Raw genomic sequence first — 54,276 nt, forward strand, 5'->3', positions numbered from 1 at the left:
ACTGACCGTTGCGGGATCGACGCGGCCGCGGCTCGGGTACCCGAGCCGCGGCCACCTTTCTGCCCAGACGACCGAGTGAGACATATGCCTTGCCAGACATATGCCCGAAGAGGTATGTTTTCCCGGTGGCGAGTGATCCGTTCTCGGTGGTGGCCGAACCCCAGCGCCGCCGAATCCTGGAGCGGTTGCGGGCGGGCGAGGCGACCGTCGGCGAGCTCGTCGAACACCTGGAGCTCCCGCAGCCCGCGGTCTCGAAACACCTGCGCGTGCTGCGCGAGGCAGGCTTCGTCACCTGCGAGGTGGCCGGGCAGCAGCGGATCTACCGGCTCGACGCGGCCCCCTTCCGGCAGCTGGAGGGGTGGCTGACGCCGTATCTGCGGCTCTGGGACCACCACCTCGATGCCCTCGCCCGGCACCTCGACCGAAAGGACCCGTCCCCGTGAATGCCTATGAGCCAGGCCCGATCCGGCCCGCCGAGGTCACCCGCAGCGGCGACCGCTGGGCGCTGATCTTCACCCGCGACTTCCCGCAGCCGCCCGCCGCGGTGTGGGCGGCGCTGACCGAGCCGGACGAGCTCAGGCAGTGGGCCCCCTACACCGCCGACCGCCCGCTCACCGCCACCGGCCCGGTCACGCTGATCGCGATCGACGACGCGGAGGAGCGCGAGCTGCCCGGCGAGATCACCGCCGCCGAACCCCCCGTCCTGCTCGAATTCACCTGGGAGACCGACGTCCTGCGCTGGGAGCTCAGCGCCGAGGCCGGCGGTACCAGGCTGCGCCTCACCCACCGGATGGACGACCGCGCGAGCTCGGGAATGGTGGCCGCGGGCTGGCACGTCTGCCTGGATGTGGTCGAGCTGCTGCTCTCCGGCACCCCGGTCGGCCCGATCACCGGGCAGCAGGCGCTCGACCACGGCTGGACCGAGCTGCAGGCGCGCTACGCCGAGCAGCTCGGGCTGGAGCCGCCTCAGTAGGCGTCGAGCTGCGGCGGCATGAGCGGGCTGATCCGGCGGGAGGCGATCCGCCAGCCGTCGGCGGTGCGCCGGTAGGTGTCCTCGTTCATGCAGTAGCAGCGCACGGTCGCGCCGTCGTTGTTGTGCCCGTCCTGCAGCAGGTAGTTGGTGCCGCGGGCCAGGTCGTCGCTGTCGAACTCGACGATGAAGTTGCCGAACAGGTGCATCTGGTCGGCCATGACGTCCTGGTTGTGCTGGAAGAACTCGCGGATCGCCCGCGCGCCCGCGTAGCTCTCCAGCCCCATCGGCCCCGCGTCGAAGACGGCGTCGTCGGCGTAGGGCTCCATCAGGGCGTCCATGTCGAAGCGGTCGAGCCCGCGGGCGTAGCGGGCGGAGAGCATGCGGATCTCCTCGATATCGGCGATCCGGTCGGTGCTCACGGTCGGAATGGTCACGGTCGGCTCCTCGGAGAATCGGTGTCAGTGGTGGGCGGGCGCGGCCTGGCGCTCCAGGAAGCCGTCGCCCAGCATGCGCTGCGGCCAGATGAAGTTGAGGTTCTGGCGCAGGATCTTCCAGCCGGTGGCGTCGCGCCGGTAGGTCTCCTCGTAGACGCCGAGCCAGTACAGCGGGTTGCCGCCCGCGCGGATCTGGTCGCCGGTGACGAAGTCGAGCAGGTAGACCATGCCGGTGGCGTCGCCCGGACCGGTCAGCTCGACGACGTGGTTGGCGACCACGTGCAGGTTGGAGAAGTAGCCGCTGGCATAGAAGGGCTCCTCGGCGGCGGCGAAGTTCGCGGCGAACTCGGCGCGGTCGGTCCAGCTGCCGTACGGGCCGAAGTCGCAGACCGCATCGGGGTGGTACAGCTCGACCAGCTCGTCCAGCCTGCCCGCGTCGAGGTAGAGCGAGCCGAGGGTGCGGATCCGCTTGATGGATTCGATGGCGAGCAGGTCGTCCATGGTCAGATCGGTGCTCATGGGGGTGTCCTCCGTGGTCTCGGGGGCGGGGTTCACGGCCAGCCGGGGACCGCGGGGCCCCGGCCGCCGACCGCCGTCAGGTACTCGGTGTTCGCGGGGCGCTTCTCGCCCCAGACGATCTCGAAGACGAGCCGGGAGATCTTCCACGCGCCCTCGTGCCGCTCGAGTTCGTTGTGGTAGCGCGCCACCAGGAAGCAGACGTCGTCGTCGCCTGCGAACTTCTCGTAGGAGTTGTGGTAGACCAGCGCCGTGGCGCGGTCGCCGTCCACCGTGATGCGGTAGATGTTCAGCAGGTGGTGCTGCCACTCGCAGTTCTTCGTGAAGTCGCTCATCCAGGCGATCACCGTCTCCGCGCCGCGCACCGGCTCGCCGTTGCCGTACTGCGCCCACAGGTCGGGGTGCAGGATGTCGCGCAGCTCGTGCATCTGCGCCGAGTCGACGCTCGAGGCGTACCGGTACAGCACCTCCTCGATCGCGATCCGATCGTCGATGGCGGTGGCCGTCGATTGCTCAGGCATGTGTCCTCGTCTCCGAACCCGTCGAACTAAATTGACTTCAATTTAGGAACCGGGAAACGATGTGTCAACAGTCACACTCGATGCTTGACCACCCCCGGGGTCGGCGCTAGATTCGAACTGACATCAGTTCATGTCTCGTGCAAGGAGCTCCATGTCCTCCCTCGATTACGACGCGTTCTTCATCGGCGGCAAGTGGCGGCCCGCCTCGTCGGCGGACCGGATCGCGGTCGTCTCGCCCAGTACCGAGGAGCAGGTGGGCTCGGTCCCGGCGGCGACCGCGGAGGACGTGGACGCGGCGGTGGCCGCGGCGCGCGCGGCGGCGCCCGGCTGGCGGGCGCTGACCCCGGCCGAGCGGGCGGGCCACATCGAGCGGCTGGCGGCGGCGATGCTGGCCCGCTCGGACGAGCTCGCGCAGCTCATCACCACCGAGCAGGGCGGCACGCACCTGCTCTCGCAGGTGTACCAGTCCATCTCGGGGGCGATGAGCTTCAACTACAACGCCGAGGTGGCGCGGGAGTTCGCGTTCGAGGAAGTCCGGGTCAGCGACCTCTCCCGGTACGCGGGCAGCGACGGCGGCAGCATCATCCCGATGGCGGGCAAGAGCCTGGTGGTGCGGGAGCCGGTCGGCGTGGTCGCGCTGCTGCCCGCCTTCAACTTCGCGGTGCCCGCCATCGGGCAGAAGGCCGGGCCCGCGCTGGCCGCGGGGTGCACCGTCGTGCTCAAGGTGCCCGAGCAGAACCCGCTCGCCTCCTTCGCCGTCGGCCGGATCATGGCGGAGATCGACTTCCCGGCGGGCGTGCTGAACATCATCGCCGCCCGGGCCGACGGGTCGGAGTACCTGGTCACCCACCCGGACGTCGACATGGTCAGCTTCACCGGCTCGACCGCGGTCGGCCGCGCCATCGCCCGCAACTGCGCCGAGCTGGTCCGGCCGGTCGTGCTGGAGCTGGGCGGCAAGTCCGCGGCTATCGTGCTCGACGACGCCGACCCGGCGGTGGTGGTGCCGACGCTCACCGCGGTGAGCGTCGGCACGAACTCCGGGCAGAGCTGCGTGTGCCCCTCCCGCTTCCTGGTTCCCGAGGCCCGCTACGAGGAGTACGCCGAGGCCTTCGCGGCGGCGTTCGCGGCGCTGCCGGTCGGCGATCCGTGGGACGCGAACACCGCGGTCGGGCCGCTGATCACCGAGGCGCACCGCGCCAAGGTCGAGCGCGACATCGCCCGCGCTCGGGAGCAGGGCGCGACGGTCCGCACCGGCGGCGGCAGGCCCGCGGGGCTCGACCGCGGCTGGTACCTGGAGCCGACGCTGCTCACCGGGGTCAGCAATGACATGGAGATCGCACAGGAGGAGGTCTTCGGCCCGGTCGTCGCGCTCATCCCCTACACCGACGAGGACGACGCGGTCGCCATCGCCAACGACAGCAAGTACGGCCTGTCCGGATCGGTGTACACCGGCGACGTGCTCCGCGGCTTCGCGGTCGCGCGGCGGATCGAGACGGGCGCCTTCTCGATCAACACCCTCGCCGCCGACCTCGGCTCCCCCTTCGGCGGCTACAAGCAGTCCGGGATCGGCCGCGAGCACGGCCCCACCGCCATCGAGGAGTTCCTGCGCACCAAGACCATCTCCATCGACCCCACCGGCGAGCTGCCCGAGCAGATCGTCGCGGGCCGGGCGCGCGGCACCGGTCCCGGCACCGCCTGATCCGCGCTGCTCGCCGAGCGGATTCGCTGCGCCCCGGTCAGGGCGTGGCGGCGGCCGGGTCGAAGCCGCCGGGAATCTCGTAGATCGAGCCGGTGAAGGTCGCGGCGAAGAGCCTGCCCGCGGCGAACCCGCTCGGGCCGCGGCCGTAGCTGACCACGCTGGTGAAGGGGTTGCCGCTGCTCAGGACGCAGTACCGCTGGGGTGCGTCGATGCGGACGACCTGGCCCGCGCTGTTGAACGGGACGACCGGGCGCTGCGCGGAGTCGAGGGTCAGGCCGTCCGGTGCGGCGAGCGCGTCGGGGCCGCCGAGGTCGAGCAGGGATTGCGGGGCGCCCGGGTTCGCGATCGGGATGCGGCTCACGCCGGGGTTGCTGAAGGTGCGGCCCACGTAGAGGTACTCGCCCGCGCGGTCGAGCGCGGCGCCGTTGGCGCTGGGGAAGCGGGCCCAGTCCGGCTGCACGGCGCCGCCGGGGGCGATCCGGCCGACGAGGCTGCCGAAATCGTTGGTGGCGTAGATGGTTCCGTCGCCCGCGACCGCCATGCCGTTGGCGGCGCTGAGCCCGGTGGCGACCGGGACGGTGGCGCCGGTGTCGGGGTCCATGCGGACGATGCCCGCGGCGCGCAGGACGTCGCCCGCGAGCACCCTGGCGTCGGCGCCGTAGCCGACGAGCAGGCCGCCGTCCGGGGTCCAGGCCAGTGCGCCGCCGCCCCCGCTCGGCACGGTGCCGATCGGGATCGGGGTTGCGCCGGGCGCGTCGATCCGGAAGACCCGGCCGGTCGCGATATCGGTGGTGAAGGCGCGGCCGCCGGCGTCGACGGTGAGCCCCTCGAGCGCGCCCGCGATCGTGGCGGCGGGCAGCGTCGGCTGCCCCGCGCCCGCGCAGACCGGGGCGGCCTGCGCGGTGGGCGCGGCCACCGCCGATACCGCCGCGAGTACGCACGCCCCGAGGACAACCGCCGCTCTGCTCATATCCCCATTGCACACCCTCACCGCCCGCTCCGGGCGCGGAACCGCCATCGACATCACGTGCTTCCCAGGAGTCGGCTGATTCGGTGCAGCGGCCGGGAAGCGCTGCCGGGATTCCGGTGCTGCCGGGGCGGTAGCGCGCAGGCGGGGTCAGGTGCGCAGGTGGGAGGCGCCGTTGAGGTCGAGGATGGCGCCGGATGCCCACTGCGCCTCCGGTGAGGTCAGGTAGACGACGGCGGCGGCGACCTCCTCGGCGGTGCCGACCCGGCCGAACGGGCTCTGCGCGCGCAGTTCGTCGCCGGTGTCGCCTGCCAGCTTCGGCTGCTGCCGCTCGGTGCCGACGAAACCCGGCGCCACGGTGGCGACCGCGATGCCGTGCGGGGCGAGCGCGACCGCCATGGACTGGCCGAAGGCGTGCAGCCCCGCCTTGGCGGCGCCGTACGCCGGGTGGTCGGGCTCGCCGCGGAAGGCGCCGCGGGAGCCGATATTGACGATCACGCCGGGCGCGTTCGCGGCGATCAGGGCGCGGGCGACGAGGTAGGTCATGGTGGCGGGGGCGGTCAGGTCGACGTCGACCATGCGGTTCCACACCCGCTGCCAGGTCTCGAAGTCGGTGTTTTCCACCCGGTGGTAGGTCTCGGGACTCGGTGCTACGGCGGCGTTGTTGACGAGGATGTCGATCCGACCGAGTTCCCGCTGGACCTCGGCGACCACGCGCTGGGCGGTCACGGGGTCGGCGAGGTCGCCGCCGACCACCAGGTGGCCGGCGCCGGACAGTAGTGCGCGGGTCTGCTCCGCGGCTGCGCGATCGCTGCCGTAGTGCACGGCGACCCGGTCGCCGCGGCGGCTCAGCGCGAGCGCGGTGGCGCGGCCGATGCCGCGGGACGCCCCGGTCACCAGCGCGGTGCGCGCCGGCGGTGCACCGGTCGTCACGGGAGTCCGGCGGGTCCGGGGCGACGGGTGCCGTCGCTGGGCCGCGCCTCGGCCCGGCCGTGTTTCCGCATGCCCGAAGCCTAACGCCCGGTCCGGCGGAAGCGGTGTCGCGCGGCGCCCGTGGCCTGGGCCCGCTCCGCTAGGGTCGACCCCGACCCTGCCGACCTCGACCCCTGGGCGGTGCCCGTGTCGCTCGAACCCGTGCTCGCGCTGATCGCCGTCCTCGAGGCGGCCTGCCTCGTCGTACTCGGCGTCGCGCTGGCCCGCACCCGCCGGGAGCTCGCGGCGGCGCGGCGGCGGGCCGACGCCAGGCAGGCGTGGGTGAGCGGCGGGCGCGAGGCCGTGAAGACGGTCTGGGGCGCGGCGAGCCTGCTGCGTCGCAAGGGTTTCCGCGGCGCGCTGCTCACCTCGATCGAGGACCTGGCGGGCTGGGCCCAGGTCGAGCGGCCGGACCTGGCCACGCTCGCCCCCGACGGCCACGTCGCCATCGCCTTCTCCGACATCGAGGGCTCCACCGCGCTCAACGAACGGCTCGGCGACCGCGCCTGGGTGCGGCTGCTCGCCCGGCACGAGCGGCTCGTCGGCAAGCAGGTCGCCGCGCACGGCGGGCACGTGATCAAGAGCCAGGGCGACGGGTTCATGATCGCCTTCGCCGAGGCCGCGCAGGCGGTGCGCTGCGGGCTCGACATCCAGGCCGCGCTCGCCCGCGGCGCCGAATCCGAGGAGCGGGTCCGGGTGCGGATCGGCATCCACGTCGGCCCCTCGGTGCGCCGCGGGGACGACCTCTTCGGCCGGAACGTGGCCATGGCGGCGCGGGTCGCCGGGGCGGCGCGCGGGGCGGAGGTACTGGTCAGTGCGGAGGTGCGGGGCGCGGTGGAGGCGTTGCCCGGGATCGCGGTGACCGGGACGCGGGAGGTCGAGCTGAAGGGGTTCGACGGGGTCCACCCGCTGTCGACGGTGGATCGGGCGTCCTGATTCGGAGCCCGCGCGCCTGGGCAACCGCGGAACGGCCTCCGCGGCGGAGCACCTGCACTACCCTCGACCGACCCGATCGAGGAGGTCCGATGCACCCATTCCGCGCGGCGGTCGAAGCCCGCGACTCCGCCGCCATCGAGGAGCTGCTCGCCGACGACGTGGTGTTCACCAGTCCGGTGGCGTTCGCCCCGTACCGGGGCAGGCCGGTGACCGCGGCGATCCTGCGCGCGGCGATGCGGGTGTTCGAGAACTTCCGCTACGTGCGCGAGATCGCCGACGGGAACGGGCGTGACCACGCGCTCGTGTTCGAGGCGACCGTGGACGGCAAGCAGGTCACCGGCTGTGACTTCGTGCGCACGAACGCGGCGGGGAAGATCGACGACTTCATGGTGATGGTCCGCCCGCTCTCGGCGGCGCAGGCGCTGTCGGTGCGGATGGGCGCGGAGTTCCCGCGGATCGCCGCGGAGGCCGCGGGCGGGCCGTCCGCCACCTGACGCACGTCGCGCGCGAGCGCCGCCCGAGACAAGCCGCGCTGCTGGACCCGCCCACGGGCGACGCACCACGTCCGGACAGCCGTACGAACTTCATCGCGGCCCGGGCGCGTTCGTGCAGTACCCCCGGATCAGTGTCTCAACCGGACCCGCCGCCCGACGGCGCGGGCGGTGCGCGCGGCGAGCACCCCGCCCGCGATCCACGGCCCGGCGACCAGGATCGGATCCAGCCACTGGTGGTTGCGGTAGATGCGGGCGGTGCCGGTGCGCGAGCGCACGCCGCCGTGCGTGAACTCGGCGCGGATGCCGGTCTCGGTGATCGGGTTGTCCGGCCGCGCGGTGGCGAACGAGCGCAAGTGGTTCTCCCAGGCGTCCACTCGGTCGCCGAGGACGAGCAGTAGCCAGTGCGCGGTCCTGCCCTCGCTGTAGCGCCGGTAGGCGTGCCACCGGATCCTCCCGGAGAGGCCGCGCAGCGGTGCCGAGGTGCCGAAGACCGGGGTGAGTATGGCGTGTTCGATGGAGCGTTCGCGGGGGGCGGTCTCGGGCTGACGCTCCGGGAAGTCCCAGTGCGCGCCGGTCTCCTCGCGGCGCAGCTTGGGAACCGAGGGGCGGTCCTTCGGATCGAGGTCGGCGCCCCAGCCGGGGATGCGGGCGCGCAGTTCGTCGGCGCTCGGTACGGGCGGGTGCTCGCTGGTGTAGGTCACGAGCGGTTGCTCGCTGGTGTGGGTCACGGAAGGCTCCTTCAGGCGGCGTCGGGCACGATGACCGGCTTGAGGCAGTTGTCGAGTTTGGCGGAGAAGATGTGGTACCCCTCCGCGATGTGCTCCAGCGGAATGCGGTGCGTGATGATCTCGCTCGGCTTCAGGTAGCCGTCCCTGATGTGCGAGAACAACCGCGGCCACTGTCGCTTGACCGGGCACTGGTTGGTGTTGATGGTGAGCCCCTTGTTCATGGCGTCACCGAACTTGACCGCGCTCTGGATCGGGCCGTAGGCGCCGACCACCGAGATCGTGCCGCCCTTCCGCACCGAGTCGATGGCCCAGTTCAGGGCTACCGGGGAGCCGCCCTGCAGCTTCAGCTTGGCGGCGGTGACGTGCATGAGCAGGTTGCCGTCGGCCTCGGCGCCGACCGCGTCGATGGCGACATCGGCGCCGAGATGGCCGGTGGTGCGCTTCATCTCGACCACCACGTCCGCGCAATCGGCGATATTGATCGTCTCCGCGTGCGCCATCTGCGCCGCCTTCTCCAGCCGGTACTCGAGGTGGTCGATGACGATCACCCGGCCCGCGCCCATCAGCCAGGCCGACTGCGCCGCGAACAGTCCGACCGGGCCCGCGCCGAAGACCGCGACCACGTCGCCCTCGCGGATATCGCCGAGCTGGGCGCCGAAGTAGCCGGTGGCGAGGGCGTCGGTGCAGAGCAGCGCGTCCTCGTCGTCGAGCCAGTCCGGGATCTTGGCCGGGCCGACGTCCGCGAACGGCACCCGCACGAACTCGGCCTGCCCGCCGTCGTAGCCGCCGCAGGTGTGCGAGTAGCCGTAGATGCCGCCGACCGCGGTGGCATTGGGGTTGACGTTGTGACAGTTGGAGTACAGCCCGTTGGCGCAGAACCAGCACGAGCCGCAGTAGATGTTGAACGGCACCATCACCCGGTCGCCCGGCGCCAGCGAGCGCACCGAGCCGCCGACCTGCTCGACCACGCCGATGAACTCGTGGCCGAAGGTCATGCCGACCCGGGTGTCGGGCATCATGCCGTGATACAGATGCAGGTCAGAGCCGCAGATGGCGGCGCGCTGCACCCGGACGATCGCATCGTTGGGGTGTTCGATCGCCGGAATGTCCTTGTCTTCCACGCGGATCTTGTACGGACCGCGGTACACCATTGCTCGCACGATTTCTCCTCCTCTGGCTCGGGTCGGGCCCGCGCTACCCGTGCCAGGTTGGGCGAAACACCCCTCACTCGGCCGGTCGCAGGCAGCGGGTGACCTCGTCGGCGCGGTCCGCGGGGACGCGGACGTCGTAGCTGTGCGCGACCAGGGTGTGCACGCCGGTGAGGTCGCGCCGGTTCCTGGTGACGCGGTGCCCGACGGCGCCCGCGACCGCGCCCCACAGCGCGCCCGCCGGGATCGCGACGACCACCGACGACCACGCCGCGTCGGCGAGGACGACCGCCAGCAGCGCGAGCAGCGACCCGAACCAGGCGCCCGCGGCGGCCCCGGCGGCGGTAGCGCGCCCCGCGGTCGTCCGGCCGGTGACCTGTTCGACGGTGCGCAGCCCCTTCCCGACGATCTGCGCCTCCTCGGCCGGGAAGCCGCTCTCGGCGAGCCGCTCCACCAGCTCCTGCGCCGGTGGGTAGTCGTTGAAGGAGGCGATGACCTGCTGCGGTGCGGTGGTACCCATCATGTGCTCGACCTCGTTTGCCTGCTGTTCGCTCCGGTGACGCTCCGCGCACTACCCCCGACCCGCCCCACCATGTCGTGACGGGAATCGAGGTTTGAGCCCGCGGCCGCTGGGCAAGGTCCGGGCATCACCGCGAAGGAGCACCGGTCCTGGATTCCTCCCGCTGCGCCCGGATCGCGTACGACGCCGACCACGTGCTCGGCACCGCGATCCGCTGGCTCGCCGAAGCGCCGTGCGGGCGTCGGCACATCCTGCTGACGCCGGTGCGGCCGTGGGGCGACCCGCTGCTGCGGCGCTACGCCGCCGACGGCAGCGTCGGCATCGGCAGCGGCCTCGGGATCGCCCCGGGGCCGGTGCTCTGCGTCGGCCCGTCGCTCGGGCTGCTCGCCGAGGCGCGGCGGCTCGCGGACGGCACCCGCCTCGCCGTCGTCGACTGGACGGTGCCGCCGGTGCACGGCTGGGCCGCCGCCACCGGCGCGCTCGACCTGGCCACCGGCATCGCCGCCCCGCCGCCGCCCGCGGCCGCCTACGCCGCGCTGGAGGAGCTGCTGCTGATCGGCTTCACCGGCGCCGAGCCCGCGCTCCGGCGCCGCCGGACCCGTGCCACCGACCTGCTCGCCCGCGCCGGGTTCGACCTGCACTACGTGCAGACGTACCTGGTCGCGCGCGGCCTGGACGCCACCGCGACCTACGGCGCCGCCCGCTTCTTCCGGCCGCCGGTGTGGAGCCCGCGCTGGTGACGGCTCAGACCGGGCGCGGGGCGGGGGCGTGCGGGGCGCCGATCCAGTGCAGCAGCCGGTGGATGGTCTCGTCGGTGAGCCGATAGCGCATGACCCGCCCGGCCCTGGTGGCGGTGACCCAGCCCTGGTGGCGCAGGATGCGCAGCGCGTGCGAGGCGGCGGTGGCGCTCATCCCGACGGCCGCGGCGAGCTCGGTGACGTTCTGCTCGGGGGTGTGGTGCAGGCACACCAGCAGCCGCAGCCGGTTGGCGTCGGCGAGCAGTTCGAAGCGCTGCGCCCAGCCTGCGATCCCGGTGCCGTCGAGGCCGGGGCCCGCGGGCTCGGAGCCGAGCGAGGTGGGGGTGGGCACGGCTCCACTCTGCCGGTCCGCGCGCCGGGAAGCCAGCCGCCGCCGATATCGGTCTGCATGTTCAGATATTCCGAGTATCGTTCCGGCGGGTGACCGTCTCCACCTCCGCGATGCACATGAGCGACGGCATCGTCGACGCCCCCACCTCGCTGCTCTTCGCCGTGCTTGCCGCGGCCGGGCTGGGTTTCGCCGCCTGGCGGGCCAGGGCCGAGCTGGACGAGCGCGCCGCGCCGATGGCGGGGCTGGTGGCCGCGTTCATCTTCGCGGTGCAGATGGTGAACTTCCCGATCCTGCCCGGGGTGAGCGGGCACCTGCTCGGCGGCGCGCTGGCCGCGATCCTGGTCGGCCCGTACGTGGGCGCGCTGTGCGTGGCGATCGTGCTGGTGGTGCAGGCGCTGCTCTTCGCCGACGGCGGGCTCAGCGCGCTGGGTACGAACATCACCAATATGGCGCTGATCGGGGTGGCGGCCGGGTACCTGGTCGCGCGCGGGCTGCTGCCGGTGTTCGCGAGGCGCGGCGGCATCGGGGCGGTCGCGTTCGTCGCCGCGCTGGTCGGGACGATCTGCGCCGCGCTGGGATTCGTGCTGGAGTACGCGATCGGCGGGGCCGCCGGGTCGACGCTCGGCGCGGTCACCGGGTACATGCTGGTCACGCACGCGCTGATCGGGATCGGGGAGGGGCTGATCACCGCGGTCACCGTGGTCGCGGTGGCCAAGGCCCGCCCGGACCTGGTGTACGTGCTGCGCGACGCGGGCGCCCCGAAGGTGTCGCTCACCGCCTTCCTGTTCGGCTTCGCCGGGGCGGCGGTGCTGGTGGCCGGGGTGCTGTCGTACCTGGCCAGTGCGCAGCCGGACGGGCTGGACGCCACCACCCAGCGTGGCTGCACGGTGGTCGCCGACGAACTCGAGGGCGAGTGCATCGCGCAGAGCGCCGAGGAGCACGAACTCGCGGACTCCCCGCTGGCGGACTACACGGTCGACGGGAACGACACCATGACCGGCATCGCGGGGGTCCTCGGGGTGGCGGCCACCTTCGCGGTGCTGTTCGCCCTGGTCCGGCTGCTGCTCGCGGCGCGGCCGAGCCGGAGCCGCGCGGGGTGAGGACCGACCGGCTGCACCTGCCCGGCGAGTCCGCGCTGCACCGGGCGCCCGCCGAGGTGAAGATCGCGGGCGCGGTGCTGCTCGTCCTCGCCGTGGTGGCAACCCCGCGTGACACGCTCTGGCCGTACGGCGTGTTCGCGGTGGGGTTGCTGGGGCTGTGGGCGGTGGCCCGCATCCCCCCGCGCTGGATCGGGCCGCGGCTGCTCATCGAGCTGCCGTTCCTGGTGTTGGCGCTGCTGCTGCCCTTCGCGGCCGGGGAGCCGCGCACGGCGCTGCTCGGGCTCTCGCTCTCCACGGCCGGGCTCTGGGCGGCCTGGGGCATCGTGGCGAAGGGGACGCTCGGCGTCGGCATCTCGCTGACGCTGGCGGCCACGACCGCGGTGCGCGAGCTGCCCGGCGGGCTGACCAGGCTGCGGGCGCCGGGGCTGGTCGTCACCATCGTGGTGCTCATGCTGCGCTACGTCGACGTGATCGCCGACGAGGCCGCCCGCATGCGGCTGGCCCGGCTCGCGCGCGGCGACGACCCGCGCTCGCTCGCCCAGGTCGCGGCGACCGCGCGCGGGGTCGGGGCGCTGTTCCTGCGCTCCTACGAGCGCGGGGAGCGGGTGCACCTGGCCATGCTGTCCCGCGGGTTCACCGGCGCCGTCCCGGATTTCGGCACCGCGCCCGCCGCGACCCGCGACTGGCTGGTCATGGGCGCCGCGGTGCTGGCCGCCGCCGGGGTCTGCGCCTGCGCCTGGATCGCGCGGTGAACGCCGAGCCCGCGGTGCGGCTGACCGACCTGACCTTCGCCTACCCGGACGGCACCCGGGCGCTGGACGGGCTCTCGCTCACCGTGGCGCCGGGTGAGCGGGTCGCGGTGCTCGGCCCGAACGGCGCGGGCAAGTCGACGCTGATGCTGCACCTCAACGGGGTGCTGACGGCGAGTTCCGGCGCGGTCGTGATCGGCGGAACGCGGGTGGAGCGCGGGACCCTGCGGGAGATCCGCAGCCGGGTCGGGGTGGTGTTCCAGGACCCGGACGACCAGCTCTTCATGCCCACCGTCGCCCAGGACGTCGCCTTCGGGCCGCACAATTTCGGTGTCCGCGGGGCCGAACTGGACGCGGCCGTCGACTTCGCGCTGGCCGCCGTCGGCATGGGCGACCGCGCGGACCGCTCCCCCACCCGGCTCTCGCTGGGTGAGCGCCGCCGCGCCGCGCTGGCCACCGTGCTCGCCTGCCGCCCCGAGCTGCTGGTCCTCGACGAGCCCGCCGCCAACCTCGACCCGGTGGCGCGCCGCGAGCTCGCCGAGATCCTGGCGACGCTCTCCGCCACGCTGCTGCTGGTCACCCACGACCTGCCCTACGCCGAACGGGTCTGCTCGCGGGCGGTGATCCTGGACGGCGGGCGGATCGTCGCCGACGGGCCGATCGGCGACATCCTCGGCGACCACGGACTGCTGGCCAGGCACCGGTTGCGCTGAAACCCGAACCGGCGCTGCGGCACGCCGACCGCGTCCGCCGCGAAGGACGCGGGCTCGAGGCCCGCGTCAGCCCGCGGCCGGGCCGTTCACCGCGAGCACCGCCGGGCGCACGAGCGCGGCGGCGTGCTCGGCGAACTGCTCGTAGCAGCGGACGACCACGGTCAGCTCGGGCGGAGCCGCCGCGCTCGACAGCTCGAGGGCGAGTGTGCGGACCGCTTCGTACCCGCCGGGCAGCGCGGCGCCCGCGCCGGGATCGCCGGTGGCGAGCACGTCGGCGTCGGCGCCCGCCATCGCGACCCCGAGCTCGCCGAGCCGGACGAGCGTGGGCCGCGCCCCGTCCGGCGCCAGGTGGGCCGGGGCGTGGCGCCGCGCCGCGTCGGCGATCTCGGCGGCCAGCGCGGCCATCCGCCACAGGTGGATACCGGCGCGCAGCGCGGCGACGGCCGCGCGGAGTTCGCCGGGGTGCCTGCCGACCAGCGCACGCACCGCCTCCCGCTCGGCGCCCGCGCGCAGCACGGCCACCTCGCCGAAGAGGTCGATGGCGAGCTCGGCCTGCCGCCGGTCCGCGGTCACCAGGGCGATGGTGGCGGTGGCCAGGACCGAGCGGGTGCGCAGGCACATGGTGTGCAGCAGCGCGGGCGGCTCCGCGTGCGATCGCCGCACCACCGCGGCGATATCGGTCTCGCTGGGCAGCTGCCCGGTCAGCCGGGTGATGGCGACCGCGGCCTCGGCCCGGTCCACCGGCCCGCCGCGGGCGGCGAGCTCGGCGGCCACCCGCGCGACCTCGTCCGCGCCGAGCCGGGGGCCGAGCAGGGCCAGGAGCGGAACCCGATGCGACGGCGGGTCGTTCGGAGCCTCGGCGCGGAGCCAGGCGACGACCTGCGCCGGGATCCGCGGCCATTCGACGTACACGCCCCCACCGTGCCCAGCGTCGCCGGCTTCAAACCTCACGGGGCCGTTTCCGCCGCGACCGGGGTCACCGCTTACCGCGCCCGCTCGCGGGGTACTCGGCAACGACGAGTGGCGGGCGGGTGTTCCCGTCCGGGAAGGTGGTGGCGATGTCGTGGCGCGATCGGGCGGCTGCGTTGGTGTTCGGGGTCGCGGTGGGTGGCGGGCTGGTGATCGCGCCGGGCGCGGCGGCCGACCCGCTGGTCCTGCCGACCTACAGCTGCAGGCTGCTCGACCAGAACATCACCGGGGTCACCACCGGCCGGGAGAACTGCACCGCCTCCGAGGGCGCGCCGTCGGGTTCGGTGCGGCAGCCGCTGCGGCTCGAGTTCCCGGCGGCGCGCACGGTGTTCACCTGCAAGGAGGGGGTGGTGCGGCTCCCCGACGACGTGCAGGGGCTGCGCTGCGTGCAGACCGAGGGGCCGTGGTGAGGCCGCCCCGGGCTCGACCCGACGCCGGATAGTTGCCAGCATCTCGGATGCAAGTGCATTTGCACAGTTCAGACCGACCAGTCGGCGCGAGAAAAGGATTTGCTGCGAAGCCTGCGAAGCGCGTCCCGACGCGCCGCGAAATGTGTTGTGCTGAACCCGATGAGCACAGCACTGGAGATTCCGATGATTCTGGTGGGCCGCGTCGACCCCTGCGGTGAGTACGCCGCGGGCGACCCCGAACCCACTGCCGCGCAGCCGGATCCGGAGCCCGCGGCGGGCCACCGGCTGCGCTGGGCGCGGGCCCGTACCGCCGCGGCGCCGTAGTCAGGCCGAGCGCGGCAGCCGCCGGATGCCGGGGCGTCGCCTGCGCGGCTCCTCCGGGGCGGGGACGTCGGCGACCAGGCTCCGGTCCGGGGCCTCGGCGTAGAGCGATTCCAGCAACTCGGCGTAGCGCTTGGCCACCACGTCGCGGCGGACGGTGAGCTTCGGGGTCAGCTCGGGGCTGCCCGGCTCCCAGACGTGGTCGAGCAGCACGAAGCGCTTGATCTGCTCCGGCCGCGACACCCTGGCATTGCCCTCGCGCACCGCCTCGACGATCCGGTTCCGGATGGCGGGGCGCCCGGCCAGGATAGCGATGTCGGCGGCCACCACCCCGTTGCTCGCGGCGTCCGCGGCGATGGCGGTGGCGTCCAGGGTGATCAGCGCCGTCAGGTAGGGGTGCTGCTCGCCGAAGACCACCACGTTGCCCACCAGGAACGAGGCCGCGCGCACCGCGTTCTCGATCCGGGACGGCGCGATGTTCTTGCCCGAGTCGTTGATGATCATGTCGCTGCGCCTGCCGATGATCCGGTAGTTCCCCGCCTCGTCGCGCTCGCCGAGGTCGCCGGTGCGCAGCCAGTCGCCGCGGTAGAAGGCGCGGCGGGTGCGCTCCGGGTCGCGGTAGTAGCCGCGCATAACCATGGGGCCGCGCACCAGCAGCTCGCCGTCGGCGGCGAGCCGCACCTCGGCCCCGCGCAGCGGCTCGCCGACGGTGCCGAGCCCGGGGTTGTCGACGGTGGTCGTGGTGGTGACCCCGGCGGCCTCGGAGAGCCCCCACACCTCGGTGAGCCGGATGCCGAGGCCGTGGAAGTACTCCAGCACCTCCGCCGGGATGGGGGCCGCGCCGGAGGCGGCGAAGCGGATGTGGTCCAGCCCGATTCCGGCGCGGATCTTCGACAGCACCAGCCGGTCCGCGACCCGGTGCCGCAGCCGCAGCACCGGGCCGGTCCGCCTGCCTGCGAGCTCGGCCCTGGCCCGCGCGCTGCCGGTGCGCACCGCCCACGCGGCCACCGCGCGCTTCGCCCGGCGCGGCTCGGCCTCGATGGCGGACTCGATCCCGGCCCGCGCCTTCTGCCACACCCGCGGCACGCCGAAGAGCACGGTCGGCCTGACCTCGGTCAGCACCTCGCCCATCCGGGCGGGGTCGGCCAGTGAGGTCACCTGGATGCCGCGGGCCATGGCGGCGTAGTGCGCGGTGATCCGGTCCGCGATGTGCGCCGCGGGCAGGTAGGAGACGATGCGGTCGTCGAAGTCGGCGGGCAGGTGCTCGCCGAGCGCCACCAGCTGGGCCAGGATGTTGGAGTGCGTCAGCTCGACGCCCTTGGGCGCGCCGGTGGTGCCCGCGGTGTAGGTGAGGGTGGCCAGGTCGTCCGGGCGGACCTGCTGCCAGCGGCCGTCGAAGTCGAAGTCCGGGTCGGCGTTCTCGATCAGCTGCGCCAGTGACACGGCGCCGGGCCCCGGCTCGTCGACGCAGACCACGGCGTCGAAGTGCAGCCCGGTGCGAACCAGCCGGGGCAGCAGCGCGCGCTCGGTGATCACGACGCGGTTGCCCGCATTGCCGCAGACCTCGGCGATCTGCTCCGGCGCCGCGGTGTTGTAGAGCGAGAACGGCACCGCGCCCAGGTGCAGCACCGCGGTGTCGACCAGGTGGAACTCGGGGCGGTTCGCGAGCAGCAGCGCGATCGTCTCGCCGCGCGCCACCCGCAGCGCGGCCAACCCGGCCGCGATGTCGCGCACCGCGGCGCGGTACTGCGCCCAGGTGTAGCTGCGGGCGGGGTCGAGCCCGCGCAGCGCCACCGCGTCCGGACGGACCGCGGCGGTGGCCTGGAAGGCCTGCGGCAGCGTCGACACCTGCCTCCCAGAGCAGTGCGGAAAGCTGACGAACGGGAAGCGGCTCGGGTACATCAGTTCTCCACTCTCGACGTCGAGGCAGAATCAACGGTAACTTATTACCCCTGGTTTCGACCTGTTCTTCGTGATCGGAGCATGTTCCCATGTCAGTCTCCCCCGAATCTCCCAGCAACATCACCGTGCCGATCTTCGACCGGATCGGCGGTTACGAGGCCCTGGAGGCGGTCGTCGCCGACTTCTACACCCGGGTGCTCGCCGACGAACGGCTGGCAGGCTTCTTCACCGGCGTGAACCTGAATCGGTTGCGCGGCAGGCAGGTCGAGTTCTTCGCCGCCGCGCTCGGCGGGCCCGATCCGTACACCGGCGCGCCGATGAAGCAGGTGCACCAGGGGCGCGGCATCACCCTGGCGCACTTCGGGTTGGTCGCCGGCTACCTCGCCGATTCGCTCACCGACGCGGGGGTGCCGCGCGAACTGACCGAGGAGATCATCGCGGCGGTCGCGCCGCTGGCCGGCGACATCACCTCGGGGTGAGCGCGGCTCAGCCGTCGAACTCCAGCCCCGGGGGGAGCGGCGCGGCGGCCGGGTCGGGGCGCAGGTCGGCGCTGTTGGCCACCAGCGCAAGGCACAGGTAGGAGCCCGCCACGAAGAGCAGCTCCAGCAACTCGGCGGCGTCGTGCTGCGCGGCGAGCTCGCGCCAGGTGTCGTCGCCGACCCGGTGCCCGGCCAGCAGCTCGTCGGCGGCGCGCAGCAGCAGGGCGTCCGGCCGCGGCCAGATCGCCGCGTCCGGGCCGTGCCTGATCGCGGCGATCTCCGCCGGGGAGAGGCCGTGCCGCAGCGCTATCCGCACGTGCTGCTCCCACTCGTAGCGACAGCCGGTGCGCCAGGCCACGCGCAGGATCAGCAGCTCGCGGGCGCGCGGGTCGAGGGTGCCGCGCTCGAGCAGCAACCCGTTGTAGCCGAGCCAGGCGGCGGCGAGCTCGGGGTGGTGGCCGAGCACGCCGAGGATGTTCGGCAACGGCGGGGCATCCGGGGCGCCGGAGAGGTAGCGGTCGGCCATGCCGACGCGGCCGCGCAGCAGTTCACGGGCAGTGTCGTCCCACTGCTCGGGGGGCAGTAGAGGTAGCCGTGGCTCGCTGTGCACCCGCTCAGCGTAGCGGAGCGGGCGGCATCCGCTCCCCCTCCACGGTGCGCAGGAAATCCTCGATCACCGCAACGGTCTCGGCGTGCCCGGTGTGGATGTCGAAGAACTCCTCCATCCGCAGCAGCCGGGAGACGCTGGACATGAGCATGACCACGGTGGTCGCGGTCCACGGCGGCGGCACGTCGCGATACCCGGCCAGGATCCGCCCGACCTCCTCGAGCTGCAGTTCGCGGAACCGCCGCGACGAGTCGGCGATCTCCGCGCGGATCGTCTTGCGATGCCCGGCCATGGAGATGAACTCCATGGTGAGCGCGGTCCGCGACTGCTCGTGGATGGCCTCCCACAGCCCCCACAGCGGCTGCGGGTCCGCGAAGACCTCGCGCTGCCGCTGGAAACTGTGCTCGGCCCCGCGCCGGAAGAGCTCAACGAACAGGTTGTCCATGGTGTCGTAGTAGTAGTACACCAGCCCCGGATTCACCCCGGCCCGCGCGGCCAGCCGCCGCGAGCTCACCGCCGCGTACCCCTCGTCCAGCATGATCTGCTCGGCCGCGTCCAGCAGCGCCACCCGGGTGGCCGCACCATCGGCCCTGCTCGCCCGCTCGGTCTTCACCGCAACCTCCGTCGGCCCTTGACATCCCGCTCCGGCCAACCCTATAACTTTAACCACCCGATCAAATTAACCGGGTGCTCAAACTTCCGCAGGGGCGCTCGCTCCCGGACCGGCGATCAGGAGCCTGCCGATGCCTCTCCCGCACACCGCCGTGGTCACCGGCGGCGCCTCCGGCATGGGGCTGGCCATCGCCCGGCGGCTCGCCGCCCGCGGCGACCGGGTGGCCATCCTCGACCTGGACGGCGCGGGCGCCGAGCGCGCCGCCGCCGAGATCCGCGACAAGGGCGACACCGCAACGGGTTTCGCCGCCGACGTCACCGACCGGGGCGCCGTCGACGCCGCGCTGGCCGCGACCCGCGACGCCTACGGCCCGGTGGACATCCTGGTCACCAGCGCCGGGCTCGTCGCCTTCCAGCCCTTCACCGAGATCTCGCTCGATTCCTGGAACCGGGTGCTCGCGGTGAACCTGACCGGGACGTTCCACTGCGTGCAGGCGGTGCTGCCGGACATGCTGGCCCGTAGCTGGGGCCGGATCGTCACCATCTCCTCCTCCAGCGCGCAGCGCGGCTCGCCCGGCATGGTGCACTACACCGCCTCCAAGGGCGCGGTGATCGCCATGACCAAGGGGCTCGCCCGCGAGTACGCCGCGCGCGGCATCACGGTGAACACCATTCCGCCGTCCGGCATCGACACCCCGATGTCGCGCTCGTCGCAGGCCGCGGGGCATCTGCCGGACAGCGCCACCATGGCGAACGCCATCCCGGTCGGCTTCCTCGGCACCGGCGACGACATCGCCGCGGCCTGCGCATTCCTCTGCTCCGACGACGCCCGCTACATCACCGGCCAGGTGGTCGGCGTCAACGGCGGCACCGTCATCTGACCCGACCAAGGAGTACCGCGATGACCGACTGGCCCAAGCCCGCGGCGGGCAGCTGGACCGAGCACTATCCGGACCTCGGCACCGGCCCGATGTCCTTCGAGGACTCGGTCTCCCCCGAGTTCTACGAGCTGGAGCGCACCGCGATCTTCGAACGCGCCTGGCTGAATATCGGCCGGGTGGAGCAGCTGCCGCGCGTGGGCAGCTACTTCACCAAGGAGATCGCCGTCGCGCGCACCTCGATCCTGGTGGTGCGCGGGCGCGACCAGGGGGTCAGGGCGTTCCACAATGTCTGCCGCCACCGCGGGAACAAGCTGGTGTGGACCGAGTTCCCGCGCGCGGAGGTCAAGGGCACCTGCCGCCAGTTCACCTGCAAGTACCACGGCTGGCGCTACGGCCTGGACGGCGGATTGAACTTCGTCCAGCAGGAGGGCGAGTTCTTCGGCCTGGACCGGGGCGAGTTCGGGCTGGTGCCGGTGCACTGCGAGATCTGGGCCGGGTTCGTCTTCGTGAACCTGGCGCCGGAACCGCCGCAGACCCTGACCGAGTTCCTCGGCCCCATGGTCGGCGCGCTGGCGGACTACCCCTTCGACCGGATGACCGAGCGGTACGACTTCACGGCCGAGAACGCGAGCAACTGGAAGCTCTTCGCCGACGCCTTCCAGGAGTACTACCACGTGCCGGGGCTGCACTCGCAGCAGGTGCCGGGCGCGGTGCGCAAGCCGGACACCGGGTTCACCTGCGCGCACTACCAACTCGACGGCCCGCACCGCATGGTGAGCACCGGCGGCGCCCGGCGCTGGACGCTGCCGCCGGAGTTCATGTACCCGATCGAGCGGGTCACCCGCAGCGGCCTGGTCGGCCCGTGGGAGTCGCCGGACATCGGCGAGCTGCCGCCGGGCATCAACCCGGGCCGGGTGCAGCCGTGGGGCATCGACAACTTCCAGATCTTCCCGAATGTCGAGATCCTCTTCTACCGCGGCTGGTACCTGATCTACCGCTACTGGCCGACGTCGTACAACACGCACACCTTCGAGGCCACGCTCTGCTACCAGCCCGCCGACTCGGTGCGCAAGCGGATCGAGCACGAGGTCTCCTCGGTGGTCTTCAAGGAGTTCGCGCTGCAGGACGCGGGGATGCTCACCGGCACCCAGACCGCGCTCGAGCAGGCGTACCGCACCGCGGGGATCACCGACTACCCGGTCAACGACCAGGAGATCCTGGTGCGGCACTTCCACCGGGCGGTCGCGGACTGGGTCGGCGCGTTCCACGGCGCGGGGGCCGCGCGATGACCATGCTGCCGCCTGCCTTCGCCGAGTTCGAGCGCTTCGCGCCGATCTGGTGCCTGCCCACCGAGTCGGAGCGCTGGCACAAGCGCCTGGCGAGCTCGATGGCCGAGCTGACCGACTTCCACGACGCCTTCTTCCCGCGGCTGGACGACGCCATCGTCTACTGCGACAAGTTCCCGCTCGACGACCTGCCCGAGGACGCGCTGAACCTGCTGCACCTGATCTATTCGCTGGTCCAGGCCGCGATGGCGGTGGAGATCTTCGCCCAGCCCGCCCCGGTGGACAGCGCCGACGCCTATCTGGACCGGGTCGGCGAGCCGACCCCGTGAACGGAGACCACGATGACGACATTGACCGTCGAGAAGCTGGGCCGCGAGGTCGGCGCCGAGATCACCGGGATCACCCCGGAGCGGCTGCTCGGTGACCCCGGCGTGCCCGCCGCGATCCGGCAGGCGCTGGAGGACAACGGGGTGCTGGTCTTCCGCGGCCTGCACCTGGACCCGGAGACCCAGGTGGCGTTCTGCCGCACGCTCGGCGAGATCGACACCTCCCCCGGCCACCACCCGGTCGCGGGGATCTACCGGGTCAGCCTGGACACCGCCAAGAACTCCTCGGCGAGCTACCTGCGGGCCACCTTCGACTGGCACATCGACGGCTGCACCCCCGAGGACGACGCCTACCCGCAGATGGCGACCATGCTCTCGGCGAAGGCGGTGGCCGAGTCCGGCGGCGAGACCGAGTTCGCCAGCACCTACTCGGCCTACGACGACCTCGACCCCGCCGAGCGGGAGCACCTGGCCGGGCTGCGGGTGGTGCACTCGCTGGAGGCATCGCAGCGCCGCATCACCCCCGACCCCACCCCGGAGCAGCTCGCGGCCTGGCGCCGCCGCCCGGTGCGCGAGCACCCGATCGTCTGGACGCACCGCTCCGGGCGCCGCTCGCTGGTGCTCGGCGCCTCGGCGGGCGCGGTGGTCGGGCTGGACGCCGAGCGGAGCCGGAGCCTGCTCGACGGGCTGCTGGCCCGCAGCACCGCGCCGGAGCGGGTGTACCGGCACGAGTGGACCGTCGGCGACACGGTCATCTGGGACAACCGCGGCGTCATCCACCGGGCCGCCCCCTACGACGCCGGGTCGCCGCGCGAGATGTTGCGCACCACCGTGCTCGGCGACGAACCCATCCAGTGAGGAGTACGACCATGCCGCGTTGGCCCAAGCCCCCCGAGGGCAGCTGGACCGAGCACTACCCCGACCTCGGCACCGACCCCATGTCCTACGAGGACTCCATCTCCCCGGAGTTCTACGAGCTCGAGCGCAAGGCCATCTTCGAGCGGGCCTGGCTCAATGTCGGCCGGGTGGAGCAGCTGCCGAAGGTGGGCAGCTACTACACCAGGGAGATCGACGCCGCCCGCTCCTCGGTGATCATCGTGCGCGACCGGGACAGGCAGGTCCGCGCCTTCCACAATGTGTGCCGCCACCGCGGGAACAAGCTGGTGTGGAACGAGTTCCCGCGCGAAGAGACCAAGGGCACCTGCCGCCAGTTCACCTGCAAGTACCACGGCTGGCGCTACGGCCTGGACGGCGCGCTGAACTTCGTCCAGCAGGAGGGCGAGTTCTTCGACCTGGACAAGAGCGCCTACGGATTGGCCCCGGTGCACTGCGAGGTCTGGGCCGGTTTCATCTTCGTCAACCTGGCCCCCGAACCGGCGCAGACGCTGCGCGAGTTCCTCGGCCCGATGGTCACCGACCTGGAGGGCTACCCCTTCGACCGGATGACCGACCGCTTCACCTACCGGGCCGAGGTGGGCGCCAACTGGAAGCTCTACATGGACGCGTTCCAGGAGTTCTACCACGCCCCCGTCCTGCACGCGACGCAGTCGCCGGACAACTACGCCACCGCCGCCCAGCAGGCCGGTTTCGAGGCGCCGCACTACCAGCTGGACGGCCCGCACCGGCTGGTCAGCACCTCCGGCGTGGTGACCTGGGAACTCGACCCGAGCATGCGCAAGCCGATGGAGGACATCACCCGCAGCGGGCTCTTCGGCCCGTGGGACCAGCCGGAGCTCGGCGAGATGCCGAGCGGGCTGAACCCGGCGAAGTGCGATCCGTGGGGGTTGGACTCGTTCCAGCTCTTCCCGAACTTCACCATCCTGATCTGGTCGGCCGGCTGGTACCTGACCTACCACTACTGGCCGACCGCCTACAACCGGCACATCTTCGAGGGCAACCTGTACTTCGTCCCGGCGAAGACCCCGCGCGAGCGGGTCGCGCTGGAGATGGCCGCGGTGACCTTCAAGGAGTACGCGCTGCAGGACTCCAACACCCTGGAGGCCACCCAGATCTCGCTGGAATCCCGGGCCGTGCGGCGCTTCCCGCTGAACGACCAGGAGATCCTGCTGCGGCACCTGCACAAGGTCGCGGGCGAGTGGGTCGGCGAGTACCGGAGCGAGGCGGTCCGATGAGCGCGCTGCTGCCCGCCGAGTTCGCCGACCTGGAGCCGTTCGCCGAAACCTGGTCCCTGGCCACCGAACCCGAGCGCTACGACCGCCGGATGGCCAGTTCGATGGCCGAGATGCAGGCCTTCTACGACGCCATCACCCCGCGCGCCGAGGCGGCCCTGACCCACCTCGACCGGTACACCCTGGACGACCTGCCCGAGGACGGCCGCAGGCTGATGTGGCTGCTGCACTCGATGATCATGGTCTCCTTCCCGGTGGAGGTGTGGAGCCAACCCCGGGTGCCGGACTCCGGTTCGGCCGCGCTGCACTGCGTGCTGGAGCCGCGGCCGTGACCGTCGTCCTGCGCGCCGCCCGCTGGGTGGACGTCGAGTCCGGGGAGGTGCACTCCCCTGCCGTCATCACGGTGGACGGCGAGCACATCGCGGCGGTGGACCCCGAGGTGGTCCCGGACGGGGCGGTGGTGCACGACCTCGGCGACGTCACGCTGCTGCCGGGGCTGATGGACATGGAGATCAACCTGCTCATCGGCGGCCCGGAGACCCCGACCGGGCTGCCGCTGCCCATGCACGGCGTGCAGGACGACCCGGTCTACCGGACGCTGCGCGCGACCGTGAACGCCCGCGTCACCCTCGAAGCCGGGTTCACCACGGTCCGCAACCTGGGGTTGATGGTGAAGACCGGTGGCTACCTGCTCGATGTCGACCTGCACCGGGCCATCGAACAGGGCTGGTTCCCCGGCCCGCGCATCCACTCCGCGGGCCACGCCATCACCCCGACCGGCGGGCACCTCGACCCCACCATGTTCCAGCGGCTGGCCCCGCACATCATGCCGCTCGCGGTCGAGGAGGGGATCGCCAACGGCGTCGACCAGGTGCGGCACGCGGTGCGCTACCAGATCAAGTACGGGGCGCAGCTCATCAAGGTGTCGGCCTCCGGCGGGGTGATGTCGCACAGCACCGCGCCCGGCATCCAGCAGTACTCCGACGAGGAGCTGGCCGCCATCGTCGACGAGGCGCACCGGGCCGGGCTGCACGTGGCCGCGCACGCGCACGGCGACGCCGGGATCCGGGCCTGCATCCGCGCGGGCGTGGACTGCATCGAGCACGGCTCGCTGGCCGGTGACGACACCATCGCCATGATGGTCGAGCACGGCACGTTCCTGGTGCCGACCAGTTACCTCTCCGAGGGGCTGGACGTGTCGAAGGCGCCGCCCGCGTTGCAGGAGAAGGCCGCCGTGGTCTTCCCGCAGGCCAGGCGGATGCTCGGGAAGGCGATCGCGGCCGGGGTGAAGATCGCCTGCGGCACCGACGCGCCCGCCGTCCCGCACGGCTCGAACGCCAAGGAGCTGTGGGCGCTGGTCGACCGCGGCATGACCCCGGCGCAGGCGCTGCGCGCGGCGACCGTGGTGAGCGCCGAGCTGCTCGGCGTCACCGACCGCGGGCGGCTGGAACCCGGGCTGCTCGCCGACATCATCGCCGTGCCCGGCGACCCGACCGTGGACATCACCCGCACCGAACACGTCGCCTTCGTCATGAAGGGCGGCGTGGTGCACAAGAACACCACCGCCTGACAGGAGTCACCATGCCGACCGGAATCCTCTTCGTCGAGTCCAGCCCGAAGTCCGCGGACGAGGCCGCCGCCTACCACGAGTGGTACGAGAACACGCACCTGGCCGAGATGTGCAAGCTGGACGGTGTGGTCGCCGCGCGCAGGCTCGCCGTGGTCGGCGAGGACAGTTTCATCGCGCTCTACGAGATCGAGGCCGACGATCTGGACGCGGTGCGCGCCGGGTTGGGGGAAGCGTCGCGCTCCGGACAGATGTCGCCGCCGGTCGGGTTGCGGACCGACCCGCCGCCGACCGTCCGCCTGCTCCGCGACATCGCGTCCCTCCGGCCCTGACATGGCCGTGCCACCGCCACAGCCCGCGCACCCCGGGCAGCAGGCGCGCTCCGGTCAGCAGGATGCCGAGCCCTTCCACCATCGGCTCTACATCGGCGGGCGGTGGCAGCCGCCCACCGGCCACGGCGTCATCGAGGTCGTTTCACCGCACACCGAGGCGGTGATCGCCCGGGTCGCCGCGCCGACCGCCGCCGATGTCGACGCCGCGGTTCTGCTCGCCCGCGAATCCTTCGACCGCGGCCCGTGGCGGCGCACACCGGTCGCCGAGCGGGTGGCCGCGATCCGCGACCTGGCCGAGCGGTACACCGCCCGGGAGCCGGAGATCGCCGGACTGGTCACCGCGGAGATGGGTGCGCCCGCCCGCTTCGCCCGCTCCGCGCACGCGAAACTGCCCGGCGTCATGATGCGGGCGCTGGCCGACGTGGCGGCGGACTTCCCCTGGGAGGAGACCCGCCCCGGCTACCTCGGCGCGGATGTCCTGGTGACCCACGAACCGGTCGGGGTGGTCGCGGCCGTCGTGCCCTGGAACATGCCGGTGTTCCTCACCGTCGCCAAGCTGATCCCGGCGCTGCTCGCGGGGTGCAGCGTCGTGCTCAAGCCGTCGCCGGAGACGCCGCTGGACGCCTACCTCATGGCAGAGCTGCTCTCCGAGAGCCGGATTCCGCCCGGCGTGGTCTCCATCCTGCCCGGCGACGCCGCGCTCGGCGCCCACCTGGTCGCGCACCCCGGCGTGGACAAGGTCTCCTTCACCGGCTCCACCGCCGCCGGTCGGCAGGTCGCCGCTGCCTGCGCCCCCGCCCTGCGAAAGTTCAGCCTGGAACTGGGCGGCAAATCCGCCGCGGTGGTACTGGACGACGCCGACCCCGCGCAGGTCGCCACCGGCGCCCAGGTGGCCGCGCTCATGAACGGCGGGCAGGCCTGTGTCGCCCAGACCCGCATCCTGGTGCCGCGCAGCCGCTATCGCGAGCACGTCGAGGCGCTGAGCGAGATGGTGTGGAGACTGCGGGTGGGCAACCCGGCCGACGAGGCCACCGATATCGGCCCGCTGGTCTCCGCCCGGCAGCGCGATCGGGTGCACGGCTACCTCGAGACCGGTCTCCGCGAGGGGGCGCGGGCGGTGGTCGGCGGGCCCGGGCGGCCGCCCGGCTGCGAGCGCGGCTGGTACGTCCGCCCGACCCTGTTCGCCGAGGTGTCGCCGGACATGCGAATCGCTCGGGAGGAGATCTTCGGCCCGGTGATCACCGTGCTCGCGCACGACGGCGACGACGACGCGGTAGCGCTCGCCGACGCCACCGAGTACGGCCTCTCCGGCTCGGTCTGGTCCGCCGACCCGGACCGCGCCCTCGCGGTGGCGCGGCGGATCCGCAGCGGCACCGTCGGCATCAATGCCGCCTACAGCATGGACCCGGTCGCGCCCTTCGGCGGTGTGAAGGCGAGCGGAATCGGCCGCGAGTTCGGCCGGGAGGGGCTGGCCGGCTACCTGACCGGCAAATCCGTATCCGGCATCTAGAGGAGACGTCGTGCAGTTGTCGTTCGGACCCGAGGTCGAGGAGTTCCGCGCCGAGTTCGTCGCGTTCCTGGACCGGCACCTACCCGAGGCCGGGCGGCCGTCGAAGTCCAGCGCGGACGTGCCGGACTGGGCGCGGGAGTGGCAGCGGCTGCTCTTCGACAGCGGATGGCTGCTCCCCGCCAACCCGCCCGAGTTCGGCGGGCGCGACGCCACGGTTCTCCAGCAGTACGTGCACCTCGAGGAGCTGTCCCGGCGGCGGATCTACCACTCGTTCAACCCGCAGGGTGTCGGCATCATCGCCGCCTCGCTGCTGTCGTTCGGCACCGAGGAGCAGAAGCAGCGCTGGGCGGTCCCCATCCTGCGCGCCGAGCTGACCGCGTCGCTCGGCATGAGCGAGCCCGGCGCGGGCTCGGACCTGGCCGGGCTGCGCACCCGCGCGGTGCGCGACGGCGACCACTACGTGGTGAACGGCCAGAAGGTCTGGACCTCCGGCGCCCACGACGCCGACGTGCTGCTCACCTTCGTCCGCACCGACCCGGACGCGCCGAAACACAAGGGCATCAGCGTCCTGCTCGTGCCCACGGCCACGCCGGGGGTGACCCGCCGCCCCTTCCCCTCCATCTGCGCCCGCGACGACCTCGACTTCAACGAGGTGTACTTCGAGGACGTGCGGGTGCCGGTGGCGAACCGGGTCGGCCCGGAGAACGGCGGCTGGGCCGTCGCCAACGGCTCCCTCGGCCACGAGCGGAACCTGCTGTGGCTCAGCCACGCCGACCGCCTCGCCGACCTGCTCCGCGACTTCACCCCGCACACCGAGCACGACCGGGATGCCTACGCCACCAGCGTCATGGACCTGCACGCCCTGAAACTCCTCGGCTCCGCCGCGCTGGCCCGCGCCGCCCGCGGGGAACCGGACGTCGCCGCGCTCTCGGTGCTCAAGGTCATGGGCTCCGAAGCGGTCCAGGCCGGAACCGAACAGGCGCTGGCGAGCCGCGGCGCGGCAGGCCTGGCGCACCCCGCGCTCAGCGCACCGCCCGGCGCCCACACCATCGGCCACTTCGCGAGCGGCTGGTTCGAGCGCTATACGCGCACCTTCGCGCACACCATCGCCGGGGGGACGTCGGAGATCCAGCGCAGCATCATCGCCCAGCGCGTCCTCGGGCTGCCCCGGCACTGAGCCGACCGCCCACCCCTCGAGCTCCTCGGGCGGTGGCTCGGCGACCTGACGGTCGAGCTGGACGGCCACGGACTCCCGGTCAGGCGCCGGGCGGGCAGCCGGGTGGCTCCTGAGCCCCGGGCGGCACGGGCACGGTCGAGGAGCTGCCGTGCGACAGCGCGTCCGGCGACGTCCCCGCCGGCCGCGGGCACAGGCGGACAACGCTCGGCTCGATATCGGTGCGGTTGCCGCTGGGGTCGAACGCGATCGGCCCGCCAGCGCCGGGCACCGCCGAGACCCCGCCGGAGAATCCGCTGATCACACTGTTGATCTCGCCGCGCCGGACCGGTTCGGTGGTGGGCACCTCCCGCAGCGCTTGCCCGATGGTGAGGACCGCGTCGTAGGCGTTGATCGCCCAGCCGTCGCCGATGTGGTCCGGATCGAAGCCGGCGCCGGTGAAGGCACTGTTGAAATCCTCCCAACTCCCGTCACCGGGTCGCGGCCCCTCCGTGCCCGCGACGAGGGTGAACAGCACCCGGACCCGGCCCTCGGTGAAGCTGCGCGAGCCGAGCCCCGCCACCCGCAGGTGCTCCAGGGCCGGGTCGATCTCGGCGGTGCGCAGGCGGTTGCCGTCCGAGGTGCTGATCACGGTGATCGAATCGGCCACGCACTGCCCCCGCGCGTACTCGTCGTCGAGGCTGGTGAGCAGCCTGCCGAGATCGTGCCCGCGGGCGATATAGGCGACCACCACCTTGCCGCGCTGGGCGCAGACGCGGCGGGCGGTCTGCAGGACGGTGCTCGGCTCCGTGGTGTCGAACTTGACCTCGGCCAGGCCGCCGCCGTATCTCCGCTGCAGCAGCGGCAGGGTGGTGCAGGTGTACGGGTCCGAGCCGCCGACGGGCACCATGACGAAATCCGGCCGCGGCACGGTCGCGCCGATCCGCTCGACCTGGACCGCGACCCGGAAACCGATGCGATAGTAGTAGTCCCGGCCGATGCCGTCGGCGTAGGAGCGGTCGCACCGTTCGAAATCCGGGTCATCGTTCTGCGAGCCGTCCTGGTCGAACCCCTCGGCGGTCACCACGTCGGAGACCATCGGGATCTTCGCCGCCGCCAGCAGGTTCGCGATCTCGGCGGTGGCGTGGTGGCTCAGGCCGATGCCCGCGACCGCGACCACGTCCTCGCGCGCGGCCATCGCTGCGGCCACCGCCACGGGATCACCGTCGCCGTCGTAGTCGCCGAGCTGCCCGACCAACAGCCTGATCGGGCGATGGCAGGCTTCGGTGTTGGTGCGCCGCTGGCCCGCCGCCATGCCCTCCAGCTCGTGCACCGCCCGGCTCCCGGCCAGCGGGTCGGACATGGTGAGCAGCACGCCGACGGTGACCGGCTCCGCGGCGCAGTCATCTCCCGCCGTCCGGTTCTGCGCGTCGATCACGCGCATGACCGCACCGAACCGGTCGAGCTCGAAGGCGTAGGGGCCGTCGGACAGTCCGATACACCGGTCACCCACCCGCCACGCCTCGGCGCTCGGGCCGCCCTCGTTGCAGGTGAACATGCGCTGCCGCCACTCCCGGGTGAAGAAGCCGGTGACCGCGCCCGCCACCAGCACGACGACCAGCGTCAGCCGCACCCAGTCGGTCCACGAATGCGGCGCCGGGCGGGTCCGCCGGGGAACGATGCCCAGCCGGTAACGGTGTGCCACGGGGTCTCCTCGAGCCGGATGTCAGTGGAATCGGGACGCGCGGGCGCGGTATCGCGCGGCACGCAGCAAGAACGGGTCGCCGCCGCGCGCGTCGGCCGCCAGCCGTTCCCAGCTGCCGGCGGCCCGCATGCACAGGGTCGCTTCGCGATCCCGGTTCACCGATCGGATCGCGGCGTCGACGGTGGGGACGACGGCGATCAGCATGGCGATGTGCGCGGCGAGGTCGGGGTGGTCGTCGCCGGGGCCGTCGACCAGGTCGCGGTCGCGGTCGAGCGGGTCGGTCGTGGCGACGATCGCGTCGAAGGTCTCCAGCCACTCCGCACCGGGCAGCTGCGGCAGTAGCTCCGCGAGCGCGGCGACGGTGTCCGCGCGCCCGTGCAGCAGCCTGCGGTAGTAGAGCCGGCCGGTCCGGTCGTCCTGCGGCACCGCCTCGGCGAGACCGCTCAGCACCGACTCCCAGCCGGGGCCCTCGGTGCGCGCGGCCAGCAGGCGCTTCCCGAGCAGGCGCACCAGGGCGGGCAGCTCGGCCTCGTCCTCCGCTCCCTGCCACAGGGTGCGCGAGGTGAACAGCGGTGAATCGGCCGCGATCCCGCCGTGCAGCCGGGTGACGACACCGCGCGCCTCGCCCCGGTTCCGCGCGGCCGCCGCGGTGATCAGACCCTCGGCCAGCAGATCCTGGGTCTCGGAGTTCGAGTCCAGTGCGCCGACGAATCCGCGCAGCAGGTGCGCTTCGACCGTGTCCCCGCGTCGCGGGCCCGGGCTGCGCAGCAGGTCGCCGAGCCGGGAGCGCAGGGTGGGGTCGTCCTGCAACCGGCCGAGCAGGTAGCTGGTGGCAGCGGGGTGGCCCCCGGTCAGCCGGTGGACCTCCGCCCCGACGGCGAGGTAGTCGATCGGGTCGACGGCCTTGGCCATGATCGCGACGTCCGATTCGGGGAGGTCGGCGAGGCGGACGGTGAGCCAGGGCGCGGTGATCTCGGTCAACCGCGCCGGGTCGACCCGCTCGGTCCATTCGGCGGGCGCGCCGAACTGCCCCTCCAGCTCCTCGAACAGAGTGCCCGCGCTGGTGGTGATCACCGTCAGCGGATCGGGCAGCCTACGGCCGGTGGCGGTCAGCGCGCGGCGCACGCGCAGCAGTGATTCGGTGAACGCGACGGCGGCGGGCGCGTCGCCGTCATCGAGCAGCAGCAGCACGTTCGACGTCCGCCCGGGGACCTTGGCGGCGCTGTGCCGCAGGTCGGCGAGGAGCGCCCCGATCAGCACATCGTCGACGCCACGCCGGATCGCGCGGTCGGAGCTGCGGGCCTTGAGACTCAGCTCGATCAGGACGCGCTCGCCGTTGGCGTGCAGCTGCTGGTCCTGGTGCCCGAACCACGGCACCGCGCCGCCCCAGTTGATCCGGTTGAGCAGCCTGCCCTGGGACAGCCGCTCGATCACCACCTCGGCCGCCTGGTCGAGCACGGCGGAGGTGACGGTCTCGGCGCCGGGCACCTGAAGGTTCGCCGCCTGGGCCCCGCCCAGCGAAGCGAGGCCGCGGATGAACTCGAACAGCAGCGTGCGGTCCTTGTAGCGGTTGAGCTGGGTGCGCAGGTGCTGGGGGTGCATTCCGTCGGGGACCGCCGTGAAGTCCGCGCCGATGGCGATCTGTGCGACCAGTACCCGGGGCAGCGCGATGGCGTAACCCGGAATCTCCTGGCTGAGCCCGAGCAGGATCGATGCGAGCACCGGCCGCGCCGGGTTGTTGTCGGTCACCGGTCGTTCCAGGGGGTGGATCAGCACCGTGGGGGTGCACCGTCGCCAGGAGCCGCGGAGCCGCTGCCAGACCGACAGCGGTGGCGGCCACCAGGTGGCGAGCGCCTGCCCGAGCACCGCGCTACGCCCCGAGCCGCCGCACCCCTCCAGGACCAGAACGGGTTTGGTCGAGCCATCGGCATCGTTCAGCGGCACCTCGACCAGCCGGTCGATCAGTTCCAGAACCTCGGTGCGCCCCACGAATACCAGAACTGCCTCCTCCCCACGAGGCACTCAGGGTAGCAACGCCGCGATCTGCCGGACAAGCACCGAAAATTCAGGGCGACAGGGCTTTACGCGGATGTGGTAGGGGCGCGCAACCCCTCCACAGCCCGCATGCGGCCGTCTGTGCCCGCGGCCGGTCGGGCCGCTCTCGATCCCGTACGGCGGGCCGGTGGCCCCGGTTCCGCGCTGACCCGCTACTTCGGCAGGACGGCGGCCAGTTCCCGCAGCGCGCCCAGGTAGTCCTCGTTCAATACCTGCACCGCCACGTGGTCGGCGCCCGCGTCCAAGTGTGCCAGCACACCGTCGGCGACCTCGGTGGCCGAGCCGTGCACCGCGAGCGCGTCGATCAGCCGATCACTGCCCGGCGTGGCGAGGTCCTCCTCGGTGAAGCCCAGGCGGCGCAGGTTGTTCCGGTAGTTGGTGAGGCCCAGATACATCGGGACCAGCCCCCTGGCGATCTCCCGCGCCCGCTCCGGATCCTGATCGAGGACGACCTTCTGCTCGGCGACGAGCAGCGAGCTCGCCCCGAGCACCGCGCGGGCATTGCGGGTGTGCTCCGGCGGGGTCAGGTACGGCAGCGCGCCCGCCGACCGGTCCCCGGCCAGCTCCAGCACCCGCGGGCCGAGCGCCGCCAGCGCCCTGCGCTCCCGCGGCACCCCCGCCTCGTCCAGCTCGTCCAGATACCTCGCCAGCGCGTCGTACGGCTTGATCGCCTCGGCCCCGTTCGCCTCCCGATGCCCGGTGCCGATGCCGAGCAGGAAGCGGCCGGGAAACCGCCGGTCGATTCGGTGGAACGACTCCGCCGTCGCCTTCGCGTCCGCCGTCCAGATATTGACGATGCTCGTACCCACGACCAGCGAGTCCGTCGCCTCCAGCAGCGACTCCACCCCCGGCAACTCCGCCGGAGGTGACCCGCCCAGCCACAGCGCCCCGAACCCGAGCGACTCCAGCTCCCGCGCATCCTCGGGGCTGAACCCCCGATACCCGCGCCACACACCGAACTTTCCGAGATCGAATCGGGCCATACTCCGGGCAACCCCACTCCGTCCGGCGTCTATTCCACGAACGGATCCGGTACGGTACCCGCGCCGCGCCAGGCGAGCCGTGGTGCCCGCCGAGCTGACCGGCGGCTGATCAGTTCTCCCTGGGGCCGAGTTCGGCGACGAAACGGTCGACGAAGCCCTCCACCGGCTTGCCGCTCGCGGGGACGACGACGAACTTGGTCAGCCCGGCCTCCAGGTACCCGTCGACGAGCCGGTGCAGGTCGGGCCAGCTGCTCGCGATGACGTCGGCGGGGTCGGTGTCGGAGCGCCGGCCGCGTATGCGCGCGGCCAGCGGGCCGGGGATGCCGTCCTCGGCGAGGAGCAGGGTGATGCCGAAGTGGTCGGGCTCGATCTCCCGCCCCACCTCGGCGGCCTCCCGGTTGATGGCGCTCACGCCCGCGGCCGCCTCGGCGGGAGTGAGGAAACTGCCGAGCCAGCCGTCGCCGTAGCGGCCGATCCGGCGGAAGGCGGCGGGGGCGCGGCCGCCCAGCCAGATATCGAGTGGCCGTCCCGGCCGCCTGCCGACACCGGCACCGCGCACGGTGAAGAAGTCACCGTCGAAATCGACATCGTCCGAACGCAGGACGGCGCGCAGCAGGGCGAGCGATTCGTCGAAGACATCACCGCGGCGGCCCGCGACCGGGAACAGGTCGCGCTCCCCCGGACCCGCCGGTTGCAGGCCGAACACCGGCAGCACGCGCTTCGGCGCGAGCGCCGCCAGCGACGCGAGCTGCTTCCCGACCAAGACCGGGTGCCGCCCCGGCAGGATCGCCACCGAGGTGCCGACCTTCAGATTCTTCGTCCGCGACAGGGCGAACGCCATCCCGACGACCGGGTCCACCGCCGGTGAGTAGACCAGCTCGGAGAACCACAGCGAGTCGACGCCCGCCTGCTCCAGCCCGTCCACCAGCCCGGCCAGCTCCTCCGGGTCGGCGTTCGCGCCGATCCCGACGCCGAATCGGATCTTCATTCCCACGACAACGCGCGATCAGCGCCGGGCATTTCCGGGGTGGGTGGCGCGGTAGTAGGTGACGCGGCCGAGGGTGCGGTGTGCGTGGGACAGCACCTGCTCGGTCTCGAACCCCGCCGTGCGCAGCACCGCGGGCAGCGCGTCGCCGAGGTTGCCCCGCAGATACGGGCTGCGCAGGGAGCGGCGGGCGGCGCGCCCGTCCGCGGCGGTCATGGGGCCGCCGACGTCGGCGATGTGCAGGCGGCCGCCGGGTCGCAGGACGCGGAAGGCCTCGGCGGCGACCGCCGCCTTCGTGTCGGCATCGAGGTGGTGCAGCATGAACGCGGAGAGCACGCGGTCGACGCTGCCGTCCGGATGCGGCAGGTCCTGGGCGTAGGCGCGCTCGAAGCGGATCCCGGGGGCCTTGCGCTCGGCGCGGGCGAGGGCGCGCGGGTCGGGGTCGGTGCCGATCACGGTCGCACCGGGGACGGCGTGCTGCGCGAGGACGGTGAGGTTGCCGGTCCCACAGCCGATTTCGAGTACGGTGTGGCCGCTCTCCAGCCCGGCCTGGGCGAGCAGGGTGTGGTGCACGGCGGTGCTGCCGAGCGCCCGGCTGAGCAGGTCGTAGAACGGCAGGAACAGGTCGTTGCCCGCGGCGGGCAGGTAGTCGTGGCGGTTGGCGAGGGTGCGCGAGGTCATGACTTCATGGTCGCGAGGAGACCGGGCGGGAAGTCGGGGGATATTCGGCGAAACCAGGACTATCTTCGGTTCGGTGTCCGATGGGCGACCGCAGACCACCCGGCTGATCCGGCAGCACCGGGGCGTGCCGGTCTACGGGTACCGGTCCGATCCGAGCACTCCCCCGGTCTCGGTGCTGCGGCTGGGTCCGGGGCAGTCGCCCGAGCGGGCGCCGCACATCCACGACTTCCCGGTGCTGGTGCACGTGCCCGCGGCGCACGAGGTCTACGTGGTCACGCCGGGGCAGGTGGTCGATGTGGGGCACGTGCCGCTACCGGAGGCGAGCACCACGGTGTTCTTCGACCCGGGCGCGCTCGGCGCAGGCAGCCGCTCACCGTGGCCCACCTGGTACCGCCACCCGCTGCTCGCCGCCTTCCTGCACGGCCACGCGAACGGGCTGCTGCGGGTGCCGCTACCGCCGGGCCATCCGCTGTGGACCGACACCATGGCCGCCATCGAGACCGAACTGGAGGCCCGGCGCGAAGGATTCCAGCAGGCCGCGCTGGCGCACCTGACACTGCTGCTGATCGACCTCGCCAGACTGACCGCCGACATCCCCGGCGAGTTCCGATTGCTCGGTGAACCGTTGCTCGCGGACGTCTTCGAGGTGATCGACCGTCGTTTCGGCGAGCCGCTCTCCCTGCGCGACGTGGCCGCCGCGGTCGGCGTCACCCCGGGCCACCTGACCACGCTGGTGCGCCGCCGCACCGGGCGCACGGTGCAGGACTGGATCACCGAGCGGCGCATGGCGCACGCGCGGGAACTGCTGGGCGGCACCGATTTACCGGTCGCGGTGATCGCGAGCCGGGTCGGGCTGCCCGACCCCTCGTACTTCGGCCGGGTGTTCCGGCGCGCGCACGACTGCTCGCCGCGCGCGTGGCGCAATCAGTTGCACGGCGATAGCCACGGCTGAGCCGCGCACGTACCCTCGATAGCGGTGCACCGCCCGTACCCCCGACCGGGCGGTGCGCCTTTCGCGTCAGCGCCGGCCGCGCTCGCGGGCCTCGCGCTCCAGGAACACCTCGGCCATGGGAGTGGGGGTGAGGCGCCGCTTGCGGCGGAGCCGCAGGATGCCGCCGGTCGCGTGGACGCTGCCGCCGAGCGCGGTGGGCACCGCACCGTGCCGATTGTTCAGCAGGATCACGCGGTGCAGCGGGGAGAGCCTGCGCCACCAGCTGCCGACCCGGTCCCGCGCGCTCACCAGTTCGACGGCGGCGCGCGGCGCCAGGTAGTAGCGGGTGCTGCGCTCGTGCGCGGTGTAGACGCGGCCGACCACGTGCTCCGCGTCCGGGCCGAGCGCGCCGACCAGGGGTTCGGTGAGTTCCCGGTAGGGGTCGTCGAGCAGCGCCAGTTGCGCGTCGGGAGCGAGGCGGGTGAACCACTGCGGGGCCCTGCCGCGCCGTGCCAGTCGTTTTCTCGATCCCATCACGCCTCACACCCTGTCGTCGTCGTGCACTCCGCCTACCCCGGTCGCGGCGGTCCAACACGGTGTGTCAGGGGACGCGGAAACCGCGGAAGGTGACCGGGGTGCGGGTGCGGAAGCCGAGGCGTTCGTAGAGCTCGATGGCGGCGGTATTGGCCTCGGCGACGTGCAGGAAGGGGCGATCGCCGAGCGCCGCGATCCGGGCGACCAGCGCACCCACCAGCTGCGCGGCGTAACCGCGGCCGCGAGCCTCGGGGGCGGTGCAGACGGCGCTGATCTCCGACCAGCCGGGCGGGCGCAGCCGCACGCCCGCCATCGCGAGCAGCAGGCCGTCCTCGCCGCGAATCCCGAGGTAGGGGCCGAGTTCGTGGGTACGCGGCCAGAACGGGCCGGGGCGGGTGGTCGCGACGAGGTCGAGCATCTCGGCGACGTCCGCGGCGCCGAGCTCCACCACGTCGGCGGCGGTCGGCGTCTCGGCGAGCGCGCCGGGGAGGATCAGCTGCCTGCCGTCGAGCCGGAAGACCTCCGGCCAGTGCCGGGGTGGCGGGACCGGGCAGCTGAACAGGTCGGCGGGTGCGCCTGGGCCGAGCAGCCGGGTCAGATCGTCCCATTCGCACCCGTCGCCGGGGTCGACCGCGGCGAAGGTGGTGACGTCGGGGAGGTAGGTGGCGGCCCGGCCGACGCGGCGGGCCAGGTGGGCGTGGTTGCCGTGCAGCGACTCACCGACCGGGTCGTCGAGTGCGGTGGTGTCCACGGGTGTCGAGCCTTCCGGTCGCGCGGGTGCGACCGTCAGTTCAGCACGTCGCGGGGTGCGCGCCGCACCCGCCCTCAGCGGTCGACGACCTGGGTACCGCCCGCGAACTTGTCGTGCCAGCCCTGCTTCGTCGGGCTGGAGCTGATGGTGACCGCGATGTAGATGGCGGCGACGAACCAGAGCAGCCCGCCGACACACGGGATCAGGTTGAGCAGCATGTAGGCATTGCGCTTGGCCGAGTCCACGATGCTCGGCTTGGCGGCGCCACCGGAGCCGCGGACCTGCAGGCCGAGGATCTTCTTGCCCGGCGTCTCGCCGGTGAGCACCTCGAAGAAGAGGAAGTAGAGGAAGCCGAAGCCCGCGCCGGGCAGCACCGAGACCCAGTCGGGGGTGTTCACCGAGCGGTCGAGCAGCCAGAAGACGACCAGCCCGATCGCACCCGCGATGATCCAGTCGATGAAGCGCGCACCCGCGCGTTTGCCGAGCCCGCCGGGCGAACCGGTGGCGGGGGTGATTCGGGGGTCGTGACCGCTCGTGCTCACGGGATCCTCCTCGGGATGAGCAACCGCACCGGTTGGCCCTCGAATCGTAGAAGATCACCGGGGCCGCCGCGAGGTACGCAACCCTGATTTCGCCCCTGAATCCACAGCCCCGCGGGAAGCTCGCTCAGCCCGCGTCGGAGCCGCGGAGCCGGTCCGGCTGACCGAGCCGGAGGTGCTCGCTGTGGTAGACGGCCTCGTCCAGCAACTGCGCCACGTGCGCGTCGTAGAGGCTGTAGACGATGGAGCGGCCGCTGCGGTTGCCGACCACCAGCCCCAGGTTGCGCAGCAGCCGCAGCTGGTGCGAGACGGCGGACTGCTCCATGCCGACGGTGGCGGCGAGTTCGGAGACCGGGCGCGGGCCGTGCCGCAGTTCGGTGAGGATGAGCAGGCGGCTCGGGGTGGCGAGCGCCTGCAGGGTGGTGGCCACGTGGGCGGCCGCGGCGGCGTCGAGGCGCGCGGGCGGGCGGCTGCGGCCCTCGACTCCGTGTCCCATGAGCGCGCATCCTACTCCGAGCACTATGTATGAATAGATGTTCATCTCTTCTGTTAGTCTCCGATCGGTCCGCATCGCGCTGCTCCGGAGGTTCGCCCGTGGTCGTCCTGACCCGCCCATCGCCCGCGTCCGTCGTCCCGGTGCGCCGGACGAGGCTGTTCGCACTGGACGAAGTGCGCTGGGCCGCGGCGGCTCTGGTGCTGTTCCTGATCGGGCTGGCGGCGCAGCTCGGCGGTGCGCCGGAGTGGCTGTGGTGGGCGTGCTACCTCGCCTGCTACGCGGCGGGCGGGTGGGAGCCCGGGCTCGCGGGGCTGCGGGCGCTGCGGGCGAAGACGCTCGACGTCGACCTGCTCATGGTGATCGCCGCGCTCGGGGCGGCGGCGATCGGGCAGATCACCGAGGGGGCGCTGCTCATCGTCATCTTCGCCACCTCGGGGGCGATGGAGGCGCTGGCGACCGCGCGGACCGAGGACTCGGTGCGCGGGCTGGTCGACCTGGCGCCGGACACCGCCACCCGGCTCACCGACGACGGCGAGCAGACCGTCATTGCCGCCGACCTCGCCGTCGGGGACGTGCTGCTGGTGCGGCCCGGCGAGCGGATCGCCGCCGACGCGACGGTGCTCTCCGGGGGCAGCGAGGTCGATCAGGCGACGATCACCGGCGAGCCGCTGCCGGTCGACAAGACCGCCGGTGACGAGGTGTTCGCGGGCACGGTCAACGGCACCGGTGCGCTGCGGATCCGGGTCGACCGGCGGGCGGCGGACTCGGTGGTGGCGCGGATCGCGACGCTGGTCGAGGAGGCGAGCCGGACCAAGGCGAAGACGCAGCTGTTCATCGAGAAGATCGAGCAGCGGTACTCGGTCGGGATGGTCGCGGTGACCGTCGCGGTATTCGTGATCCCGCTGCTGCTCGGCGAGGCGCTGCAGCGGGCGCTGCTGCGGGCCATGACATTCATGATCGTGGCCTCGCCGTGCGCGGTGGTGCTGGCGACCATGCCGCCGCTGCTGGCCGCCATCGCGACCGCCGGGCGGCACGGGGTGCTGGTGAAGTCGGCGGTCGTGATGGAGCGGCTCGGGACCACCACGCGGGTGGCGTTCGACAAGACCGGGACCCTGACGCGGGGTGCCCCCGAGCTGGTCGAGATCCGGTGCCTGTCGTCCCGGTTCGATGCCGACGCGGTGCTGCGGATGGCGGCCTCGGTGGAGGTACCGAGCGAGCATCCGCTGGCCGCGGCGGTGGTGCGGGCGGCCCGTTCACGCGGACCGGCCCCGATCGAGGTACGAGAGTTCGCCGCGCAGCCGGGGCGCGGGGTCGAAGGGGTCGTCGGGGGCTCCTTCGTCACCGTCGTCTCCCCTGCCGCCTTCCCGGGCCTCGCCGAAGTGGCGGCGTTGCAGGAACTGGGGCACACCGCAGTGGTGGTGACCGTGGATTCGGAGCCGGTGGGGGTGCTCGGGATCGCCGACCGGACCCGGCCGGAGGCCGCCGACGCCGTAGCGGCGGTGACCGCGGTGACCGGCAGCGCGCCGGTGCTGCTGACCGGGGACAACCGGGTCACCGCGGAGCGGCTCGCCGCCGAGGTCGGGATCGCCGACATCAGGGCCGATCTGCTGCCGGACGACAAGGTCGCGGCGGTGCGCGAGCTGGAGGCCGCCGGGGAGCGGGTGACGGTGGTCGGGGACGGGATCAACGACGCGCCCGCGCTGGCCGCCGCGCACACCGGGATCGCGCTGGGCGGGGCAGGCTCGGACCTCACGCTGCGGACCGCGGACGCGGTCGTGGTCCGCGACGACCTCAGCACCGTCGCCGCCGTCATCGCGCTGTCGCGACGGGCGCGGCGAGTGGTGATCGCCAACCTGGCCATCGCCGGGACCTTCATCGTCGTGCTGGTCACCTGGGACCTGGTCGGCACGCTGCCGCTGCCGCTCGGGGTGGCCGGGCACGAGGGGTCGACGATCCTGGTCGGCCTGAACGGACTCCGGTTGCTGCGCTCGTCGGCGTTCGATTCCTGACCGAGCTGGGGTAGCGATTTCTGGAAGACCCTCCAGAATTGGAATGGGTTATAGTCACCCCGTGACCGCCACCCCATCGCGGACGACCCGCAAGACCGCGGCGACGCGGGAGGCGATCATCAGCGCGGCGCGCGAGCTCCTGGACGAGGGCGGGCCGGAGGCGCTCACCCTCCCGGCGGTCTCCGAGCGGGCCGATGTCGCGGTGCAGACCATCTACAACCGGGTCGGCGGCCGTGACGCCCTGCTCATGACGGTGGCCGAGCGGGCCATGGAGGCCAACCGGGTCTACATGGACGCCGCCTACGCACAGCCGGGCAGCGCGGTGCAGCGGGTGCTCGGCGCCGCCGAGGCGTATGTGCGGTTCGCGAGAGAGCGGCCGCACGAGTTCCGGTTGCTCACCCAGACCTCGTCCGGCAGCCCGGCTTTCGAGCGGATCGCCGACCTGCTGGACGAGCAGACCGGCAGGCTCGCCGACGCCATCGCGGACGGGATCGCCGAGGGCGACGTCCGCCCTGACATCGACCCGCGCGCCACCGCGACCGTGCTCTGGGCCGCCATGAGCGGCGTCATCGCGCTCTCCTGGCGCGCCGACCGGCACTGCGCCGACCCGGACGCCCTGCTCCCCCTGCTGGCCACCGCGGTCGGCGAGGGGCTGCTGACCCCGAACCCCGACGAACAGAAATGCAGGTGACGGCAGATGCCGAAGATCGTGTTGTTCGGTGCCACCGGCTACACCGGCCGGCTGACGGCCGAGGCGCTGGTCGCGAAGGGCGCGAGCCCGGTGCTGGCCGCGCGCAACCCGGACGCGCTGGCGAAGCTCGCGGCCGACATCGGCGGCGCGGAGACCGCCGTCGCCGACGTGGCGAACCCGGATTCGGTCAAGGCGCTGCTCGGCAAGGGCGACGTGCTGATCACGACGGTCGGCCCCTTCCTGCGGTTCGGCGAGCCCGCGCTGGCGGCGGCGCTGGCGGCGGGCGCGCACTACTTCGACTCGACCGGTGAGGGGCCGTTCATCCGCACCGTCTTCGACCACGACGCGCAGGCCCGCAAGGCGGGGGTGGGGCTGCTCAGCGCCTTCGGCTTCGACTACGTGCCGGGCAATCTCGTCGCCGCGCTGGCCCTGCGGGAGGCCCCGGAGGCGACGAAGGTCGATGTCGGCTACTTCGTGGAGGCGCCGGGCACCAGCGGCGGCACCCGCGCCTCGATCGCGGGGATGCTGTTCGAGCACGGGTTCGCGCTGCGCGGCGGCCGGGTGGTGCCGGAGCGCTCGGGGTCGAAGATCCGGAGCTTCGACGTGGTGGGCAAGCAGCGCACCGGGGTCTCCATCCCGGGCTCCGAGCACCTCGCGCTGACCCGGGTGCATCCGAATCTGCGCGAGGTCGACGTGTTCCTGGGGCTGCCGCCGCTGGCGGCGCGCGGACTGCAGGGCGGCTCGCTGGTCGCGGGGCTGCTCGGCAGGGTCGCCCCGGCGAAGGCGCTGGCCGAGGGCGCGCTGGCGAAGGCCGTCAAGGGCTCGACCGGCGGGCCCGGCCCGGAGTCGCGGGCGCGCACCCGGTCCTGGGCGGTGGCCGAGGCCGCCGACGCGAACGGGACGGTGCTGGCCACGGTCACGCTGACCGGCATCGACCCCTACGGCTACACCTCGGCCATCCTGGCCTGGGGCGCCACCGCCGTGCTCGACGGCGGGCTCCGGGGCACCGGCGCGCTGGGGCCGGTGGACGCCTTCGGGCTCGAGGCGCTCACCGCGGGCTCGGCCGAGGCCGGTTTCCGGCGCTGACCGGCGGCGCCGCTCGAGTAGCCATCGGTTTGCCTTCGGCGGTTCCGGTCACTACGTCCCCGCAGGGGTCGGGTGGATGGAGTCGGTGGTGGTGCAGGAGCGGTTGTCGGCGTGGCTGACCGAGCGCGTCGGCTCCCGGGTGCGGGTCGAGCAGGACGCCGGTGAGCTGCGGCTGACCTGGGTGGACGGGCCGACGGCGGTCCGGATGCGGGACATGGCCGGGGATTTCGGCAAGCACGCCGGGGTCGAGCTGCCCCGGATCGCCTGCGCGCGCGGGCTCAGCGACCTCGGGCAGACCGTGGCGGTGCTGCTGTGGCTGGACCGCGATCCCGAGCGCACCGCGCTCCCCGAACCGGTCATCGCCGACCGGGCGGGCACCGAGATCGGCTACCCGGAGCGGGCGCAGCCGCGCTGGCAGCGCCGGGCGCGGAACCTGCGCTCGCTCATCGAGGCCGAGCAGGGCGACCTCGCCGCCGGGGTCCGGCTGCTGCTGCACCGCAGCGCCGCCACCGGCTGGGCGGAGACCATGGCCTGGCTCGACGATTCCGAGCACCACCCGCCCCGGCACCTGCGGCTGGTGCCGTAGCGGTCACCAGCTGTCGACGTGCACGATCCGGTCGAGGTCGGTGCGGGCGGCCGGCTTGAAGTCGGTGCCCTTCGTGTAGGCGACGGGGAGCAGCGCGCCCTGCGACACCTGCTCGTAGGGGATGCCGAGGATCTCGGCGGCTTCCCGCTCGTACCCGAGATGCAGGGTGGTCCAGGTGGTTCCGAGCCCGCGCGAGCGCGCCGCGAGGCAGAAGTTCCAGACGGCGGGGAAGAGCGAACCCCAGTAGGAGGCGCTGGCCGCGCTGGGCGCGTTGTCCACCCGGCCTGCGAGGCACGGCACCAGCAGCACCGGGACCTCGCCCATCTTCTCGGCCAGGTACTCCGCCGAGCTCGCCACCCGGCGGCGGGAGGCGTCCACCTCGGGGTCGCCGCTCACCTTGCTGCCGAGGTAGCCGGGGTCGGCCCGGTACGCCTCGAAGCCGCGCCGGTACAGCTCGCCGAGCGCCTTCCGCTTCGCCGGGTCGGTGACGACGACCCAGTGCCAGCCCTGCCGGTTCGAGCCGCTCGGCGCCTGCACCGCCAGCTCCAGACACTCGCGCACGACCTCGAGCGGGACCTCGCGCTCCAGGTCGAGGCGTTTGCGCACGGCCCTGGTGGTGGCGAGCAGTTCGTCGGGGGAGAGGTCGAGTTCGATCGGCATGGTTCCGACCGTACCGGGCGCGCTCACCCGCGGAAGTGGCCCGGCCAGCGCTCGTAGGGGATGCGGCCGATCTCCAGCACCTGCCCGATGGTGGACCATTCGTCGCGGCCGAGCCGGGCCAGCGGGCGCAGCCGGTCGACGGCGGGCAGGTCGACGCCGTGCTCGTCGGTCTCGAATACCTCGGCGTCGATGGCGGCGTGCAGCACGCGGCCGATCACGACGGTGGAGTCGCCCAGCTCCACGGTCTGCTCCAACCGGCACTCCAGGGCGACCGGCGACTCCGCGACCCGCGGCGGGGCGACGGTGGCGCTGGGCTCCGGGGTGAGCCCGACCACGGTGAACTCCGAGAGCTCGGCGGGGAAGTCGGTGCCGGTGGCGTTCACCCGCTCGAAGAGCGGCTCGGTGGCGAGGCAGACCACGAACTCGCCGGTGTCCAGGACATTGCGCAGCGAATCCTTGGCGCCGACCGAGGTGAACTGCACCATGGGCGGGCGCACGCAGGAGACGGTGAAGAAGGAGTGCGGCGCCAGGTTGTCGATGCCGTCGGCCGAGCGGGTCGAGACCCAGGCGATCGGGCGCGGGACGACGACGCTGGTCAGGATGCGGTAGAAACCACTGAAGCCGAGTTCGCCGGGGTCGATGTCGGTGCGCACGGGCCAACCGTAACCGGATTGCGCAGCCGGTTCCGGTGCGGACGGTGCACCGGCTGACCCCGGCGACACCTACTACGAACCGCCGGACGTGCTCATCGACCACTTCGACGACGCCGGCGGGTCCGCTACCTTCCTGCTCGACGCCGATCAGGAGGTCGAGCCGGCCGTCCCGTAGCGCCGGGCGATGAGCGCGGAGACCGCTCGCGGGTGCTGCAGGGTCGGCAGGTGCCCGGCGTCGTCGAGCACGACGAACTCGGCGCCGGGGATGCCCGCCGCCACCTCGGCGACCACTCCGGGCGGGGTGCCAGGGTCGAGGGCGCCCGCGACGACCAGGGTGGGCGCGGTGATGCGGGCGAGGTCGGCGCGGCCGTCCCACTCCCCCAGTGCCGCACAGCATCCGGCGTACGCCGCGTCGTCGGTGCCCGCGATCATGGCGGCGCAGCGGGCGGCGATCTCCGGGTGCGCGGCGGTGAAGCCGGGGGTGAACCAGCGGGTGAGGGCGGATGCGGCGAGGCTCGCGGTGCCCTCGCGGCGGGCGAGTTCGGCGCGCTCGGCCCACATCGCCGGGGTGCCGAAGCGGGCGGCGGTGCAGAACAGGGTCAGGGCGGCGACCCGGTCCGGATGGTGGGCCGCGAGCCACTGGGCGACCGCGCCGCCCAGCGAGAGCCCGACCAGGTGGGCGGTGCCGATCGCACGGTGGTCGAGCAGCGCGAGCACGTCACCGGCCAGCTCGGCGACGGTGTACGGCCCGGCGGGGGCGGGCGAGCCGCCGTGCCCGCGCAGGTCGACGGCGAGCGCGGGGCCGCCGAGCTCGTCCAGCTGGGGCTGCCACATGCCGCGGTCCGAGGCGAGCGAGCCGAGGAAGACCAGCGGGGTGCCGACTCCGGGGAGGGCGGTGTGCGCGAGTTCGACGCTCATCACGCCTCGACCGCGAGCCGGACGCCGAACCCGACCAGCACCAGCCCGGTCACGGCATCGATGCGGCGGCGCACCCGCGGCCGCTGCATCCAGCCTGCGATGCGGCCTGCGGCGAGGACGAGCACGGCGCAGTAGAGCGCGGAGAGCGCGACGTAGAGCAGCCCGAGGCCGAGCGTCGTCCAGGCCACCGGGTAACCGGCCGGGACGAAGCCGGGCAGCAGGGTCACGAACAGCACGCCGATCTTGGGGTTCAGGATGTCGGTGAGGAAGCCCGCGCCGAACCCGCCGGAGCGGCCGAGCGCGGGACCGGTGGCGGCGGTCAGCTCGGCGGCGGTGCGGCGCAGCGCGCGCAGCGACTGCACCCCGACCCAGACCAGGTAGCAGCCGCCCGCGATCTTCAGCACCTCGTACCCGATCTCGCTCGCCTGCACCAGCGCCGAGAGCCCGAGCACCGCGGCGGCCACCCAGACCAGCAGCCCGCAGAGCACCCCGGCCGAGGTGCGGATCCCGCCCGCGCGGCCGCCGCGCACCAGGCCGCGCACGACCACGAGGGTGTCCGGGCCGGGGAGCACGATCAGGAACACCGCGGCCAGGGTGAAGGACAGGAGCATGGCGAGCACCCGGCCATGGTAAACGCGCACTTCTGGGTATACACCGACCGGAAGCGGAGGAGGCGGTCGGTGGACCCTGCGGTATTGCTGGTGGCGGGCTGGGCGACGGCGGTGTTCGGCGCGGTGCGGATGCGCCGGGAGCCGCGCCGCCTCTCGACCGGGTTCCTGCTGCTGGTGGCGCTCTCGCTGGTGCTCATCGGTGCCGCGACGGCGGCGGCGCGGGTGGCGGCCCCGGCCGTGCTGGACACCGCCTCGCTGGTCGTGCGCGGGCTGTTCCTGCTCGCGGTGCTCGCCACCGGGTTCGGGCTGCTCGGCAACGGCATCGCGGTCATGCTGCGCGAGGGGGTGCGGCCGATCACGCTGACCCCGGTGCTCGCCGGGCTCGGGCTGCTGGTCCTTCCGGTGGCCGCCGCGCTCACGCTGCGCCGCGGGCCCGAGGTGCCGCCGTGGCTGCTGATCCTCGCCACCGCGACCACGCTGGCCGGGGTGTATCTGCTGGCGCACCTGCTCGCCTTCGCCGGGCACGCGGTGGTCTACGACCGGCTCTCGGACGAGCCGGGCGCCGACGCCATCGTGGTGCTCGGCTGCGGGCTCAACCGCAACAAGGTCACCCCGCTGCTGGCCTCGCGGCTGCGGCGGGCACTGCGGGTCTACCGCGCCGAGACGGCCGCCGGGCACGGCCCGCTCCTCGTCACCTCCGGGGGCAAGGGCAGCGACGAGGCGCTGAGCGAGGCCGATGCCATGGCGACCTACCTCATCCGGGCCGGGGTCTCGGACGAGTCCATCGTGCGCGAGCGGGAATCGCGCAATACCGAGGAGAATCTGCGCAACAGCCTCGACCTGCTGCGCGCGGGCGGCATCGACCTCGACAGCGCCCGAATCACCGTCGTCACCAGCAACTTCCACGTCCTGCGCGCGGCCGCGCTGACCCGGCGGCTCGGGGTGGAGGCACACGTGGTGGGGGCACGCACCGCGCTGTACTTCATCCCGGCCGCGTTCCTGCGCGAGTTCGCGGCGGTGCTCACCACGCACTATCGCCGCGCGCACGTCGCGGTGGCGACGGCCGCCGCGGTCGCCCTCTCGGCCTCCGCTGCGCATGCCTACCTGATCGGCTGATTCCGAGGGTTGTGCGCAGCCCGCGCCGAAGGATTGCCGCGCGGAAAGCCCTGCGGGACAGTACACGGCGACACCGCGCAACCGGCTCGAGGAGGGTGCCGTGGCCCGCACCGACCACCCCGGCACCGCGCTGATCCGCCGACGCGCGATCGACCTGATGCGCACCCCGCACGGCACCTGTCGCCGCTGATCCCGCGCGTCCATCCCCCGTCCTCCCGGCATGCCCGCACCCCGAAGGAACAGCCATGTTCTCCACCGCACGACAACGAATCGCGGCCGCCGCGCTCGCCGCCCTGGCCGGGCTCTCGGTGCTGACCGCCTGCGGCGATTCCGGCACCACGACCACCGCCGACGGCAGGACCGTGCTGCGCTACCAGGGCCAGACCGGCCAGGTGACCCCCTTCGAGCTGGCCGCGGATCTCGGGTACTTCGAGAAGATCCAGCTGCAGTGGGAGGGCGACACCACCAGCGGGCCCGCCAATATCCAGGCCGCGGCCACCAACCAGGTCGAGTTCGGCAGCGCTTTCAACGGCGCGGTGGTGAAGCTGATCTCCGGCGGCGCGAAGGTGACCTCGGTGCTCAGCTCGTACGGGGCCGACGAGAAGTCGTTCAGCGGCTACTACGTGCTGGACGGCTCGCCGATCACCGGCGCCCGCGACCTGATCGGCAAGAAGGTCGCGGTGAACACGCTCGGCGCGCACCACGAGTTCATCACCAGGGAGTGGCTGCACCAGCAGGGGCTCACCGAGGACGAGATCGAGCAGGTGCAGCTGGTCGTGGTGCCGCCCGCCAATACCGAGGACGCGCTGCGCAAGGGGCAGGTCGACGTCGGCACGCTGGGTTCGGTCTTCCGGGACACCGCGCTGGAGCGCGGCGGGCTGCGGCCGCTCTACACCGACAAGGCCATCTTCGGCGAGTTCGACTACGGCACCTACGTCTTCCGCGACGACTTCATCGCCGAGAACAAGGACGCCGTCGCCGACTTCGTGCAGGGCACCGCCCGCGCCACCCGCTGGCTGCAGGTCACCCCGCGCGACGAGGTGGTGGCACGCTTCGCCGCGATCATCGAGAAGCGCGGTCGCCAGGAGAACACCGAGCTGCTGAAGTACTGGAAGAGCTCCGGCCTACCGGTGCCCGGCGCGGTGGTCGCGGAGCGGGAGCTGCAGATCTGGATCGACTGGCTGGTGCGCAACGGCGAGCTGAAGGACGGGCAGTTGAAGGCCACCGACCTGTTCACCAACGAGTTCAACCCCTACTCGAACGGCACCTACCAGCCCACCAGCGGCCCGGCCGGGGAGGTGCTGGCCAAATGAGCACCAAACTAGCGCTGAGCGGGGTCAGCAGGCAGTTCACCGTGCGCGGGTCGGCGGAGAAGTTCACCGCGCTCGACGACATCACCCTCGACGTGCGGGCGGGTGAGTTCCTGGTGCTGGTCGGGCCGAGCGGGTCGGGCAAGTCGACGCTGTTGGACCTGCTCGGCGGGCTGAGCAAGCCGACCTCGGGGCAGATCCTGCTGGACGGTGAGCCGGTCACCGGGCCGGGGCTGGACCGCGGCATCGTCTTCCAGCAGTACGCGCTGCTGCCGTGGCGGACCGCGCGCACCAATATCGAGTTCGGGCTGGAGGCCAAGGGGCTGCGCCGGAAGGAGCGGCGTGAGATCGCCGACCGCTACCTGGAGCTGGTCGGGCTCACCGGGTTCGGCGACCGGTACCCGCACGAGCTCTCCGGCGGCATGAAGCAGCGCGTCGCCATCGCCCGCAGCCTGGCCTTCGACCCCGAGGTGCTGCTGATGGACGAGCCCTTCGCCGCGCTCGACGCCCAGACCAGGGAGGCGCTGCAGGACGAGCTGCTGCGCATCTGGCGCGCCACCGGCAAAACGATCCTGTTCATCACGCACGGCATCGACGAGGCCGTCTACCTGGGGCAGCGGGTGGCGGTGCTGACCTCGCGGCCCGGCCGGATCAAGGCCGTCGTCGAGGTCGAGATCGACCGGGACGGCGGCGAGGACATCCGCTCCACCGAGACCTTCCGCTCCTACCGGCACGAGATCTGGTCGCTGCTGCGCAGCGAGGTCGAGCGCGCCCAGGACCAGGAGCTCCAGCACACCGAGAGGCCGACGTCATGACCAGCGCAGCCGAACTCGTCCGCACGGCGGAGTCCGCCGCTACACCGGAGCCCGGCACCGCGCCCGCCGTCTCCGCACCGGATACCGGTACCGAGGCCGTGCCCGGTACCGGACCGGCGGCCGCGGCGCGCGGTGTCGGCGCCCGGATCGCCTGGCCGGTGCTCCGCACGCTGTGGCGGGTGCTCAAGCCGCTCATCGCCATCACCGCCTTCCTGGCGCTCTGGGAGGTGGCGCCGCGCACCGGGCTGGTGGACGAGGTGTTCCTGCCGCCGTTCAGCACGGTCGCGCAGGCCTTCGCCGACCTGCTCGCCAGTGGCGAGCTGTGGATCCACGTCGAGGCCAGCCTGGGCCGCTCGCTGAGCGGCTTCGCCATCGCGCTGTCCATCGCGGTGCCGCTCGGCATCGCCATCGCCTGGTACAAGCCGGTGGCCGAGCTGCTCAACCCGATCCTCGAGCTCTTCCGCAATACCGCGGCGCTGGCGCTGCTCCCGGTCTTCGTGCTGATCCTCGGCATCGGCGAGACCTCGAAGGTGGCGCTGGTGGTGTATGCCAGCGTCTTCCCGATCCTGCTCAACACCATTACCGGGGTGCGCACCGTCGACCCGCTGCTGATCACGTCGGCGGCCTCGCTCGGGCTGAGCCCGCTGCGGCTGTTCCAGAAGGTGATCCTGCCCGCGGCGATCCCGTCCATCTTCACCGGGCTGCGGATGGCCGCGGCCGGCTCGATCCTGGTGCTGCTCGCCGCCGAGATGGTCGGCGCGCGGGCCGGGCTCGGCTACCTGATCACCGCCGCGCAGCAGAACTTCCAGATCCCGAACATGTACGCGGGCATCCTGGCCATCTCGCTGCTCGGCCTGACCTTCAACGGCCTGCTGGTCGCGCTGGAGCGCCGCTTCTCGCGGTGGCGCGTGCAGAGCGACCGCTGACCTACGGGAGCTTCGACAACCGCATCCCAGAAAGGGTGATCCGATGACCGACCCGTTCGATGCTCCTCGGCGCGGCTGTCGCCCGGCCCGCCCCGCGACCGACACCCCTACTCCCCGAGTGAGCCTCCCATGACCGCAGTCCACGAGAACCCGATCATCACCACCGCCGTCCGGGTCGACCCGGTCGCCGGGCACATCGGCGCCGACATCTCCGGCGTCGACCTGCGCGAACCGCTGACCGACGAGCAGGTGCGCGCCGTCACCGACGCCCTGCACACCTACAAGGTGCTGTTCTTCCGCGACCAGCACATCGGCCACGCCGAGCAGATCGCCTTCTCGCGCCGCTTCGGCGCGGTGACGCCATCGCACCCGTACGACACCGACGCCCCCACCGAGCACCCGGAGATCCTGGCGGTGGACAGCCGGCTGTACGAGAAGCGGTTCGGGGTGCGGAAGGTCAGCTACACCAACCACTGGCACACCGACGTCTCGGCGCTCATCAACCCGCCCGCCGCCTCCATCCTGCGGGCCGAGATCGCCCCGGAGCGCGGCGGCGACACCCGCTGGACCAACCTGGTCGCCGCCTACGAGAACCTCCCCGAGGCGCTGCGCGCCTTCGCCGACGGACTGCGCGCCGAGCACCGCTTCGGCGGCAGCAAACCCGCCTGGTCCGACGACAGCGACTACGCGCGCAAGGTGGCGGCGGCGCCGCTGGTCACCGAGCACCCCGTGGTCCGGGTGCACCCGGTGACCGGAGAGCGCGCGCTCTTCGTCAACCCCGGCTTCACCACGCGCATCGTCGGACTGAGCCCCGCCCAGTCCGACGCCGTGTTGAAGCTGCTCTTCGACCAGATCGCCGAGCCCGCCTTCACCGTCTCGCTGCGGTGGCGGCCGGGAACCATCGCGTTCTGGGACAACCGGGCGACCGCGCACCTGGCGCCCAGCGACCTCGACCACCTCGACGTCACCCGGGTGCTCTACCGCACCACGCTGGAGGGCGACATCCCGGTGGGCGTCGACGGGGAGGCGTCGGTCTCCATCTCCGGCGATCGGTTCACCGGCGCCTGAGCCACGACGGAAGGCCGGCGATCACGTGATCGCCGGCCTTGCGCCTGGATGGTTCAGCGGGAGAGCGCGTTCCGCAGCTCGGCGACGGTGCCGCGGCGCTCGTAGGCGATCCAGGCGAAGATCGCGGCGAGCACCAGCGGGAAGATCGCCATGCCCGGCATGTCGGCGATGAAGGCCTGGGTGCCCGCGGCCAGCACGGTCAGCACCGAGAGCCCGGCGGCGGCCAGCGCGCTCAGCTTGGGCACCATGAGCCCGATGCCGCCCGCGACCTCGGCGACGCCGATGAAGATGAGCAGCGCGAAGGGGATGGAGAGGTTCGCGGAGGCGTTCTCGCTCAGCGTGCCGGGCATGATCAGCTTGGGGGCGCCGGAGGCGATGACGAAGAACAGCCCGAGCAGGATCTGCAGGGTCCACAGCACGCGGTTGCGGACGGTGCCGGGGCGGGTGGCGGTGGCGGCGGGGGCGGTGGCGGTGGTCATCTCGGAGTCCTTCGGTTCGGTGCGGGAGTCATCACATAGGACGGAGCCCCGACGGGAAACTCATCGCCGCGCCGGAGGAATTTTTCGGCGGGCGAAACCCGTTTGGGTCGGCGATGATTGGCTATCCCCAGTGCGAACCAGGGAGGTAGCCATGCCCATCAAGTACCGTCAGCGGAAGTCCTTCGGGCCGCTGAAGTTCAATTTCACCCAGAACGGGATGTCCTCGTGGGGGATCAAGATCGGCCGCTGGTCGTGGAATTCCCGCACCAAGAAGAACAGCGTCGACCTGCCCGGCCCGCTGAGCTGGCGCCAGCGCTGACCCGCATCCCCGCGTACCGGCCCGGAGGCACCCGCCTCCGGGCCGGTACTGCCTCCGCTCACGCGGTGAACCAGGCCGCGAGCAGCAGCACCGACACCGCGGCGTAGACCGGCAGCGCGATCCGCCGCACCCGGGTGGGCAGCGCGAGCGCGCAGACCAGCCCGGCGGGCAGGGCGAGCACCGCGCCGACGATCAGGGCGTAGCCGTGCGGGTCGACGGCCGGGTCGGTCGCGAAGCGCGACTCCAGCACCCGGTACCCGCACAGCAGCCAGAACGCCCCGGAGACGGCGGCGACGATCCCGGCCACGATGCGCACCGCACCACCCTGCCACGGGGCCGCCCGCGGTGCCGGATTCCGACCGGTGCCGGGGGACGTGCACGGGTGCCGACCCCGACCGGGAATAATCGGGAGCGATAACTCGGCGTGTGCCGAACCCGACCCCGATCACGGAGGTGCTGTGAGCACACGCCAGGAGCCACCGGCGCTGACCGGTGCCGCGCCTGCGCCCGCGGCGCGCAGGGCCGGGTACCGGGAGGATCTGGACGGGCTGCGCGGCGTCGCGATCGCGCTGGTCGTGGTGTTCCACGTGTGGTTCGGCCGGGTCTCCGGCGGGGTCGACGTGTTCCTGGTGCTGTCCGGGTTCTTCTTCACCGGGCTGCTGCTGCGCCGCGCGGAGCGGCCGGAGCCGATGGGGGCGGGCGCGATCCTGCGCCGCACCGCGTGGCGGCTGCTGCCCGCGCTGGTGGTGGTGCTGGCGGCGGTCGTGGTCGCCACCGTGGCGCTGCGGCCGTACACCCAGTGGTCGACGCTGGCGGCGCAGACCCTCGCCTCGCTCCTCTACTACCAGAACTGGCAGCTGGCCTGGTCCTGGTCGGACTACCTCGCCGCCGACCCGTCGGTGAGCCCGCTGCAGCACCTGTGGTCGATGGCGGTGCAGGGCCAGTTCTACCTGGCCGCGCTGGTGACGGTGGTCGCGGTGGCCTGGGTGGCGCGGCGCCGGGGCGGCGCGGCGCTGGTGCGCGGCGCGCTGCTCGGCATCGTCGCGGTACTCACCCTGGCCTCGCTGCTGCACGCCACCCGCGGCGCGGCGACCGCGCAGGGCTGGAACTACTACGACAGCCTGGCCCGCGGCTGGGAGCTGTGCGCGGGCGCCGCGCTGATCCTGCTGGCCCCGGTGCTGACGCCGCCGCGGCTGCTGCGCTCGGTGCTGGCGGTGGCCGGGGTGCTCGGGGTCGTCGGCTGCGGCTGGCTGATCCTGGACGGCGCGAACCGCTTCCCCGGCCCGGCCGCGCTGCTCCCGGTGGGCGCGGCGGCCGCGGTGATCATCGCGGGCAACGGCCTCGCGGCGCCGGAGCGGCCGTGGCCGAACCGGCTGCTGGCCACGCGCACCGCGCGGTGGCTCGGCGACATCGCGTACCCGCTGTACCTGTGGCACTGGCCGGTCCTCATCTTCTACCTGGCCGACCGCGGGCAGCCGCGGGCCGGGTTCGGCGACGGGCTGGTCATCATCGGGGTCTCGCTGCTGCTGGCCTGGGCCACGCACCGGTGGATCGAGGAGCCGCTGCGCGAGCGGGCCGCCGCCGCCCCGGCGGCGCGTGAGCGTGGTGCGGCCGCCCCGGCGGCGACGCAGCCCGGGGCGCGCGCCGGGGTGCTGGCGCTGGCGGGGGTGGTGCTGGTGGCGAGCGGCGGCTGGCTGGTGGTCACCGACCGGCTGCACCCCGCCTCGGCGGTGGCGGCGCTGGACGAGCGGCTCTACCCGGGCGCCGAGGCGCTGGTCGCGGGCGCGGCGGTCCCGCAGATGCGGATGCGCCCGACCCTGCTGGAGGCGGCCGCCGACGCGCCGCCGCCCACGCACGACGGCTGCATCGCGGACTGGGACACCCGCGAGGTGGTCAGCTGCGTCTACGGCGACCCCGACGCCGGGCGCACCATGGCGGTGGTCGGCAGCTCGCACGCCGAGCACTGGCTGCCCGCGCTGCAGGTGCTCGCCGCCGAGCACTCCTTCCGGATCCAGGTGTACCTGAAGATGGGCTGCCCGCTCACACTCGACGACAACGTCACCTACAAGGGCGAGCCGATTCCCGACTGCCGGGACTGGTCGCGCGAGGTGATCGACCGGCTCGGCGCCGAGGCCCCGGACTGGGTCTTCACCACCGGCACCCGCCCGCGCGCCGACCTCGGCGACGAGACCCCGACCGAGTACCTGGACGTCTGGTCGGCGCTCTCCGACCGCGGGCTGCGCACCATCACCATCCGCGACACCCCGTGGCTGCGCCGCGACGCCGTCCGCTACAAGGCGGTGGACTGCCTCGCGGGCGGCGGCGACCGGCTGAGCTGCGGCATGCCGCGCGGCGCCGCCCTGGACGCGGTGAACCCGCTGCTCGAACCGGCCTCGCACTACCCGGCGGTCTTCCCTATCGACCTCACCGACGCGGTCTGCGAGCCCGAGGTGTGCGCGGTGGTGGAGGGCAATGTGCTCGTCTACCACGACGAGCACCACCTGACCTCGAGCTACTCGCGATCGCTGGCGGGCCCGCTCGGCCGGGAGCTGCAGCCGGTGCTGAACTGGTGGTGAGCGTGCGGTACCGGCGCGTACTGGTCGGCGCGCTGCTCACCGTGGCCGCGCTGGTGATCGGCTACGGCCCGAACGAGCCGGCGGCGCCCGCGGCGGCCGGGCTCGGCTCCGCCGCGGGCGGCGCCCCGCTGCGCATCGACTACGGCCCGGCGGCCGACACCTTCGGCGAGCTGTACCTGCCCGCCACCGGCCGCGAGCCGTTCCCGGTGGTGGTGCTGGTGCACGGCGGCGGCTGGTCGCAGTACCGCAACCGCACCGAGGCGGCGCCGCAGGCGGTGGCGCTGGCCGCGCACGGGGTCGCGGTGTGGAACGTGGAGTACCGGCGGGTGGGCGGCGCGGGCGGCTGGCCCACCACGCTGCACGACGTGCGGGACGCGGTGAACGCGCTGGCCGGGCCGGTGCACGACCGGGTCGGCGGGCTGCTCGACCTGGGCCGGGTGCACCTGGCCGGGCACTCGGCGGGCGGGCACCTGGCGGCCTGGGTGGCCGGGCAGCCGGTCGACCCCGCGGTCAGGGTGCGCAGCGCCACCCTGATGGCCGCCGTGCTCGACCTGGAGTTCGCGGTGCACAACGGCCGCGACCGCTTCGTGCGCGGCCTGCTCGGCGGCGCGCCGGACGAGGTGCCTGGCCGCTACCACTTCTCCTCCCCCATCGAGCACCTGCCGACCGGGGTCGCCGTCACCGCGGTGCACGGCGACGCCGACCGGGTGGTCTCGCCGGAGCAGAGCCGCCGCTACATCGCCGCCGCGG

General features: G+C 72.8%; 63 protein-coding genes and 1 pseudogene (1 of these 64 only partly in view). 36 read left to right on the top strand and 28 right to left on the bottom strand.

The genetic code is table 11. The features are described 5' to 3' along the window. Positions 1-125 precede the first annotated feature (125 nt). Together ACFUUZ_RS18070 and ACFUUZ_RS18075 are read left to right on the top strand one after the other, a co-directional pair. A complete protein-coding gene (locus ACFUUZ_RS18070; protein ID WP_378697519.1) occupies positions 126-443 on the top strand; it encodes an ArsR/SmtB family transcription factor in 318 nt (105 codons plus the stop codon). Continuing rightward, positions 440-973, top strand: coding sequence for an SRPBCC family protein (locus ACFUUZ_RS18075; protein ID WP_378697521.1), 534 nt, complete (start codon positions 440-442; stop codon positions 971-973). Before ACFUUZ_RS18070 ends, ACFUUZ_RS18075 begins: the two co-directional genes overlap by 4 nt. Here the strand turns inward: ACFUUZ_RS18075 and ACFUUZ_RS18080 are convergent. The 3 genes from ACFUUZ_RS18080 to ACFUUZ_RS18090 are packed head-to-tail and all read right to left on the bottom strand — an operon-like array spanning position 967 to position 2,444. After that, positions 967-1,407, bottom strand: coding sequence for a nuclear transport factor 2 family protein (locus ACFUUZ_RS18080; protein WP_378697523.1), 441 nt, complete (start codon positions 1,405-1,407; stop codon positions 967-969). The genes ACFUUZ_RS18075 and ACFUUZ_RS18080 overlap by 7 nt on opposite strands. A 24-nt stretch (positions 1,408-1,431) precedes the next feature. Further along, positions 1,432-1,926 (bottom strand): nuclear transport factor 2 family protein, encoded by a 495-nt coding sequence (locus ACFUUZ_RS18085; protein WP_378697525.1) that lies wholly within the window; start codon positions 1,924-1,926, stop codon positions 1,432-1,434. Between the two features lie 32 nt (positions 1,927-1,958). Beyond that, positions 1,959-2,444 (bottom strand): nuclear transport factor 2 family protein, encoded by a 486-nt coding sequence (locus ACFUUZ_RS18090; protein ID WP_378697527.1) that lies wholly within the window; start codon positions 2,442-2,444, stop codon positions 1,959-1,961. Positions 2,445-2,595: 151 nt separating this feature from the next. On the opposite strand from ACFUUZ_RS18090, the gene ACFUUZ_RS18095 reads away from it, so the two are divergent. Continuing rightward, a complete protein-coding gene (locus ACFUUZ_RS18095; RefSeq protein ID WP_378697529.1) occupies positions 2,596-4,143 on the top strand; it encodes an aldehyde dehydrogenase family protein in 1,548 nt (515 codons plus the stop codon). Positions 4,144-4,180: 37 nt separating this feature from the next. Here ACFUUZ_RS18095 and ACFUUZ_RS18100 read toward each other — a convergent pair whose 3' ends face one another. Together ACFUUZ_RS18100 and ACFUUZ_RS18105 are read right to left on the bottom strand one after the other, a co-directional pair. Beyond that, positions 4,181-5,113: an SMP-30/gluconolactonase/LRE family protein gene (locus ACFUUZ_RS18100; RefSeq protein ID WP_378697531.1), complete on the bottom strand. Its 933-nt coding sequence runs from the start codon at positions 5,111-5,113 to the stop codon at positions 4,181-4,183. A gap of 147 nt (positions 5,114-5,260) precedes the next feature. Further along, positions 5,261-6,043, bottom strand: a complete 783-nt coding sequence (locus tag ACFUUZ_RS18105) for an SDR family NAD(P)-dependent oxidoreductase (protein WP_378697533.1) — start codon at positions 6,041-6,043, stop codon at positions 5,261-5,263. Between the two features lie 186 nt (positions 6,044-6,229). Here ACFUUZ_RS18105 and ACFUUZ_RS18110 point away from each other — a divergent pair, with 186 nt between their 5' ends. Together ACFUUZ_RS18110 and ACFUUZ_RS18115 are read left to right on the top strand one after the other, a co-directional pair. After that, positions 6,230-7,018 carry an adenylate/guanylate cyclase domain-containing protein gene (locus tag ACFUUZ_RS18110; protein WP_378697535.1) on the top strand — a complete coding sequence of 263 codons (789 nt, stop codon included), beginning with the start codon at positions 6,230-6,232 and terminating at the stop codon, positions 7,016-7,018. A gap of 89 nt (positions 7,019-7,107) precedes the next feature. After that, positions 7,108-7,512, top strand: coding sequence for a nuclear transport factor 2 family protein (locus ACFUUZ_RS18115; RefSeq protein WP_378697537.1), 405 nt, complete (start codon positions 7,108-7,110; stop codon positions 7,510-7,512). 128 nt (positions 7,513-7,640) lie between these two features. On the opposite strand, the gene ACFUUZ_RS18120 is transcribed toward ACFUUZ_RS18115, so the two are convergent. The 3 genes from ACFUUZ_RS18120 to ACFUUZ_RS18130 form a co-directional block, all read right to left on the bottom strand. Continuing rightward, positions 7,641-8,213 carry a hypothetical protein gene (locus ACFUUZ_RS18120; RefSeq protein ID WP_378697669.1) on the bottom strand — a complete coding sequence of 191 codons (573 nt, stop codon included), beginning with the start codon at positions 8,211-8,213 and terminating at the stop codon, positions 7,641-7,643. A gap of 38 nt (positions 8,214-8,251) precedes the next feature. After that, positions 8,252-9,400 carry a zinc-dependent alcohol dehydrogenase gene (locus ACFUUZ_RS18125; RefSeq protein WP_378697539.1) on the bottom strand — a complete coding sequence of 383 codons (1,149 nt, stop codon included), beginning with the start codon at positions 9,398-9,400 and terminating at the stop codon, positions 8,252-8,254. Between the two features lie 64 nt (positions 9,401-9,464). After that, positions 9,465-9,911 carry a general stress protein gene (locus ACFUUZ_RS18130; RefSeq protein WP_378697541.1) on the bottom strand — a complete coding sequence of 149 codons (447 nt, stop codon included), beginning with the start codon at positions 9,909-9,911 and terminating at the stop codon, positions 9,465-9,467. 191 nt (positions 9,912-10,102) lie between these two features. Between ACFUUZ_RS18130 and ACFUUZ_RS18135 the strand changes: the two genes are divergently transcribed. Beyond that, positions 10,103-10,648 carry a hypothetical protein gene (locus ACFUUZ_RS18135; RefSeq protein WP_378697542.1) on the top strand — a complete coding sequence of 182 codons (546 nt, stop codon included), beginning with the start codon at positions 10,103-10,105 and terminating at the stop codon, positions 10,646-10,648. A 4-nt stretch (positions 10,649-10,652) separates the two neighbouring features. Here ACFUUZ_RS18135 and ACFUUZ_RS18140 read toward each other — a convergent pair whose 3' ends face one another. Next, positions 10,653-10,997 carry an ArsR/SmtB family transcription factor gene (locus tag ACFUUZ_RS18140; RefSeq protein WP_378697544.1) on the bottom strand — a complete coding sequence of 115 codons (345 nt, stop codon included), beginning with the start codon at positions 10,995-10,997 and terminating at the stop codon, positions 10,653-10,655. A 110-nt stretch (positions 10,998-11,107) separates the two neighbouring features. Between ACFUUZ_RS18140 and ACFUUZ_RS18145 the strand changes: the two are divergent. The 4 genes and pseudogenes from ACFUUZ_RS18145 to ACFUUZ_RS18160 all read left to right on the top strand — a co-directional run. Next, positions 11,108-11,749 (top strand): annotated as a pseudogene (locus tag ACFUUZ_RS18145) (energy-coupling factor ABC transporter permease); the annotation flags it as partial. 12 nt (positions 11,750-11,761) lie between these two features. Next, positions 11,762-12,097, top strand: coding sequence for a PDGLE domain-containing protein (locus tag ACFUUZ_RS18150; protein WP_378697671.1), 336 nt, complete (start codon positions 11,762-11,764; stop codon positions 12,095-12,097). Then, complete coding sequence (gene cbiQ / locus ACFUUZ_RS18155; protein ID WP_378697546.1) at positions 12,094-12,849, top strand: cobalt ECF transporter T component CbiQ; 756 nt, start codon at positions 12,094-12,096, stop codon at positions 12,847-12,849. The genes ACFUUZ_RS18150 and cbiQ overlap by 4 nt, the downstream gene beginning before the upstream one ends. Continuing rightward, positions 12,846-13,559, top strand: coding sequence for an energy-coupling factor ABC transporter ATP-binding protein (locus ACFUUZ_RS18160; RefSeq protein WP_378697548.1), 714 nt, complete (start codon positions 12,846-12,848; stop codon positions 13,557-13,559). The genes cbiQ and ACFUUZ_RS18160 overlap by 4 nt, the downstream gene beginning before the upstream one ends. A 66-nt stretch (positions 13,560-13,625) precedes the next feature. Here the strand turns inward: ACFUUZ_RS18160 and ACFUUZ_RS18165 are convergent, their stop codons facing one another. Further along, positions 13,626-14,471, bottom strand: coding sequence for a DUF3349 domain-containing protein (locus ACFUUZ_RS18165; protein ID WP_378697550.1), 846 nt, complete (start codon positions 14,469-14,471; stop codon positions 13,626-13,628). 146 nt (positions 14,472-14,617) lie between these two features. Between ACFUUZ_RS18165 and ACFUUZ_RS18170 the strand changes: the two genes are divergently transcribed. Together ACFUUZ_RS18170 and ACFUUZ_RS18175 are read left to right on the top strand one after the other, a co-directional pair. After that, entirely contained in the window at positions 14,618-14,938 is a 321-nt protein-coding gene (locus ACFUUZ_RS18170) for a hypothetical protein (protein ID WP_378697552.1), read from the top strand. A gap of 159 nt (positions 14,939-15,097) precedes the next feature. Then, positions 15,098-15,262, top strand: coding sequence for a hypothetical protein (locus ACFUUZ_RS18175; RefSeq protein WP_378697554.1), 165 nt, complete (start codon positions 15,098-15,100; stop codon positions 15,260-15,262). On the opposite strand, the gene ACFUUZ_RS18180 is transcribed toward ACFUUZ_RS18175, so the two are convergent. After that, the gene (locus ACFUUZ_RS18180; protein ID WP_378697556.1) at positions 15,263-17,107 is read right to left on the bottom strand and encodes an AMP-dependent synthetase/ligase; all 1,845 of its coding nucleotides are present in this window, start codon (positions 17,105-17,107) and stop codon (positions 15,263-15,265) included. It abuts the gene before it with no gap. Between the two features lie 143 nt (positions 17,108-17,250). On the opposite strand from ACFUUZ_RS18180, the gene ACFUUZ_RS18185 reads away from it, so the two are divergent. Beyond that, positions 17,251-17,640: a group 1 truncated hemoglobin gene (locus tag ACFUUZ_RS18185; RefSeq protein ID WP_378697558.1), complete on the top strand. Its 390-nt coding sequence runs from the start codon at positions 17,251-17,253 to the stop codon at positions 17,638-17,640. 7 nt (positions 17,641-17,647) lie between these two features. Here the strand turns inward: ACFUUZ_RS18185 and ACFUUZ_RS18190 are convergent, their stop codons facing one another. Further along, positions 17,648-18,250 (bottom strand): carboxymuconolactone decarboxylase family protein, encoded by a 603-nt coding sequence (locus tag ACFUUZ_RS18190; RefSeq protein ID WP_378697560.1) that lies wholly within the window; start codon positions 18,248-18,250, stop codon positions 17,648-17,650. 4 nt (positions 18,251-18,254) lie between these two features. Beyond that, positions 18,255-18,860: a TetR/AcrR family transcriptional regulator gene (locus tag ACFUUZ_RS18195; RefSeq protein ID WP_378697562.1), complete on the bottom strand. Its 606-nt coding sequence runs from the start codon at positions 18,858-18,860 to the stop codon at positions 18,255-18,257. Between the two features lie 130 nt (positions 18,861-18,990). On the opposite strand from ACFUUZ_RS18195, the gene ACFUUZ_RS18200 reads away from it, so the two are divergent. From ACFUUZ_RS18200 to ACFUUZ_RS18245, 10 genes are read left to right on the top strand one after another with little or no spacing between them, the layout of a single operon-like run. After that, the gene (locus tag ACFUUZ_RS18200) at positions 18,991-19,740 is read left to right on the top strand and encodes an SDR family NAD(P)-dependent oxidoreductase (protein WP_378697564.1); all 750 of its coding nucleotides are present in this window, start codon (positions 18,991-18,993) and stop codon (positions 19,738-19,740) included. Between the two features lie 20 nt (positions 19,741-19,760). Beyond that, positions 19,761-21,029 carry an SRPBCC family protein gene (locus tag ACFUUZ_RS18205; protein WP_378697566.1) on the top strand — a complete coding sequence of 423 codons (1,269 nt, stop codon included), beginning with the start codon at positions 19,761-19,763 and terminating at the stop codon, positions 21,027-21,029. Further along, positions 21,026-21,355, top strand: coding sequence for a hypothetical protein (locus tag ACFUUZ_RS18210; protein WP_378697568.1), 330 nt, complete (start codon positions 21,026-21,028; stop codon positions 21,353-21,355). Before ACFUUZ_RS18205 ends, ACFUUZ_RS18210 begins: the two co-directional genes overlap by 4 nt. A gap of 12 nt (positions 21,356-21,367) precedes the next feature. Next, the gene (locus ACFUUZ_RS18215; protein ID WP_378697570.1) at positions 21,368-22,210 is read left to right on the top strand and encodes a TauD/TfdA dioxygenase family protein; all 843 of its coding nucleotides are present in this window, start codon (positions 21,368-21,370) and stop codon (positions 22,208-22,210) included. Positions 22,211-22,221: 11 nt separating this feature from the next. Beyond that, complete coding sequence (locus tag ACFUUZ_RS18220; protein ID WP_378697572.1) at positions 22,222-23,484, top strand: SRPBCC family protein; 1,263 nt, start codon at positions 22,222-22,224, stop codon at positions 23,482-23,484. Beyond that, positions 23,481-23,813: a hypothetical protein gene (locus ACFUUZ_RS18225; protein ID WP_378697574.1), complete on the top strand. Its 333-nt coding sequence runs from the start codon at positions 23,481-23,483 to the stop codon at positions 23,811-23,813. Before ACFUUZ_RS18220 ends, ACFUUZ_RS18225 begins: the two co-directional genes overlap by 4 nt. Continuing rightward, positions 23,810-25,051, top strand: coding sequence for an amidohydrolase family protein (locus tag ACFUUZ_RS18230; protein WP_378697576.1), 1,242 nt, complete (start codon positions 23,810-23,812; stop codon positions 25,049-25,051). The genes ACFUUZ_RS18225 and ACFUUZ_RS18230 overlap by 4 nt, the downstream gene beginning before the upstream one ends. Before the next feature lie 11 nt (positions 25,052-25,062). Further along, positions 25,063-25,380, top strand: coding sequence for a hypothetical protein (locus tag ACFUUZ_RS18235; RefSeq protein ID WP_378697578.1), 318 nt, complete (start codon positions 25,063-25,065; stop codon positions 25,378-25,380). A 1-nt stretch (position 25,381) separates the two neighbouring features. Next, the gene (locus ACFUUZ_RS18240; protein ID WP_378697580.1) at positions 25,382-26,890 is read left to right on the top strand and encodes an aldehyde dehydrogenase; all 1,509 of its coding nucleotides are present in this window, start codon (positions 25,382-25,384) and stop codon (positions 26,888-26,890) included. A gap of 10 nt (positions 26,891-26,900) precedes the next feature. After that, entirely contained in the window at positions 26,901-28,067 is a 1,167-nt protein-coding gene (locus ACFUUZ_RS18245; protein WP_378697582.1) for an acyl-CoA dehydrogenase family protein, read from the top strand. 79 nt (positions 28,068-28,146) lie between these two features. On the opposite strand, the gene ACFUUZ_RS18250 is transcribed toward ACFUUZ_RS18245, so the two are convergent. The 5 genes from ACFUUZ_RS18250 to ACFUUZ_RS18270 form a co-directional block, all read right to left on the bottom strand. Next, complete coding sequence (locus ACFUUZ_RS18250; protein ID WP_378697585.1) at positions 28,147-29,748, bottom strand: ABC transporter substrate-binding protein; 1,602 nt, start codon at positions 29,746-29,748, stop codon at positions 28,147-28,149. Positions 29,749-29,769: 21 nt separating this feature from the next. After that, positions 29,770-31,737 carry a hypothetical protein gene (locus ACFUUZ_RS18255; RefSeq protein ID WP_378697587.1) on the bottom strand — a complete coding sequence of 656 codons (1,968 nt, stop codon included), beginning with the start codon at positions 31,735-31,737 and terminating at the stop codon, positions 29,770-29,772. Between the two features lie 218 nt (positions 31,738-31,955). Next, positions 31,956-32,786 (bottom strand): LLM class F420-dependent oxidoreductase, encoded by an 831-nt coding sequence (locus ACFUUZ_RS18260; protein ID WP_378697589.1) that lies wholly within the window; start codon positions 32,784-32,786, stop codon positions 31,956-31,958. A gap of 109 nt (positions 32,787-32,895) precedes the next feature. After that, positions 32,896-33,774: a TIGR03854 family LLM class F420-dependent oxidoreductase gene (locus ACFUUZ_RS18265; RefSeq protein WP_378697591.1), complete on the bottom strand. Its 879-nt coding sequence runs from the start codon at positions 33,772-33,774 to the stop codon at positions 32,896-32,898. A gap of 18 nt (positions 33,775-33,792) precedes the next feature. Continuing rightward, positions 33,793-34,452, bottom strand: coding sequence for a class I SAM-dependent methyltransferase (locus ACFUUZ_RS18270; protein WP_378697592.1), 660 nt, complete (start codon positions 34,450-34,452; stop codon positions 33,793-33,795). 73 nt (positions 34,453-34,525) lie between these two features. On the opposite strand from ACFUUZ_RS18270, the gene ACFUUZ_RS18275 reads away from it, so the two are divergent. Continuing rightward, on the top strand, positions 34,526-35,404 hold the full coding sequence (locus ACFUUZ_RS18275) for a helix-turn-helix transcriptional regulator (RefSeq protein ID WP_378697594.1): 879 nt from the start codon (positions 34,526-34,528) through the stop codon (positions 35,402-35,404). Positions 35,405-35,470: 66 nt separating this feature from the next. Here ACFUUZ_RS18275 and ACFUUZ_RS18280 read toward each other — a convergent pair whose 3' ends face one another. The 4 genes from ACFUUZ_RS18280 to ACFUUZ_RS18295 all read right to left on the bottom strand — a co-directional run bounded on the left by ACFUUZ_RS18280 (position 35,471) and on the right by ACFUUZ_RS18295 (position 37,703). Further along, complete coding sequence (locus tag ACFUUZ_RS18280) at positions 35,471-35,917, bottom strand: hypothetical protein (protein WP_378697596.1); 447 nt, start codon at positions 35,915-35,917, stop codon at positions 35,471-35,473. A 67-nt stretch (positions 35,918-35,984) separates the two neighbouring features. Continuing rightward, positions 35,985-36,668 carry a GNAT family N-acetyltransferase gene (locus tag ACFUUZ_RS18285; RefSeq protein ID WP_378697598.1) on the bottom strand — a complete coding sequence of 228 codons (684 nt, stop codon included), beginning with the start codon at positions 36,666-36,668 and terminating at the stop codon, positions 35,985-35,987. 74 nt (positions 36,669-36,742) lie between these two features. Then, the gene (locus ACFUUZ_RS18290) at positions 36,743-37,210 is read right to left on the bottom strand and encodes an RDD family protein (RefSeq protein WP_378697600.1); all 468 of its coding nucleotides are present in this window, start codon (positions 37,208-37,210) and stop codon (positions 36,743-36,745) included. Positions 37,211-37,334: 124 nt separating this feature from the next. Continuing rightward, positions 37,335-37,703: an ArsR/SmtB family transcription factor gene (locus ACFUUZ_RS18295; protein WP_378697602.1), complete on the bottom strand. Its 369-nt coding sequence runs from the start codon at positions 37,701-37,703 to the stop codon at positions 37,335-37,337. Between the two features lie 29 nt (positions 37,704-37,732). Between ACFUUZ_RS18295 and ACFUUZ_RS18300 the strand changes: the two genes are divergently transcribed. The 4 genes from ACFUUZ_RS18300 (at position 37,733) to ACFUUZ_RS18315 (ending at position 42,075) form a co-directional block, all read left to right on the top strand. After that, a complete protein-coding gene (locus ACFUUZ_RS18300) occupies positions 37,733-39,712 on the top strand; it encodes a heavy metal translocating P-type ATPase (RefSeq protein WP_378697604.1) in 1,980 nt (659 codons plus the stop codon). A 61-nt stretch (positions 39,713-39,773) separates the two neighbouring features. Continuing rightward, positions 39,774-40,403 (top strand): TetR/AcrR family transcriptional regulator, encoded by a 630-nt coding sequence (locus ACFUUZ_RS18305; RefSeq protein WP_378697606.1) that lies wholly within the window; start codon positions 39,774-39,776, stop codon positions 40,401-40,403. 6 nt (positions 40,404-40,409) lie between these two features. Next, positions 40,410-41,489, top strand: a complete 1,080-nt coding sequence (locus tag ACFUUZ_RS18310; protein ID WP_378697608.1) for a saccharopine dehydrogenase family protein — start codon at positions 40,410-40,412, stop codon at positions 41,487-41,489. Positions 41,490-41,565: 76 nt separating this feature from the next. Further along, positions 41,566-42,075, top strand: a complete 510-nt coding sequence (locus ACFUUZ_RS18315) for a hypothetical protein (protein ID WP_378697609.1) — start codon at positions 41,566-41,568, stop codon at positions 42,073-42,075. 3 nt (positions 42,076-42,078) lie between these two features. On the opposite strand, the gene ACFUUZ_RS18320 is transcribed toward ACFUUZ_RS18315, so the two are convergent. From ACFUUZ_RS18320 to ACFUUZ_RS18335, 4 genes are all read right to left on the bottom strand, one after another. After that, positions 42,079-42,729 carry a nitroreductase family protein gene (locus ACFUUZ_RS18320; RefSeq protein WP_378697673.1) on the bottom strand — a complete coding sequence of 217 codons (651 nt, stop codon included), beginning with the start codon at positions 42,727-42,729 and terminating at the stop codon, positions 42,079-42,081. Positions 42,730-42,758: 29 nt separating this feature from the next. Next, the gene (locus ACFUUZ_RS18325; RefSeq protein ID WP_378697610.1) at positions 42,759-43,388 is read right to left on the bottom strand and encodes a flavin reductase family protein; all 630 of its coding nucleotides are present in this window, start codon (positions 43,386-43,388) and stop codon (positions 42,759-42,761) included. 147 nt (positions 43,389-43,535) lie between these two features. Continuing rightward, positions 43,536-44,306, bottom strand: coding sequence for a 3-oxoadipate enol-lactonase (pcaD, locus tag ACFUUZ_RS18330; protein WP_378697611.1), 771 nt, complete (start codon positions 44,304-44,306; stop codon positions 43,536-43,538). Then, complete coding sequence (locus tag ACFUUZ_RS18335) at positions 44,306-44,926, bottom strand: LysE family translocator (protein WP_378697612.1); 621 nt, start codon at positions 44,924-44,926, stop codon at positions 44,306-44,308. Before ACFUUZ_RS18335 ends, pcaD begins: the two co-directional genes overlap by 1 nt. A gap of 60 nt (positions 44,927-44,986) precedes the next feature. Here ACFUUZ_RS18335 and ACFUUZ_RS18340 point away from each other — a divergent pair, with 60 nt between their 5' ends. The 5 genes from ACFUUZ_RS18340 to ACFUUZ_RS18360 all read left to right on the top strand — a co-directional run bounded on the left by ACFUUZ_RS18340 (position 44,987) and on the right by ACFUUZ_RS18360 (position 50,152). Then, positions 44,987-46,033, top strand: coding sequence for a YdcF family protein (locus ACFUUZ_RS18340; RefSeq protein ID WP_378697613.1), 1,047 nt, complete (start codon positions 44,987-44,989; stop codon positions 46,031-46,033). Between the two features lie 245 nt (positions 46,034-46,278). Beyond that, positions 46,279-47,346 (top strand): ABC transporter substrate-binding protein, encoded by a 1,068-nt coding sequence (locus tag ACFUUZ_RS18345; protein ID WP_378697614.1) that lies wholly within the window; start codon positions 46,279-46,281, stop codon positions 47,344-47,346. Beyond that, a complete protein-coding gene (locus ACFUUZ_RS18350; RefSeq protein WP_378697616.1) occupies positions 47,343-48,158 on the top strand; it encodes an ABC transporter ATP-binding protein in 816 nt (271 codons plus the stop codon). Before ACFUUZ_RS18345 ends, ACFUUZ_RS18350 begins: the two co-directional genes overlap by 4 nt. Continuing rightward, on the top strand, positions 48,155-49,084 hold the full coding sequence (locus ACFUUZ_RS18355) for an ABC transporter permease (protein WP_378697617.1): 930 nt from the start codon (positions 48,155-48,157) through the stop codon (positions 49,082-49,084). Before ACFUUZ_RS18350 ends, ACFUUZ_RS18355 begins: the two co-directional genes overlap by 4 nt. A 129-nt stretch (positions 49,085-49,213) precedes the next feature. After that, complete coding sequence (locus ACFUUZ_RS18360; protein ID WP_378697618.1) at positions 49,214-50,152, top strand: TauD/TfdA dioxygenase family protein; 939 nt, start codon at positions 49,214-49,216, stop codon at positions 50,150-50,152. A gap of 53 nt (positions 50,153-50,205) precedes the next feature. On the opposite strand, the gene ACFUUZ_RS18365 is transcribed toward ACFUUZ_RS18360, so the two are convergent. After that, on the bottom strand, positions 50,206-50,631 hold the full coding sequence (locus tag ACFUUZ_RS18365; RefSeq protein WP_378697621.1) for a DoxX family protein: 426 nt from the start codon (positions 50,629-50,631) through the stop codon (positions 50,206-50,208). Positions 50,632-50,782: 151 nt separating this feature from the next. Between ACFUUZ_RS18365 and ACFUUZ_RS18370 the strand changes: the two genes are divergently transcribed. Next, entirely contained in the window at positions 50,783-50,950 is a 168-nt protein-coding gene (locus ACFUUZ_RS18370; RefSeq protein ID WP_084505282.1) for a DUF4236 domain-containing protein, read from the top strand. Positions 50,951-51,008: 58 nt separating this feature from the next. Here ACFUUZ_RS18370 and ACFUUZ_RS18375 read toward each other — a convergent pair whose 3' ends face one another. Further along, a complete protein-coding gene (locus ACFUUZ_RS18375; protein ID WP_378697623.1) occupies positions 51,009-51,266 on the bottom strand; it encodes a hypothetical protein in 258 nt (85 codons plus the stop codon). A gap of 142 nt (positions 51,267-51,408) precedes the next feature. Between ACFUUZ_RS18375 and ACFUUZ_RS18380 the strand changes: the two genes are divergently transcribed. Both ACFUUZ_RS18380 and ACFUUZ_RS18385 read left to right on the top strand, forming a co-directional pair. Further along, positions 51,409-53,526 (top strand): acyltransferase family protein, encoded by a 2,118-nt coding sequence (locus tag ACFUUZ_RS18380; protein WP_378697624.1) that lies wholly within the window; start codon positions 51,409-51,411, stop codon positions 53,524-53,526. 2 nt (positions 53,527-53,528) lie between these two features. Next, positions 53,529-54,276: the 5' portion of an alpha/beta hydrolase gene (locus tag ACFUUZ_RS18385; RefSeq protein ID WP_378697626.1), read on the top strand. It continues 131 nt past the right edge of the window; only the first 748 of its 879 coding nucleotides appear in the window; the start codon lies at positions 53,529-53,531; its stop codon lies beyond the right edge, outside the window.

Source organism: Nocardia sp. NPDC057353, from assembly GCF_042667085.1.
Taxonomy (GTDB): Bacteria; Actinomycetota; Actinomycetes; order Mycobacteriales; family Mycobacteriaceae; genus Nocardia.

Bases quoted from the DNA above. Each gene is read 5' to 3' on its own strand.
- ACFUUZ_RS18085 (WP_378697525.1), bottom strand. From the start codon at position 1,926: ATGAGCACCGATCTGACCATGGACGACCTGCTCGCCATCGAATCCATC.
- ACFUUZ_RS18090 (WP_378697527.1), bottom strand. From the start codon at position 2,444: ATGCCTGAGCAATCGACGGCCACCGCCATCGACGATCGGATCGCGATC.
- ACFUUZ_RS18095 (WP_378697529.1), top strand. From the start codon at position 2,596: ATGTCCTCCCTCGATTACGACGCGTTCTTCATCGGCGGCAAGTGGCGG.
- ACFUUZ_RS18100 (WP_378697531.1), bottom strand. From the start codon at position 5,113: ATGAGCAGAGCGGCGGTTGTCCTCGGGGCGTGCGTACTCGCGGCGGTA.
- ACFUUZ_RS18115 (WP_378697537.1), top strand. From the start codon at position 7,108: ATGCACCCATTCCGCGCGGCGGTCGAAGCCCGCGACTCCGCCGCCATC.
- ACFUUZ_RS18130 (WP_378697541.1), bottom strand. From the start codon at position 9,911: ATGATGGGTACCACCGCACCGCAGCAGGTCATCGCCTCCTTCAACGAC.
- ACFUUZ_RS18170 (WP_378697552.1), top strand. From the start codon at position 14,618: ATGTCGTGGCGCGATCGGGCGGCTGCGTTGGTGTTCGGGGTCGCGGTG.
- ACFUUZ_RS18175 (WP_378697554.1), top strand. From the start codon at position 15,098: ATGAGCACAGCACTGGAGATTCCGATGATTCTGGTGGGCCGCGTCGAC.
- ACFUUZ_RS18185 (WP_378697558.1), top strand. From the start codon at position 17,251: ATGTCAGTCTCCCCCGAATCTCCCAGCAACATCACCGTGCCGATCTTC.
- ACFUUZ_RS18200 (WP_378697564.1), top strand. From the start codon at position 18,991: ATGCCTCTCCCGCACACCGCCGTGGTCACCGGCGGCGCCTCCGGCATG.
- ACFUUZ_RS18205 (WP_378697566.1), top strand. From the start codon at position 19,761: ATGACCGACTGGCCCAAGCCCGCGGCGGGCAGCTGGACCGAGCACTAT.
- ACFUUZ_RS18210 (WP_378697568.1), top strand. From the start codon at position 21,026: ATGACCATGCTGCCGCCTGCCTTCGCCGAGTTCGAGCGCTTCGCGCCG.
- ACFUUZ_RS18215 (WP_378697570.1), top strand. From the start codon at position 21,368: ATGACGACATTGACCGTCGAGAAGCTGGGCCGCGAGGTCGGCGCCGAG.
- ACFUUZ_RS18220 (WP_378697572.1), top strand. From the start codon at position 22,222: ATGCCGCGTTGGCCCAAGCCCCCCGAGGGCAGCTGGACCGAGCACTAC.
- ACFUUZ_RS18225 (WP_378697574.1), top strand. From the start codon at position 23,481: ATGAGCGCGCTGCTGCCCGCCGAGTTCGCCGACCTGGAGCCGTTCGCC.
- ACFUUZ_RS18235 (WP_378697578.1), top strand. From the start codon at position 25,063: ATGCCGACCGGAATCCTCTTCGTCGAGTCCAGCCCGAAGTCCGCGGAC.
- ACFUUZ_RS18240 (WP_378697580.1), top strand. From the start codon at position 25,382: ATGGCCGTGCCACCGCCACAGCCCGCGCACCCCGGGCAGCAGGCGCGC.
- ACFUUZ_RS18260 (WP_378697589.1), bottom strand. From the start codon at position 32,786: ATGGCCCGATTCGATCTCGGAAAGTTCGGTGTGTGGCGCGGGTATCGG.
- ACFUUZ_RS18265 (WP_378697591.1), bottom strand. From the start codon at position 33,774: ATGAAGATCCGATTCGGCGTCGGGATCGGCGCGAACGCCGACCCGGAG.
- ACFUUZ_RS18270 (WP_378697592.1), bottom strand. From the start codon at position 34,452: ATGACCTCGCGCACCCTCGCCAACCGCCACGACTACCTGCCCGCCGCG.
- ACFUUZ_RS18280 (WP_378697596.1), bottom strand. From the start codon at position 35,917: ATGGGATCGAGAAAACGACTGGCACGGCGCGGCAGGGCCCCGCAGTGG.
- ACFUUZ_RS18295 (WP_378697602.1), bottom strand. From the start codon at position 37,703: ATGGGACACGGAGTCGAGGGCCGCAGCCGCCCGCCCGCGCGCCTCGAC.
- ACFUUZ_RS18300 (WP_378697604.1), top strand. From the start codon at position 37,733: ATGAATAGATGTTCATCTCTTCTGTTAGTCTCCGATCGGTCCGCATCG.
- ACFUUZ_RS18310 (WP_378697608.1), top strand. From the start codon at position 40,410: ATGCCGAAGATCGTGTTGTTCGGTGCCACCGGCTACACCGGCCGGCTG.
- ACFUUZ_RS18315 (WP_378697609.1), top strand. From the start codon at position 41,566: ATGGAGTCGGTGGTGGTGCAGGAGCGGTTGTCGGCGTGGCTGACCGAG.
- pcaD (WP_378697611.1), bottom strand. From the start codon at position 44,306: ATGAGCGTCGAACTCGCGCACACCGCCCTCCCCGGAGTCGGCACCCCG.
- ACFUUZ_RS18345 (WP_378697614.1), top strand. From the start codon at position 46,279: ATGTTCTCCACCGCACGACAACGAATCGCGGCCGCCGCGCTCGCCGCC.
- ACFUUZ_RS18350 (WP_378697616.1), top strand. From the start codon at position 47,343: ATGAGCACCAAACTAGCGCTGAGCGGGGTCAGCAGGCAGTTCACCGTG.
- ACFUUZ_RS18355 (WP_378697617.1), top strand. From the start codon at position 48,155: ATGACCAGCGCAGCCGAACTCGTCCGCACGGCGGAGTCCGCCGCTACA.
- ACFUUZ_RS18360 (WP_378697618.1), top strand. From the start codon at position 49,214: ATGACCGCAGTCCACGAGAACCCGATCATCACCACCGCCGTCCGGGTC.
- ACFUUZ_RS18365 (WP_378697621.1), bottom strand. From the start codon at position 50,631: ATGACCACCGCCACCGCCCCCGCCGCCACCGCCACCCGCCCCGGCACC.
- ACFUUZ_RS18370 (WP_084505282.1), top strand. From the start codon at position 50,783: ATGCCCATCAAGTACCGTCAGCGGAAGTCCTTCGGGCCGCTGAAGTTC.